The sequence below is a fragment of the Neobacillus sp. GCM10023253 genome, from assembly GCF_042653105.1.
Taxonomy (GTDB): domain Bacteria; phylum Bacillota; class Bacilli; order Bacillales; family Cytobacillaceae; genus Neobacillus; species Neobacillus citreus.
In genome coordinates this window covers 1-57671 of record NZ_JBHSHV010000028.1, presented here as the reverse complement: position 1 = coordinate 57671, position 57671 = coordinate 1, and the positions used below count along the sequence as shown (strand labels likewise).

The window sequence follows — 57671 nt, the reverse complement described above, 5'->3', positions numbered from 1 at the left end:
GATATCATACTAGATTTAGACCGGATTTTCTATCTTGAAGTTATTTTTTGTGCGTAATGTAATTTTAAAACTTGCCCAGTCTTAGGACTGGGTTTATTTCTTATTTCGGAAATTCAACCATCGCCTGAAAGGAACATTTTGTGTTTGATAATAAGTTATAAAGCATGATATAAGTGTAAAAGAAGTGGAACATTTGGCTTTATATTTTTTGGCCGAGTGCGTGAAGTTATATCCATAATGAGAGGATTTGAGTTTAAATTGATAGATAATTTTTGGCGTGATTTACCACGACCATTTTTTATACTTGCACCAATGGAAGATGTGACAGATGTTGTTTTTCGTCACGTAGTAAGTGAAGCGGGTCGACCGGATGTATTTTTCACAGAGTTTACAAACTCGGATAGCTATTGTCATCCAGAGGGCATGAAAAGTGTGCGTGGCCGTTTGACTTTTACAGAAGATGAACAGCCAATGGTGGCACATATTTGGGGGGATAATCCCGAATATTTCCGCCAAATGAGTATCGGCATGGCAGAGCTAGGATTTAAAGGCATCGATATTAATATGGGCTGCCCTGTACCGAATGTGGCATCGAGAGGGAAAGGCAGTGGCCTTATTCTGCGTCCAGACGTTGCGGCAGAACTTATTCAAGCAGCAAAAGCGGGCGGACTGCCTGTCAGCGTGAAAACACGACTTGGCTATCAGGAGGTTCAGGAGTGGGAGGAGTGGCTAACGCATATTCTAAAACAGGATATTGCGAACCTTTCTATTCATTTACGTACACGAAAGGAAATGAGCCAAGTAGATGCGCATTGGGAACTAATTCCGGAAATCAAAAAATTACGTGACCGTATTGCACCGAATACGCTACTAACAATCAATGGAGACATTCCTGACCGTCAAACTGGGCAGCAACTTGCTGAACAATATGGTATTGATGGCGTTATGATTGGGCGGGGTATTTTTAAAAATCCTTTTGCTTTTGAAAAAGAGCCAAAAGAGCATAGCAGTAAAGAATACCTTGATCTTTTAAGACTGCAGCTTGATCTTCAAGATCGATATGCGGAAGTACTGCCGCGTTCAATCACAGGGCTTCATCGCTTTTTCAAAATTTATGTCAAAGGATTCCCTGGAGCTGGTGAATTAAGAAATCAATTAATGAACACGAAATCAACAGATGAAGTGCGTGCATTGCTTGATAATTTTGGGCCAAAGAATCTTGATGGAATGGCTGAAAGAGAAGGTGTTCCTGATGGCAAATAGTAAAATGAATCCTAAGGTTGATAAATATTTAATTGATGGTTGTATGCGTTGTCCGCTGGGGGCTACTCCCGACTGTAAAGTCAACAATTGGCCGGAGGAATTAGAGAAATTAAGAATGATTGTTCTTGACTGCGGGTTGACAGAAGAATTGAAATGGGGAGTTCCTTGCTACACATTTCAGAAAAGTAATGTACTGATAATAAGTGCTTTTAAAGAATACTGTTCGCTTAGTTTTTTCAAAGGTGCCCTGTTAAAAGATGCCCATCGGATTCTAGAAAAGCCAGGGGAAAATACGCAAGCAGGACGCCTGGTAAAGTTCACCAATGTTAAGCAAATAGTTGAGCTCGAACCAGTCTTAAAAGAGTATATTTATGAAGCCGTTGAAGCGGAAAAAGCTGGTTTGAAAGTGAATACTAAAAAGAATCCAGAGCCAATTCCTGAAGAGCTTCAAAATAAATTTGAGGATATCCCTGCCTTGAAAACTGCTTTTGATGCATTGACGCCGGGGCGGCAAAGAGCATACATTCTTCACTTTTCAGCACCCAAACAATCCAAAACCCGGGTGTCAAGGATTGAAAAATATATGGAGAAAATTCTCGCTGGAAAGGGATTAAATGATTAGTTGATTCGATGAAAATAGCCGTTCCAAATGGAGCGGCTTTGTCTTTTATTTAATCCGAAATAATTCATATCCATTCCCTTTGGTAATCCATTTTTGTTTTTTTTCTTTATCGCTTAATGCTTGATGAAGCTTAAATAGCGCTAAGTTTTTAGCTGTTTCATGGGTACCGCCATAACAATCATGAACGGTTATTTCCCCATTCGTTGCAGAGATAATGTATCTATCTTCGTCAAGCCAAATACGATATCTAACTTTTCCGTGCCGATACCAAATCCAATTCCGAATTTTCTTTATCAACCACGGCATTAAATTCACCCCACTTTCTCTTACTTTTAAAATTCCACATTTGTTATGTGCTTCCTATAGAATGATTTGGATATATTGTGACGTTTTCAAAAAATCTAAAAACAAAACTATTTTTATTATATATAAATAATAAAATCTGAAAATTGGTAAAATAAAAAATAGTTGAATACTTTAAAAATATTCAATTTACCAAAAACTAATAGTTTTATATGATTTTTAGGTATGATATATTAATAAAGTATTAATGTTTTATCTATTAAAAATAATCTAAAAAGGGGTACATTGAATGAAAAAGATTGGTTTATTTAGTTTATTTTTAATCCTTACGATCTTTATCGCAGCATGCGGAAGCAAGGAAACATCAACATCCGGAGAGAAACCGAAAGATGAAAAGGTATATAAGGTTGGAGTAGATACCACTTACCCTCCATTTGAATATAAAGAGGGAAATGATTATAAGGGTATCGATATCGATTTGATTAATGCAATCGCGAAAAATCAGGGTATTAAAATTGAGCTTAATCCAATGGATTTTGGTGGAATTATTCCAGCTATGCAAGCTAATCAGCTTGATGTAGCCATTGCCGGAATGAGTATTACAGATGAAAGAAAAAAGGTAGTAGATTTTTCAACACCGTATTTTGATGCAGGATTAACAGTTGTTGTTAAAAAAGACAATTCAACTATTAAATCAGTTAATGATCTTAAAGGGAAAACTGTTGCCGTTAAAAAAGGAACAACAGGTGCCAAATATGCAGAAGATAATGCATCGAAACTAGAAATTAAAGTCGTTCAATTCAACGATAGCCCGGCAATGTTCCAGGAAGTTTCTAATGGAAATGCAGATGCGCTTATCGAAGACTATCCTGTAATTTCTTATGCTATTGCCCAAAAAGACCTTGGTTTGAAAATCGTTGGTGATCGCTTAAATGGCGACCAATATGGAATTGCTGTTCTAAAAGGACAAAACCAGGATGTATTAAAGAAGATTAATAAAGGCCTTGAAGAACTCAAAAAAGACGGAACCTACGATAAAATTGTAGAAACATACCTTGGCAAAAAATAAATATCAAATATAGGGCGCGCTCACAGCGCGCTTTTTCTTCTAGAAAGGGGATGAAAAAGAGTGGATATTATTACGGCAGCATTACCAATATTATTAAAAGGACTTGAAGTCACACTTTATATATTTGTTATTGCTATTATTCTAGGGTTTTTAATTGGTTTATTAATGGCCTTGTTACGTCTTGCACCTTTTAAAATCTTGAATTGGATTGCGAAGGTATATGTCGATGCAATTCGTGGAACTCCATTTATCGTGCAGTTATTTTTTATTTATTTTGGAGTAAATTCACTGCATTTGGTTTCCCTAAACAATACGACAGCGGGTATTATTACTGTTGCGATCAATGCTGGGGCATATTTTGCAGAGATAATCAGAGCGGGTATTCAATCTATTGATAAGGGGCAAACAGAGGCAGCTAGGTCGATTGGTTTTACGTCTGCACAAACGATGCGTTTCATTATCCTGCCTCAGGCGTTTAGAAGGATGCTCCCTACTATTACAAACCAATCCATTATTAGTTTAAAGGATACTTCTCTTTTATCGGTTATTGGTATTGCTGACTTAACACAACAGGGTCAAATACAGGCTGCTGCAACCTTTGAAGCCTTTAAAATTTGGCTGACTGTAGGTGTCATTTATTTTATCATTATTTATCTATTAACCATACTTGCTAACTTTATAGAAAGGAGGATCGAGATGCGATGAGCATTATTACTGTAAAAAACTTAAGAAAATCATTCGGGAACCTAGAGGTATTAAAAGATATTAATGCTGAGGTTCAAGAGAAAGAAGTTATCTGTGTAATCGGTCCTTCTGGATCGGGAAAGAGTACATTCCTTCGCTGCTTAAACCGCCTGGAGGAAATCTCGGGCGGCGAAGTAGTGATTAACGGACATAATATCACTGACCCGAAAATTAATATCAATAAAGTCAGGCAGGAAGTCGGAATGGTCTTCCAGCAATTTAATCTGTTCCCTCATAAAACTGTTTTAGAAAATATCACGTTAGGGCCGATTAAAATTCTTTCTAAAGATAAAGCGGAAGCTGAAAAAAAGGCTCTTGAGTTACTTGATAAGGTAGGACTTAAAGAGAAAGCAGGCAGCTATCCGGGAGAACTGTCCGGCGGACAAAAACAGCGGGTTGCCATCGCAAGGGCACTGGCCATGAATCCAAAAATCATGCTTTTTGACGAACCGACTTCTGCACTTGACCCGGAAATGGTCGGGGATGTATTAGAAGTTATGAAACAGCTTGCCAAAGAAGGTATGACGATGGTGGTTGTGACGCATGAAATGGGATTTGCCCGAGAAGTTGGAGACCGTGTCATTTTCATGGATGGCGGGTATATTGTCGAAGAAAATGAACCGAATCAGTTATTCGGCAACCCACAGCATGAGAGAACAAAGGCTTTCTTAAGTAAGGTGCTATAAACTAAAATAGCAGGATCATTTTATAGAGGGGGAACCTAAAAGTAGAAATACTTTTGAGGTTCCTCTTTTTTAAAATAACCTACTGAAAATAGGCTGTTTTGCTGATAATGAGGGTATAGATCATCTTTTGAAAATTCTCCTTCTAAAATGGAAGGTCAAAAGAATTTTTTCAATAATTTTAAAATTATTTACCAGTGTGTGTTAAACCACACATCTGATATGATAGTGATATGTTATCTTAAATATATATTACTTTTGGAGGTAATGGGAAATGCAACTTACTCTAGAAAATACTAAAAATACCAAAAGTGACAACCAGCCATTTTCAAGGACTAATCCTTTTCAGGCAAAGGTTCTAAAAAATATTAATTTAAATGGGTCAGGCTCTAGTAAAGAAACAAGGCATATTGAGTTATCATTAAAAGGTTCAGGCCTATCTTACAATCCTGGTGATGCACTTGGCGTTGTCCCTGCAAATGACCCGGAACTTGTGGCTGCCCTTCTTGAGGAAATGGCCTGGGATGAAGAAGCGGAAGTAACGGTGGGCAAGCAGGGTGAGACACTGTCACTTAAGGAAGCGCTGACAAGCTACTTTGAAATTACACTGCTATCGAAGAAAATTTTACAACAGGCAGCAACATTCACAGAAAACGAAGATCTGCAAAAGCTTATTTTGGTTGAAAATGCTGCTCAGTTAAAGGAATATTGCTATGGGCGAGATCTGCTTGATATGTTACGTGATTTTGGCCCATGGAAGGCTTCTGCTCAGGAGATTGTTTCTTTATTAAGAAAAATGACGCCACGCCTTTATTCTATTGCAAGTAGTATTGCTGCTAATCCGGAGGAAGTTCATCTAACTATTGGTGCTGTTCGCTACACATCTCATGGACGTGAGCGAAAAGGAGTTTGCTCTGTTTTGTGTGCGGAACGTGTTCAAGAGGGAGATACTTTGCCAGTCTTTGTTCAGGCAAATAAGCACTTCCATTTGCCGGAGTCCGCTGATACAGATATTATTATGGTCGGCCCGGGGACAGGCATTGCACCGTTCCGGTCTTTTATCCAGGAACGTGCCGTTAATAAAGCAGCTGGCCGCACATGGTTATTCTTTGGGGACCAGCATGCAGCTTCAGATTTCCTATACCAAGCAGAGTTGGAAACCTATAAAAAAGATGGGGTTCTAACAAAGCTTGATACTGCCTTCTCCCGTGATTCAGATCAAAAAGTTTATGTACAGCATAAAATGCTTGAACATGGCAAAGAATTATTTGAATGGCTGGAAAAAGGCGCTTACTTCTTCGTTTGTGGAGATAAGGAACATATGGCGAAAGACGTCAATGAAGCGCTAATTACTGTGATAGAAAAAGAAGGTGCGCTTGACCGTGAGGCAGCCGAGGCATATCTGAAGGAGTTGCAGAAGCAAGGACGTTATCTGCGCGATGTTTATTAAAATAAAAAGATGTTAAATACATTTAGAAAGGAACCTTTCGTTCGATTGGACGAGGTTCCTTTTTTACTTAATGATAATAAATTGAGGTAAAATAATGATATGAACAAATGAAGGGATTGTGGAAAGTGGCTAATAACGAAGAAGATGTCAAAAAGCAAATGGAAGTCTCTGGTCAAAATTATTCCGATGATAAGTTCTGGGATAAATTAAAGAAATTTGCCAAAAAGGCGGGTTCATCCGTCGTATATGCAGTTTTGCTCTTATACTATACACTTCAAAAGCCGGAAGTACCGGCTAAAGCAAAAACGATCATTATAGGCGCTTTGGGATATTTCATCCTGCCATTAGATTTAATTCCTGATGTTACGGTTGGTGTCGGGTACACGGATGACTTAGGAGCGTTAGGAGTCGCGCTATTGCAAGTTGCTATGTACATTGATGAGGACATAAAAAATAAAGCAAAAGAAAAACTTAAAGATTGGTTTGGCGATCACGTCGACACATCAGATATTGACAAAAAGCTTGTTTAAAGGATTTTTAGCGGGAAATTGGGAGGAATAATAAGATGAATCGAAAAGCAGTTGTTGCTGGGGCGACCGGCTTGGTAGGAAAGGAGCTCGTAAAGCTTTTATTAAACAATCCGGCATATACAGCTGTTACGCTTATTGTCCGGCGGCCAACAGAGATTGCCCATCCAAAGCTGCAGGAGAAGATCGTCGATTTCGACCGATTGGAGCAATCCGATGTAGATTTGGCGGGAGCGGATGTGTTTTGCACTCTTGGAACGACGATTAAAAAAGCAGGCAGTCAAAAGGCTTTCCGCTTGGTAGACTATGAATATCCGCTGGCACTTGGCCGAATGGCAAAAGCCCAGGGGGCGAAGCAGTTCCTCATTATTACATCAATGGGAGCAAATCCTTCATCCCGGACATTTTACATTCGCGTGAAGGGAGAGGTTGAGAAGGAATTGCGTGAACTTGGTCTTTCCGCATTACATATTTTCCGGCCATCGCTTTTACTTGGTAACCGGGAGGAGTTTCGATTCGGAGAACGCATTTCGGCAGTCCTTTCTAGTATACTGTCACCGCTCTTCTTAGGAAAACTGAAAAAGTACAAGCCTGTACATGCGGAAACAGTAGCAGGTGCAATGCTTCGTATTGCGCAAAAAGGCATTTCAGGAATCCATGTATACGAATCAAACCAAATTGTACAAGCATAGCTAGCTTAGAGGTTTCCGGATATTTTTTTAGACAGTATAATCAGGGATGGGAGATGAGACAAATGAATAAAAAAGACATCGCTAATATCCGCAAGGAATTTAAATTGGACAATTATCGAATGAACATTCGTGAAATCTTCAATGTTTACGTTCAAAAAGAATCAGGAGAGATTTATCACCAAGTCAGCCAGCCATTTCAAATGTTAGAACAGGAAACGCAGGAATTGTTTTTGAAAAACTTTAAAAAAGTTTTGACAGGCCAACTTGATGCCAAATTGTTTGAGCTGAAGTTCACGCGTGATGTGGAAGACAGCACACAATCATTCCTCTACGAAGGATTGCAGGCGGACTCGGAAGACTGGCAAGAATACATGCTGGAAATTGTCACAAAAATGTTTGCGCGTGGGGCTTATGAATTTGATACAGTTGTAACATTTATTCGGGCGGAATACCGAAAACAGACGAAGAAGCGGAACCAGGAGTCCGAAGTAGGCGGGGATGATGAGGTTTATTCCAGCGGAATTATCCTTTGCAGCCTCAATAAAACCGATCAACCGAAAAAGGCATTAATGTTTGATTATATCGAGAAAGAATTCAAATCCTATAACTTTGTGGATCCTATTATTAATTTAGACTCCCCATTATCGGGTTTTCTGTTCCCTGCTTTTAATGACAATGCAGCAGATGTGAATCATATTCTTTACTGTGCTGGGAAAGCAAATCAACCTGATTTCACATTTATTGAAGAGGTTCTCAATTGTGAAGACATCATTACGGCTCAGGAAGATAAGGACAGTTTTGATCAGGTCTTAAAAGAAGTAATAGGAGACGAAGTAGATTCCGCCGTTATTTCAAATGTTTACGAGGAAATCGATAGGGTAGTACAAGAGAATATAGAAAACGAGGAAAGTGAAATTCCTACATTAGACTATCGGGACATCGAACGGATCTTAACAGTCAGCGGTGTCGAAAATATCGATACGGCCAAAGTGGAACATGCTTTCAAAAGTGTCGTAGCGGACGAAAAACATGAATTCAAAGCGAGCAGTTTAGTTCCAAAAACTATAAAAATCAGCACCAAGGTTGCTGAGGTAACCATCAACCCGAAAGACTTGAAAAATGTCAAATATATCACCTTCGAAGGAAAACGATGCTTATTGCTCGAAGTTGATGAAGAGGTGGTCGTGGAAGGATTTCGATTGGAATCGACGACACTCTAGTTGGATTGGAAAGATTATACACAATAAAAAAACTGCTGGGAGAAGAATCCCAGCAGTTTTTGAAAATTATGTATATATGTATAGGAGGAAATATCATGAAAAACAAGATAAAAGAAAAGATGCTGAAAGGTGAAAAAACTTTGGGCACTTTTCATGTAATGGGAAGTGCTGCTGCTGTTGAGTGTTTAGGATATGCAGGACTTGATTATGTGGTCGTCGATTCAGAACACGGACCATTCGATGTGGAAAGTGTTCAAACGTACATACGTGCAGCTAAATTGGCCGGTATTACTCCGCTTGTTCGGGTTAAAGACGGACATCGAAACTCTATTCTAAAGATGCTGGATGTAGGTGCAATGGGCTTAATCATTCCTAACGTACAATCTGTTGAAGATGTAAAAGACATCATAAAATACGGAAAATATTTTCCAATCGGTGAACGCGGCATTGCTCCAACCAGCGGCAGCTCATTCTGGTATACAAACTATGCTTCACAAGGATTGGGCCATTATTTCGAAGTCAGCAACAACGAAACCTTAATCATCCCACAATGTGAAACACTTGGCTGCTTGGAAAGTATTGATGAAATCGTAGGCCTTAATGGTGTAGACGGGATCTTTGTAGGACCGTTTGATCTGTCAACTGCCTTGGGTAAGCCAGGACAATTTGGAGCAGCGGAGGTAAAAGAGGCTATTAAAAAAATCCTTGATGCCTGCAAAAAAGCAGGTAAATTTGCCTTTATCTTTGCTGGAACTGAACCGGATATTCAGAAAAATTTTGAAATGGGATTCGATTCCGTTGCCTATAGTATGGATGCAATCGTCTTAACAGAAGCCTTTAAGAAAATTATCGCGAACACAAAATAGAAATTATAAATCTGGATGAAGATGAAGGCTACAAAGGGGCTTATAGCCCTTTTTCTTTTTATTTGACATGAAACGGGTTTCATAATTTAGACTTATAAATGAATTGAAGCAAACGGTTGTGAATACAAATATTTGGGAATGTTACAAAGAAACGAACTTTTTAATATTATATTTTGAAAGTGGGACAGAATGTGAAACAAAGCGTGATTTTTTTCGATATAGACGGAACGCTGCTTGACTCAAAAAAAGAGCTTCCTGCAGCAACCAAAGAGGCTGTTTTTGAATTAAAGGAACTGGGACATGTTGTCGCAATTGCTACCGGACGGGCTCCTTTTATGTTTGAAGATTTGCGAGAAGAATTGGATATCAACACATTTGTCAGCTACAACGGACAATATGTTGTGTTAAACGGGGAAGTTTTATATACCAATCCACTGAATACGACTTCATTGGAAAAACTAACGGAAACGGCGCTTATAAATAATCATCCCGTTGTCTTCATGGACCATGAGGATATGAAAGCCAATGTGCCGGACCATGCCTACATTAATGAAAGCATTGGAACATTAAAAATTGATCGAACTCCTACGCACGACCCGCACTATTACAAAGGGCGAGACTTGTTTCAAACGCTCCTGTTTTGTACGGAAGGTGAAGAAAAGCAATACGAACGGGATTTCAATGACTTTGATTTTATAAGATGGCATCCTCTCGCTGTTGATGTTCTTCCAAAGGGAGGGTCAAAAGCAAAAGGAATTGAAAGGATCGCTGAAAAACTAGGAATTCCTCCGGAACGGCAATTTGCCTTTGGCGATGCACTGAATGATATGGAAATGCTCACAACCGTAGAGAATAGCGTGGCAATGGGGAATGCAGAAGAAAAGGTAAAAAAAGCCGCAAAATATGTAACCAAATCCGTTGATGACAATGGAATTTTCCACGGCCTGAAAATGGTCGGGTTACTATAAAGGAATGGCAATCTAAAGAAAAGAAAAGAAACAATTTCTAAACTAGCGATTAGAAATTGTTTCTTTTTTTTATTTATCAGGAAAGTATAAATTCAACTACGCCTCATGAACCGTCCTAACGGACTCGCCAATCGGCGAGTTTTTATTTAATGTAACCTCCTGTTCATCGTCAGTTCACACAGCGATTATAAACTAAGGATGTCATTAAGGAATTGGAGGTATGAACATGAACATTGCTTGGAAAGAAATGAAGAAAAATAAAGCACGGTTTTTGATATTAGGATCAATCATTTTTCTCGTCAGCTTACTCACGTTTATTATATCTGGTTTGGCCAATGGATTATCACAAGACAATGCAGCATTAATTAAAAATCTGCCCGATGGAACATTTTATATGACCAAAGAGGCAGATAAAAACTATAACCTTTCAAGAATAAATCACAGTATCCAAGAAAAAGTTTTAAACAAGCAAAAAAACGCTGCAGCTATTTCTATTCAAATGGGATTTTTGAATGACAGTGATGGGAAGCAGCGAAGCGTTGCCTTTGTTACATCGACTGATTCAAGGCTGTTTAAAAATGTGAAAAAGGGAGAAATCATCCTGGACAAGTCGATGAAAGAAGATGGTATTAAAATAGGCGAAACTTTTACTAACAATCAGTATAATGGCAAGTTTGTTGTTAAAGGCTTTGTGGACAACGAAAAATTCAGCCATGCACCAGTTGCCTTTATCAATATGGAGGACTACAAGGAAATGTACCGGGTTAACGATATGCAATTGATCTTTATACCTGGAGGGGATGGAGCACAATTCGCAGGCTTACAAGCTTTTTCTAACAATCAGTTTCTGAGCACGATTTCGAGTTATAAAGCGGAACAGATGTCCCTTAATATGATCATCTGGTTTTTGGTAGTCATTAGCGGCATGTTGTTTGCCATTTTTTTCTACATGATGAACGTTCAAAAAATCGGATTGTACGGAATTCTTAAAGCCATTGGTGTCAAAACGAGTGCGTTGTTTAAAATGATGTGGACTCAAATGGTTTTTATAACAGCCATTTCGCTTAGTTTATCTGTTGCTTTAAGCCAAATATTTAATATGGCGGCACCTAAAGGATTGCCTTTTCATCTAACCCTTGAAACAACCGTACAATTGTCCATCATTTACCTATTGATTGGCTTTATTGGGGCTACACTATCGGGTATACAAATAAAAAAAGTCGAGCCATTGCAGGCGATTCAACAAGGAGAGATATAATATGACTATATTTACAATTGATGAAGTACGGAAAACTTTTTCAAGCGGTGAAATTAATGAGGAAATCCTGAAGGGAATTAACCTTTCTTTAAAAGAAGGTGAGGTAACCGCCTTAGTGGGTGCGTCAGGCTCCGGTAAAAGCACACTCCTTACGATAGCGGCAGGACTCCAGCCGGCATCAGACGGGCAAGTAATATTTGAAGGGCAAAATATAACTACGATGAGTTCAGAGCAGGTGCGAAAAATCCGAGCTAATCATTTCGGGTTCGTGTTTCAATTTGCCCATTTGGTACCCTTTCTGACCGTAGAAGAACAGTTGATGCTAATGCTGAATGTATCGGAATCTAAACTAAAGAAACGTGAGCAAAAAAAGGAAATTGCTAAGATCTTAAAATTAGTTGAAATGGATCATCGGAAAAATGCCTACCCAGCTTCTTTATCCGGTGGGGAAAGACAGCGGGTTGCCATTGCCCGGGCCATAATCCATAAACCAAAAGTCCTTTTTGCAGATGAACCCACTGCCAGTTTAGATTCAAAAAGGTCTAAAGATGTGATGACGTTAATCAGCAATTTAACAAAAACGCTTAACATAACAACCTTAATGGTGACTCATGATGAGGAAATGCTGTCATTTGCTGACCGTATTATTAAAATGAGTGATGGACAGATTTTACCAAGTGCAGTTTAATTTTTACAGATAGAAAAAATAGGAGAACCATGAATGCCAAATATTTTAATTGTTGACGATGATCTCAATATATTAAAGCTATTAAATATTCACTTAACTGAACAGGGCTATACGGTATTCCAGGCGAAGAACGGAATGGAAGCATTGGAGATGCTGAAAAAGGATGCTTGTGATTTAGCAGTAGTGGATGTAATGATGCCATTTATGGATGGCTATGAATTAACAAAAGAGATTCGTAGAGATAACGACATTCCAGTTATTCTTTTGACGGCAAAAAATCAAATCGAAGATAAAGAGCAGGGATTTAAAGCCGGAACAGATGATTATCTCGTTAAGCCCTTTGAACCCAGGGAGTTAACATACCGTATTAAAGCGTTGTTAAGGCGATATGATCATCAAATAGATGAATCGATCCTCAGAGTTGGCAGTACAACAATCAACAAAAAGAGCTATGAAGTTCAGAGTGGGAACCGAACATTACTCTTGCCTTTAAAGGAATTTGAACTTTTATATTATCTTGCATCTAATCCTAAGCAAGTTTTTTCCAGAGAACACCTAATTGAACAAATCTGGGGCTTGGATTATGAAGGGGATGCGCGAACCGTAGATGTTCATATAAAAAGATTGCGAGAACGGTTTTCTAAGCTGACGAATGACTTCCAAATAAAAACAATCCGTGGTATCGGATATCTATTGGAGGTCCAACATTAATGAAAACACTTTATGTAAAATTTATCGTAATTACGATTGGAATGATGTTGATAAGCTTTATCTTAGCTTTTGTCATCTCCAATATCTATTACCAGCAAAAATTGAAGCCTTATAACGACGATAAAAACACAAAGGTGGCATTAGATATTGCTGCCTTTGCTGAGGGGCATCCTGAAATTAGCCTGACAGAGTATCTAAAAAGCATCACTAAAGTCGGTTATCAAATTTACCTTGTAGATAAGGATGGAAACCGAACCTTTTTTGGTGATCCTTTTCGGGATAAAAGTCTTCCCGTTTCCATTCAACAGGATGTATTAAAGGGAGATATTTTTCACGGGATGCTTCATTTTCCACAGGAAACATTTGTTACAGGCTTTTTTGCTGATGAACTAAAGAATACGATCGGTGTTCCATTGCAACATAAAGGAAGAAGCTATGCTCTTTTTATTAGGCCGGATATTAAGTTCCTTTTCAACGAGATGCACATTTTATTTGGTTGGATCCTTGTACTGGCCATTACTTTGACCATCGTGATGGTCCTAATTAATACAAAATATTTAGTGAAGCCAATTTCTAACCTGACAAAAGCCACAAAATCACTGGCAAACGGCGATTTTAATGTGGAATTGGATAGTACACGCCATGATGAGTTAGGGGAACTTTCCGAGAGTTTTTCGCGGATGGCGAGAAAATTAGCACAAATGGAAGACATGAGAAAGGAATTTATCTCGAATATTTCACATGATATCCAGTCGCCGCTTTCCAATATTAAAGGATATACGAACCTATTAGAAAATCAATCGTTAAGTAAAGAAGAAAGAGAACAATATTTATCCATCATTAATGGTGAAATTAGCAGGCTTTCCACCTTAACAAAGCAATTATTGCTTCTCGCCTCGCTAGATCGAAATGAGGAAATTTTAAGGGAAAATCCATTTAATGTTGGCGCGCAAATCAAGGAATTGGTGCGAAATCATCAATGGGCAATAAATGAAAAAGAGATAATGCTAAGCTATTCCCTGCCGGATATCGAGATTGTCGGGGACCCCTCCATGCTGAATACAGTCTGGGATAACCTTCTGTCCAATGCCATGAAATATAATCGACCAAATGGGACTATTGATATTTCCATTGAAAAAAGAGGACAATCCGTTTACGTGACTTTTGAGGATACAGGAATAGGGATGAATAATTTGGAATTAGAAAGGATATTTGACCGCTTTTATCGGGCAGACAAGGCACGGACACGAACCATTGAAGGGACAGGGCTCGGTTTATCCATTGTTAAGACAATTATCGACCTGCATGGTGGTCACATTGATGTAAGAAGTAAAGAAAATGAAGGGACTACTTTTATAGTTGAATTACCGGTTGATTTAAAAAGAGAATAGCTGACTAAAAGTAGCTATCCTCTAAATGTTAGAACGTCTGAATAATCTTTCTTGCTGAATCTATTCCGTTTTCAATGCAATCAGGGATTCCCACGCCATAGTAAGAACAACCGGCAAGGATAACCCCCGGGTAAGCGGCTGCCATTTTGCTTTCGAGTGCTTCGACACTTTTAGGATGGGTAATCAAATAATTTGGCATTTGCTCGGTCCATTTGGTGATTTCACTGTCAGCAGGCTTGGCGGTAATGCCAAGGGCTTTGTTAATATCGCCAAGCGCAACATTGAGTAGCTCTTCTTGGTCCATTTCCTTTAATGTAGCGAAGGAAGGGTGGCTGCTTTTATAAAACAATCTGACAAGCAGGTTCCCTGATTTTGATGTATGCTCCCATTTCCGACTTGTCCAAGTGCAGGCGTTGCAGGACAACTCATCTGTATTCGCGGCGATAAACCCTGTTCCATCAGCAGGTAGGACACTGTCAGGCACGTCAAAGCCGACATACACACTAATCAATGAGCTGTTTTTCAACCCAGCGAAATCTTGTGACAGGTTCGGGTCAGTGATTAAGGATTCAGCAGCCGTATGAGGAATACTAAGGATAACGTAATCCGCATCGATGATTTCCTGATTGTTTAGAACCACTTGGTAATTGCTGCCTTCTTTTTCTATTTTCGTGACATTTGTATTTAGTAAAATTTCCGCTTCATCAAGCTTTTCCTCAAACGCATCTATAAGCGAGCCTAAGCCATTTTGAAAAGAAAGAAACTTCCTTTCTCCGCCTTTAAATTTCTCCTTATTGGCTTCAAGGCCCTTGATGATACTTCCGTATTTTTCTTTATAATCGATTAAATAGGGAAGGGTAGAGGCGATAGTTAAGTCACTAAGCTTTCCGGAATAGACACCGGATAGGACAGGGGCAATTTGTTTTTCAACCAATTCCTTTCCAAGAAAATGCTCCAGAAAAGAACCGATAGAGTCATTCTTGGTGAACGTTTCATCTTTTGTATAAAAATCCTTCAGTGCCGCCACTTTTCCTTCGGCAGAAACGAGTGTGCTTTTTGCAAGCGATTCAATACTTGCGGGAATACCGAAAACAGCATCATCCGGAATGGGCTTTAATTCTCCATCAATGTATATATAGGAACGACCTGTTGCATTGTAAACAACTTGCTTTTCTAAACCTAGTTCTTCAATTAAAGGCATTGTCTCCATTTTCCGGGAGACAATGGAATCTGCACCCGCTTCCATTACGAATCCATTTTGGTTGACGGTTCGGATTTTCCCGCCAAGGTGCTGGGACGCTTCAGCCAATACCAGCCTCAGGTCTGATCCGTTTGTCTTCTTCCATTTTTGCAATTCATACATGGCTGATAGTCCCGTAATACCGCCGCCAATCACTACGACTGTTTTCACTGCTGCCACCTCTTAAATATTTCATACTTCGTCACTTTTTTAAGTTTACCATACCTCGGTAAAAAACATTTATATGCTCAATGGTTTTTTGTAGGATGGCAACGGTTTAAAAACGCTCTGATTTTTCCGGATATTATTAGCTAAATTACAACAATCTAGAAATAATGATTGGGGATATTCCGATAACACAATTTCGTTTTATAAAGGGGTTCATTATTATGGTAGAGTTTTTTCAAGAATTTAACCCTATAACTCAAGCATTCATAGCTACTCTATTTACCTGGGGAATGACTGCAATTGGAGCAGCCCTGGTTTTTGCCACGAAAACAATCAACCAGAGGTTAATGGATAGTATGTTAGGATTTGCGGGCGGTGTCATGATTGCGGCCAGCTATTGGTCATTGCTGGCTCCGGCCATCGAAATGTCGGGAAATAATCCTATAGGGACTTGGTTTCCGGCAGCCTTTGGATTTTTAATAGGAGGCATTTTTTTATGGGGCATCGATAAGATTTTACCCCATCTTCATCCGAATGAGCCGATTGGTAAAGCGGAAGGATATCATCCGAAAGGGAGAAAAAGAAGTACATTGTTGGTACTCGCTATCACATTACATAATATCCCAGAGGGGCTGGCAGTCGGGATTGCATTCGGTGCACTTGCAAATGGAGGAACCGAAGCGTCTTTAGCCGGAGCTTTGACGCTGGCCCTTGGTATCGGTATTCAAAACTTTCCTGAAGGCGTTGCGGTTTCCATGCCATTAAGAAGAGAAGGAATGTCCCGTAGAAAGAGCTTCTTATACGGTCAATTTTCGGGTATGGTTGAACCGATAGCTGCTCTCATTGGTGCATTTGCTGTCGCATTTATTGAAACGTTATTACCCTATGCATTGAGTTTTGCGGCTGGGGCCATGATCTTTGTGGTGACGGAAGAAGTGATTCCAGGTTCGCAAGAAAATGGCAATAAAGATCTGGCTTCCATGAGTTTAATGGTTGGTTTCGTGTTGATGATGATTCTAGATGTGGCATTAGGTTAAAACTTATAAGAGAATTTTTGGGATTCATCAACCGGGTGTGAATGAAAAATAGGTTGCAATCAAAATATGTCAAGCAAGTTGACATTTAATAACGGAATTTTGTATAGTAAGTGGCGAAGAAGATGATTGGAGTGAATCGTTTGAGTTCCGCCTCTGGATTACAAAATTTAGACCTTATAGATTTATTAAGCGAGCGTCATACTTTGGTCAGAAGAATTTCGGAGAAAGCATGGAATGATCAAAGTGATATATATATTTCAAATTCTGAGTGGTATATCATGGCCAGAATTTATAAAAAGAGGCCTACCATCTCGTATGTTACAAAAAACGTAGACATTTCCCGTCAGGCGATCCATAAATTTATGAAAAACCTTGCTGCAAAGGGATTAGTGGAAATCAGCAATGCAGAAAACAACAGAAAAGAGAAGTGCATCCAGTTAACAGCCTTAGGTGAAGAATGCTACGAAAAAAACGCGGCTCTTAAAGAACAGTTTGAGAATAAAATTGCAGAAAAAATAGGTGCAGAGCAACTAAAAATTCTTAAGGCACTATTAAAGTTAGATTGGGGAATAGAATAATCATTGCTAGTCTAAAGAGAAACCTCCTCTTGTTAATACAAGAGGAGGTTTCTCTTTCGTTGAAAATAACTAATTATTTTCAGTTATTAAATCAATGATCATTTCATTTATTTCTCCAGAAGTCGTATCAAGAGAAATAGCTAATTCTTTAAATAGGATACTTTGTATTGTGTCCAAAAGTTTACGGTCTTGTTCATAAAGCTTTCTTCCGCGTAATTCGACATCAATTTTTTGCCTCATAAGCGTATTTACCAATTTGGCAATTTCTTTTCGATCACCTGAATTTACAATATTCGAATATAACTGGTGACGGATGTTAGGTTTGTCATTCCATTTTACCCCAGGATATTTAAAGGACTCAATTATTTCATTTGCTTCCTCACTATCAGGAAGTTCATGCATAACTACTTTACTATTATGAACTGGAGTACTTATTGTTAATTGATTATTGCCTTCCGTAGGATGTAATACATAATACAGGCTTGTTTTACCAGATACTGTTTTTTCACAAATATCATCAATTTTGCATATGCCATGTACGGAATAGATGACCATATCTCCAATACTAAACATTTGATCACTCCAATTCAAATTGATGTCAACTAAGTTGATAATAACATAATACCATTTAAAAATTTTTTTGTCAACTTGGTTGACGTTAGAAAAAATTTCTTGATATAGTTAGCTGGTCCGTTAGTATGTGGGGGTGTGCAGCGGGATTGGAATACAAGCTGATTGGAATGATTGAAATTAATCGGCTGACTTTGATAGCAAAATTAGTTCCTGGATTGTTACCTAAAATCGGTAAGTCATATTGTATTGATTGGTAATATTATTTTCGCAGTCGCCATTTCGGCCGCAACACCTGCATGGCAAATTGTCATGGCATTTATGGTTTTATTCTTTGGGTTAACGATGGTAACAATTCCATCACAAACAAATGGACTTAATGCATTGCCGCGTGAGTTTTATGCAGATGGCTCTGCTGCTATGAATACACTCAATCAAGTAGCTGGTGCATCAGGTACAGCGATTGCCATTACGCTGCTTACTGCTGGTCAAACTGGCTTCGTTAGCGATGTTCCAGATGCCTCACAAGTGGAAATATTAGCGGCTGGTGTAAAATATGCCTTCTACTTTGTTACAGGAATTTCAGTTGTTACGTTAATCTGTTCTTTCTTTGTCAATAAACCAAGCGAAGTTAAGGCACAGTCTCAAATTGCGGTGAAATCAACAGCAATTGTCCGCAACTAGCAAAAGCTAAATTTTTTTAGAAACCATTCGTAAAAGTGTTTTTTACGAATGGTTTCATTTTTTATAGGCAATGTTAAGGATGATTTTATTAGAAAGAGTAATTATAAGAAGAAGTAGCTGCTGTAAGGTTCTTACTATAGAAACAATTGATAACATAAATATCAGTCAAGGAGATCATAAATGTGAACGCGATTAATACTTCGAGAGATGTAGCTGAAGAAAAACAAGAAACGGTCATGAATAAAATATTAGGAGTAATCAGTGGAAGTTTTGCGCCTATTCTAGGGGTTCTTGCTGGATCTGGACTAATTTCAGCTTTATTATCAATTCTAATGACATTAGGGTGGATATCTCCTAAAAGCGGAACCTTTGCCATTCTTTCTGCAGCTGGACATGCTATTTTTTACTTCTTCCCAGTTTTTCTCGGCATTACATTAGCAACAAAGCTTGGAGCTAATGGCTATGTCGGCGGTGCAATCGGTGCTGCACTTTTGGAACCCCATTATACGGATTTAGTTGCATCAAAAGCTCAAAACGTAGATTTCTTAGGGATTCCGGTTATATTAGCAAACTATTCCTCAACCGTTTTTCCAATATTAATTGCTGTTTCCATATACGCAGTATTAGATAAGTTTTTGAAAAAAGTAATATATAAAGACTTACATATGTTTTTGAATCCACTTATTTCTTTAGCTATAATCGTTCCCTTAACCGTACTTGTTTTTGGCCCTTTTGGTACATATGTGGGAGGGGGCTTAGCATTTGTGATCAAATTTTTAAGTGCAAAAAGCGGCATTTTGACAGGAGCAGTTCTGGGGGCTGCATGGTCATTCTTGACCATATTAGGTCTTCACTGGGCAGTTGTTCCAATCATGATTGCGAATCTGGCAACTGGCGGTGACCCGATTAGCCCGATGGTAGCAGCAGCTCCATTTGCCCAAATCGGGATGGGTCTTGGGGTTCTCTTAAAAACTAGGGATCGGGACTTGAAAACACTAGCCGGTTCAGGGCTTATTCCTAGTGCCTTAGCTGGTACAACTGAAATCATTACATACGGCATTCTAGTGCGTTACAAACGAACGATGGTGATTGTGGCAATTGCAGGAGCAATTGGTGGAGCGATTAATGGGGCATTTGGTGTAAAAGGGACTGCCTTTGCTCTCCCAAGTTTCTTGTCTATTCCTGTCTTTACACCAATTGGACTCTATTTAATTGGGACTATTGTGGCGTTAATACTTGCACTGGTTCTTACATTAGTGATTGGCTATGAAGGAAAGAATAACGCGGTAGCTTCTAAAACTGTTAAAGAATTTGGCTTAGCGGATGTAAAGAGAGAAATCATTTTAAGTCCGTTAAGCGGAGAAATTATTCCTTTAAGCAAATTGGAAGATCCGTTGTTTTCAACTGAAATGGTAGGAAAAGGGATTGCGATTGAACCATCCAAGGGTGAGGTGGTTTCCCCGGTGGATGGTATGGTTACCACTCTTTTTCCAACTGATCATGCTATAGGGATTACATCAGAAGATGGGGCTGAAATCTTAATTTATGTTGGGGTGGATACCATTAATCTGAACGGACAATTTTTTACTGCGCATGTAAAACAATGGGATACCGTTAAAAAGGGAGACTTGCTGATTCAATTTGACATTGAAAGAATTAAAGCAGCTGGCTACGATGTTAAAACTCCGGTAGTCATTACCAATTCCGGTCAATATTTAGATGTGATTCCAACTAAAGACGTGAGTGTCGAAATGAAAGATGAATTAATCAGACTTATTGTATAACATAGAAGGTGAGGGATCGTTCCTCACCTTTTCCTCGGGTTGAAATAATTTATAATGATAGTAATAAACAGATAACGAAAAATTAAATTTTAAAGGGCCTGTCTACTACCCGCATTAAAGGTGCTAGCGGACAGGTCCTTTTTTATGTCATGGTGTCGAAATTTTTGTCATATTTTTCTACATAAAATTACAATTACATTACAAATCCGACAGTTTCATTGTTTTTAGTCTAATGGGAATATAAACTAATAATAGATTAAGAAATTGAAATAATAATAGGAAGCTAGAGGAGATTTGTGATGATAAGAAAACTATTTACATATACAGTATCGGCTGTCGTCCTCGCATCTTTGATACAAGCAACACCTGCTTTTGCAGAACCAGGAAATGTCACACAAAGCCAAATTAATGCGACTCAAGGGCATGTCGATGACCTTGAAACACAAGTTCAACAATTAGATAACCGAATTAACTTAGCGATAGAGAATAGTCAAAAATTGAACGACCAAATTCAAATTCAACAAGGGGAAATCGAAAAATCCAAGGTTGAAATTGAAAAAGCAAAAAATGACTTGGAAGCTTACAAACAGGCTTACTCCGAGCGGTTAAAAAGCATTCAGGCAGAGGGTAAAATCTCCGTCGCCGCATACGCAGAAGTTTTGCTTTCATCTAATAATCTATCTGAGTTTTTAACACGCTTTTCAGCGATTTCGCAAATTATTCAAAATGACACGGACAAACTGAACGGGTTAAAGGAAAAACAGCAAGCATTAACAGATGCAGAAGATAAACTGCAAAATGAGTTAGCTAACTTAAAAAAGAGCCAGGTAGCATTAGCTGCTGAACAGAAACAGATTGAAGAAGATAAAGCTGCAGTTGGGCAGGCATTGGCGGCAGCCCAAACCCAATTACAAGACCAACAGGACCAATTCGCTGCTCAACAAGAGGCAGAGCGTCAGGCTCAAATAGCAGCAAGGGAAGAGGCAGAGCGTCAAGCACGCTTGGCTCAGCAGCAACAGCCACAGGTGCAGCAGTCTTCCGTCAAAACTGCTTCAAACCCAGCGCCAGCGCCAACGGTTGCCGCTGCCAGTCCATCTGATCCCGATGCGGCAAATAAGGTTATTTCTTATGCAAAACAATTCTTAGGCGTTCCTTACGTTTGGGGCGGTTCAACACCAAGCGGATTTGATTGTTCTGGATTCACATCGTACGTGTTCAGAAATGCAGTAGGGATCAATCTTCCGCGAGTGTCCAGTTCCCAGCAGGGGGTTGGAACGAGAATCTCACCAAGCCAAGTGCAGCCAGGTGATTTAGTATTTAGGGGTAACCCTGCTTATCATGTCGGTATTTATATTGGAGGCGGCCAGTATATCCATGCGCCGCAAACAGGTGATGTGGTGAAGATTGCATCTTACGACCCGTCTAAATTCTCAAGTGCATCTAGAGTATTGCGCTAAAAGAAGTATACAATAGCAATGGTGAAAATATGGAGAAAAAACGCTTAGAGTAATTCTGCTCTTGGCGTTTTTTTATTATAGTAAGTTCCAAATATTTGTTTGTTTAATAAATTAATTATTGATTTACTGAAAATGGATATGCTAGGATAATAGTATAAATGTAAACGATACCAAGTGACTATGGTTAAGTATCTTGGACAAATGCTATGAATAGACAAGGATGCCTGATTATTTGGCATCCTTTCTCTAATAAACTGCAGTTTAATATTTTTTTAAAGGGATGATATCAAATGAAAAAGGTTCGTTGGGGTATTTTAAGTACTGCAAAAATTGCCCAAAGAGAGTTAATCCCTGCATTTGGCCGAGCGCAAAATGCGGAAGTGGCGGCTATCGCCAGTGGCAGTGGAAAAGCGGAGGAAGTAGCGGCGAAGTTTAACATTCCAAAAAGCTACGGCAGCTACGAGGAACTTCTTCAAGACCCCGAGATCGATGCTGTTTATATTCCACTGCCTAATCATTTACATAAACAATGGACGATGGAAGCGGCAAAGCATGGCAAGCATGTTCTTTGCGAAAAACCAGCGTCGATAACTCCTGATGAAACAAGGGAAATGGCGGAGTTTTGCCGGGAGAAAAATGTGAAATTTATGGAAGCCTTTATGTATCAGTTTCATCCGCAGCATGAACGGGTCCGGGAAATTATTGCCTCAGGTGAAATCGGTGAAGTGAAATACATGCGTGCTAGCTTTTCATTTTTACTTGCCCAGCGGGAAGGGAATATCAAAATGGATAAGCAAAAAGGCGGCGGAAGTATTTATGATGTGGGCTGCTACTGTGTCCATGCGATTCGCAATGTATTGCAAACAGAACCTGTCGAAGTCCATGTTCATGCCAACATCGACCCGGATCATCAGGTCGATACTTCAGCATTTGTCTACATGAAACTAGAAAATGGAATGACTGGTTATTTTGATTGCAGCTTTGATATGACATTTAGAGCTGAGTATGAAATTATCGGAACGGAAGGGAAAATTCAAGTCCCACGAGCATTCCGCCCAGACCATCAAGGTGGGGAAGGCCAAGTCATTATTCAGAAGGAATTCGTTAAAAGAGAAGAAAAAATTACCGGCGATATTTATAAATTAGAGGTCGAACATATTTCAAACGTCATTTTAGAGGATGGTGAACCATCCTACACCGCAGAAAATTCAATCAATAACACAAGGGCAATACAGGCTTGTTATGAATCCATTAAAACCGGTCAGATTGTACAATTGACTTAATCCCAGAAATCTAAAGCCGAGAGATGTTCTCGGCTTTTATTTATTAAGTTTATAATTTGTAATATCGGCGAAGTAAGTAAGAAACCCATTTACAATGAGGATGATTTCGAATATTTTCAATTAATCCCTTCACTATTGCATGACTAAAAGATTGTTCTCCTAACTGCTGCTTTAACAGAATCAATGATTCTTTCTCAATTGGCTCTTCTATTTCTGCGATTTTTTGTTCAAGAGTGTCTAGGATTTGTTCCTTCGTTATTTCTTCATTCATGGGCTCCATCATGTGGTGAAGCTCCATAGAAACAAATGGCACGGTGGCGTTGTTAGCCAGCAAATTTGTTTTTTCCACAAGGGAGTCAGCCAGTAACTTCAAATCTACTGGAATGCTGTAGAAAACAAATAAATGAGAATACATATTCATAAAGCTTTTTATCGAATACATTAAGTCATATTTTATCTCTTGGACTCTGCCCCCGTATAAACGTTCAATCATCGAAAGGATAGTGTCCTCTAATAATTTGTCATAAGATCTCATTTTTTGAATGAGCTCTTTATTCAGTGTTTGCGACTGCTCCTTCATGAGTACCTTGGCAAAGTCAGAATGCTTGTGAAAAGACTGATAAATTGAATAATAAAATTCGTATAAAAGCTGCTCATCGTTAGTATCTCTGACTATGCGGTCAATGTCGGTAACAACCTGCATCATAAACTGGTCGATTAAAGCAATAATCAATTCGTCCTTTGACTTAAAAGACAGATAAAAAGCTCCTTTAGATATACCGCAATGCTCAGTAACTTGCTGTACCGAAGTGGCCTCAAACCCTTGCTCCGCAAAAAGCTCCAGCGCTTTTTCCATAATTAATTGTTTCTTGATCATCTATTGACCTCGCTCCTATGGTCTTTCATTGACAAATGACTGATTGGTCATTATTATAAGGAATTGAGTTCATTAAGTCAATTTAGGGCAGGTGTAATAGTGAAAGGGTTAGTCAATTTTGTCTTGAGAAATAAATTAGCAGTTTGGTTATTGACTATCATCATTACGGTATCTGGTATTTATTCAGGTATACGAATGAAAACCGAGATGATTCCCGATATTTCCATTCCGTACTTAATGGTAACGGACGTTTATCCTGGTGCCACCCCAGAACGTGTCATGAAGGACATCTCCATGCCAATTGAAAAAGCGGCGGAGGGCCTTGATCACGTTAAAGCCGTTTATTCCAATTCCTATTCAAATATGGCGAGCATCCAGGTGGAATACGAATATGGTATCGATATGGATGAGGCAAAGCGCGAATTAAAATCGGCATTGGATTCTTTGAAATTGCCGGAAGGGGCGCAGAAACCAACGACAACTGCGATCAGCATGAATATGATGCCTGTCGTTGCGCTAAGTGTCAGCAGTTCAAAAGAGGATATTGTTGAGCTTACATCAACCGTTGAGGAAAGCTTGGTTCCTAAAATCGAGAAACTTGATGGTGTAGCATCTGCAACCATTACCGGTCAGCATATTGATGAAGTTGACCTTACCTACAATAAGGCTAAAATGGCTGAGTTAGGTTTAACAGAAGATAAAGTAAAGCAAATGATTCAAGCAAGCAACATGGCCGTTTCCTTAGGACTTTACCAGTTTAAAGAAGGGGAGCAGGCTGTTGCGATTGATGGAAAGTTCATGACTGTGGATGAACTAAATAATATGCTAATTCCTGTTACACCATCAGCTGCTAATCCATCACCGGTTGTGAAACTTGGCGATATTGCTGAGGTTAAAACAATCGGTAAGGTGCAATCGATTTCCCGAACAAACGGTAAAGACGCGATTGCTATTCAAATTGTCAAAGCTCAGCAGGCTAATACTGTTGAAGTTGTTAATAAGGTAAAGAAACTAATAAAAGATGAAAAGGCCAAATATGATGGGCTTACTATCGATGTAACCCTTGACCAAGGAAAACCAATTCAGGAATCTGTGAATACGATGGTAGAAAAGGCCGTATTTGGCGGGTTGATTGCAGTTCTAATCATCCTATTATTCTTGCGTGATTTTAAATCGACGATTATCTCTATCATTTCAATACCAGTTTCGATTCTCATGGCATTGTTGATTTTAAACTGGATGGATATCACCTTGAATATCATGACGCTCGGCGCGGTAACTGTCGCGATCGGCCGGGTGATCGATGACTCAATAGTAGTCGTCGAAAATATTTATCGACGCCTGCATCTAAAAGAAGAGAAGTTAACTGGGCGCGCCTTGGTCCGTGAAGCGACTATTGAAATGTTCAAGCCGATTATGTCCTCGACATTGGTAACGGTCGCTGTTTTTGCACCGCTGATTTTTGTTGGCGGTATGGTTGGCGAATTGTTTACACCATTCGCGTTAACGATGGCATTTTCACTCGGGGCTTCCTTGCTCATAGCAATTACCATCGTGCCGGCTCTTTCGCATTTCTTATTCAGGAAAAAGTTATACAGCGAGAAGACGGCCATCCGTCATAAAGATGCCGGGGAGCTCGCTGAATGGTATAAGTGGTTTTTGGAAAAAGCCCTTAACCACAAGGTCATTGCTTCTATTTTGGCCATTCTTTTATTAGCCGGGAGTTTGGCGTTAACGCCGTTAATCGGTTTTAGCTTCATGGGCAGCGAAGAAGACAAGGTCATGTACTTAACGTACACACCAAAAGCCGGTGAGCTTCACGAGCAGACATTGGAAAATGTAAAAGCGGTCGAAGAAAAAATGCTGAAACGTAAAGATATTGATATTGTGCAAATATCCATTACCGAAGAAGGCGACCCGCAGCGGGCCATGATGGGCGGGGGATCAAAAGGGGGCTTAATGTACCTGATTTTTGATCCGGATACGGAGAACTTCCCGTCCGTCAAGGAGAAGATTGAAAAGTATGTAACAGGTCTTGGACAATCAGGAACATGGAAGAGCCAGAACTTCTCAGCCATGTCAGGATCGACCAATGAAGTAAGCTATACGTTCTACAGTGAAAATTTAAATAAACTGAATGATTCAGTAAAAAAAGTCGAATCAGTTCTGAAGAAACATAAAGATTTAAAAGATGTGACTTCAACTGCCGAAGATGCTTATGTGGAGTATACCTTCCGAGTTGAACAAGCCCATCTGCTAAAGTATGGGCTAACAACTGGCCAGCTTGTGATGATGTTAAATCCACAGAAAACGAAGGATGTTTTAACAACTGTTGAAAAAGACGGGAAGGCATTAGATGTCATTGTACAACAGGAACAAACGGCCCAGCCGGAATCTATCGATGAGATGCTTTCTAAACAGGTACCGACGGCAGTGGGGGCAAATGTGCCGCTCTCTGAGTTAGTTACTGTCAAGAAGGGGACCACGATGAATACATTGGCGCGTAGTAAAGGTGAATACTATGCGACCGTTTCAGCAGCAATCAAAGGCAAAGACCTTTCGAAAGTAACCTCTAAGGTGGGAAAAGAAATAGATAAATTGGATCTCCCTAAGGGAGTGACCGTTGGCGTTGCCGGTGTCCAAGCAGATATGACGGAAACCTTTACCCAGCTAGGAGCGGCCATGGCAGCAGCGATTGCTATCGTCTACTTCATCCTTGTTGTTACTTTCCGTGAAGGCGTTGCACCGTTTGCCATCCTATTCTCACTGCCATTTGCAGTGATTGGTTCCTTTGTAGGTTTGTTAATTGCTGGGGAAACCATTTCCGTTTCAGTCATGATGGGGCTGTTGATGCTGATTGGTATCGTTGTTACGAACGCCATCGTTTTGGTGGACCGGATTATTCATATGGAACGCGATGGCTTGAGTATGAGGAAAGCTGTTTTGGAGGCCGGAGCGACACGTCTTCGCCCAATCCTCATGACCGCTATTGCTACCATTGGAGCGTTAATCCCATTGGCACTTGGTGAAGGTGGTGGAGGACTAATCTCGAAAGGTCTTGCCATTACTGTTATCGGCGGATTAGCAAGTTCAACGCTATTAACCTTAATCGTTGTTCCAATTGTGTATGAAGTGCTGTCTAAGTTATTTAAGAAAAATCGTAGAGAAATAGAAGAAAATTAAAAATCTGGGCCCTGCAAGATGGAGTGAGTATCTTGCGGGGTTTTTGTTTTTAGTTCATCCATCCGCATTCTTATCTAAGATTTTTTAACGTGATTCGTCACAATCATCCGGGGAGGTGAAATTTTGGCACACCAAGCAGACTTTTCCCAGCAGCCATTCATTTTGTGCATGATGATTCGAAAGTCAAAAGGGCGGTCAAGAACGGTGGCAAGCTCAATGCCCTGTTGGATGAGATATCTTTTTCCTGGAATCATTTTCTCTTTTACAGCGATTAAAGCTTGTTCAATAGTTTCATATTTTTCCAGCCTCATTTTGATAATGGACTTCATAAACGGGGCCGTCGATCTTTCTTAAACGAACAATTCCTGTTCCAACTCTTCCTTTATTGGGTTTAATAAACAGAGTAGGATAGGTATCTATCCTACTGATTACCCTTTGTTCCCTAAACCATTCAATAACCGGAACATCACAGGAATGTTGGTAAGAGTTGCTCCAAAACATGGCTACTTAACAAATGTAGGTTAAGGAGGAACATCATCCAGGATATATCCGTTCTTTCGCTGAATGTGGCTGAATGCTTGACTCATAATTTGCCTCACTTGGCTGACATGGGCCTAGACATAGGCCTTAAAAGAAGGGTTTCCATACTTTATAGAATGCAATTTTAGACCCCACAGATACATCTTTCTGGAGGCAGATTGGTTGATGAACGGCAATTAACTTATACAAGGCCAATAGGGTATGCGGGTTTTTTATTAGAAAAAAATAGAATGTATTGCTAAATAAAAAAAATTAGGGAACTATTTGTGGTTCCCTCATTTTTTATTTATTAGATCATTACCTCATCCCAACGCAATTCAGCCTCATTCTTTAAACTTGCAATATGCAGGGTTAGAGTACCTAAAATGGTCGGAAGGTCTCGATTCTTTATAGCTTCGAATAATGTTCTGTGGTCCTGATGCCTCTTTTTGGTGCTCTCTAATGATGTAGAATGAACAATTCTGGACAAGGAAACATGTGTGTTTAAAGAAGTATAAATTTCCAATACCTTTCTATTTCCAGCCCACTCAACTAACATCTTATGGAACTTCATGTCCAGTTTGCTATACATGTCAAAAGGGAAGGGGTTCACTTCAAGCAGTGAGTCCATCTCATGGACAATGTTCCCCCACTCGTTCACTTGCTCATCTGTAACAGTATTTGTTATGCGCTGTGCTGCCCATGTTTCAATCATTAAACGGGCATCAAGAATGTCAATAAAATCAGTAAAATTTACTTGCGTAACATATGTTCCTTTTCTTGGGATGATTTCAATCAGTCCATCATGAACAAGCTGATTGATGGCATCTTTTACAGGAGAACGGCTTACCCCAAACTCGTCCGCTAATTTATGAATATCCAGCTTTTCGCCAGGCAGATATTTTCGACCAATAATTTTACTACGTAAAACATCATAAACTTGTGTAGTCAAAAGTGAGGTTTCAATTGTTGACAAGTTCATACTCCTCCATTCATCAGTGGATTCAAATCTAAAAAATTCAAACAGAACTGAAATGTTACATATTAGATTAATATAATGAATAATAGATAACTTTTATTATAGAATTTTTTTCATAAAAAAGGAAGCTAATATATTTTGTATATTTAGTAAACAAAATGTAAAAAAATGTGTTGACGTAGGAGAGTTGGGGACTGTATCCTAGAGAAGTGATATGTAACATTTCACATATCACAATGAAATGTTGAATGATAGCGCAATCAATATTTTCAATTTTTCGACTCCGGGAGGGTGGGAAACATTTCTCCCATACTGTCTTAGCGGAACATTGAAGAGAAGAATTGTATCAACTTTTAAAGGAGAAAACATCATGAAAAGTATTGTTTGTGAAGAGCCCTTTAAATTTGTCATGAAGGATGCTGAGATTCCCACAATAAATGAGGGGGAGGCGTTAATCAGGATTCGCCGAATTGGGATTTGCGGAACTGATTTTCATGCGTACAGGGGCCGTCAGCCATTTTTTACATATCCTCGGATTTTGGGTCATGAACTATCCGGGGAAGTTGTTGAAGTGCCAACAAATGAAGCCGGTTTCAAAGTTGGCGATTATGTTGCCATCATTCCTTATTTGGAATGTGGAAAGTGTGTAGCCTGCCGCAGTGGTAAAACAAATTGCTGCACTGAATTAAAACTGTTCGGTGTACATATTGATGGTGGGATGCAGGAGTACTTGGCTGTTCCGATAAGTCATCTTATGAAAACAAATGAGATTACTTTGGAACAGGCTGCAACGGTGGAATGCCTTGGTATCGGTGCCCACGCAGTAAGACGTGCCGAGATCCAAAAGGGGGATCTTGCGGTAGTCATCGGTGCTGGTCCGATTGGATTAGGTGTCATGAAATTCGCTAAACTTGCTGGCGCTAAAGTCATTGCCGTGGATATGAATCAACAGCGTTTAGATTTTTGCCGTGAGTGGGCAGATGTGGATTTCACAGTGAACGCAAGTGATGATGCTTTAGAACAAATTAATGAAATAACAAATGGAGATATGGCAAATCTCGTCTTCGATGTAACTGGAAATGTGAATTCCATGAATAATTCGTACACATATGCATCAAGCGGCGGACGTTTGCTCTTTGTCGGACTGGTACAAGCCGACTTTACTTTGCCAGACCCAGAGTTTCATAGAAAGGAACTTACCTTATTATCTAGCCGGAATGCGACAAGAGAAGACCTTGAGTACGTTGCGAAAACGATCAAACAAGGGTACATTAATACAGATCAATTTATAACATCAAAAACATCATTTGGTGAAATCAATGACAAATTTGAAATGCTCATGGCACCTGAATCTAAAACAATCAAGGCCATGATCACTTTATAAAAAACAAATAAAGGGGAGAATATTGTTCATGAAAAAGTTAGGAATCATTTTAGCATTATTTCTTGCCATTGGTTCAATTTTAGGCGCTTGTGGCAAAAAAGAAGAACAGGCATCAACATCAAAAGAGGCTGACAGCAAAGACACGTCTTACACAATTAAAGTTGCTAACTATTATGCCCCAGACCATCCGCAAAACAAAGCATTGACTGAAAAATTCAAACCGCTTGTTGAAGAAAAATCTGGCGGATCATTAAAAGTTGAAATCTATGAAAACAACAAGCTTGGTGGCGAGAAAGATTTCTACACTGCTGTTCGTAACGGTACAGTTGAAATGGGACTTCCGGGTATGATCATGCAGGCCGACGTTCCGAAAATGGGAGCAATTGAATGGCCATTTTTACTTAGAGATTTCAAACATGCAAAAGCAGTATTAGATGGACCAGTAGGAAAAGAATTGACAGACGAGCTTGCAAGCAAACATGGTGTTCATCCGTTAGTATGGAGTGCAAATGGATTTAGAATGGTTTCTTCCAGCAAAAAGGTTGCTAGTATGGAAGATTTCAAAGGTCTAAGACTTCGAATGCCTAACACACCTGTATTTGTGCAATTAGGCCAATTATTAGGAGCCAACGTTTCCCCAATGCCGCTTTCAGAAGTATTTACGGCGCTTGAAGGAAAAGTAGTAGACGGTCAAGATAACCCAATTGGGGTTGTCAGATCTTCAGGCTTCTATGAAGTTCAAGATTATATTTTAGAGTCCCGTCACGGTTTTACACCAAACATTTTAATTATTAACGAAAACTTCTGGAAGAAATTATCCGATAAGCAAAGAAAAGCGATTGAAGAAGCAGCGAAAGAATACTCAGACTATGAGTGGAAACTATCTGAAGAAAGCTATGAAGCTGACAAGAAGTTCCTTGAAGAAAAAGGTATGAAATTCATCACTCCAGATGACAAATTCAAGAAGCAAATGGAAGATGCGGTAAAACCGATGTATGACGAGTATTACAAACAATATCCATGGGCTAAGGAAATGGTTCAAAAGATTAAAGATACAAAATAATCCATTGATTGAGAAGGGGCTCTTACTTTGGCCCTTCTCAATTTTTGTAAGGAGTTGACAACAACGATGAAAGGAATTACAGGCAAGGTAAATTCCATATTGAAATTTCTCATCGTAGTATGTTTATCGCTAATGGCAATCTTTGTTTTTACCAATGTTATTTTACGTTATGTTTTTAATTCGGGAATTACCTGGTCTGAAGAAGTATCACGATTCTTATTTGTTTGGATGATATTTTTAGGAGCAATACTGGCGTTTAATGACAATGAGCATTTAGGTGTAGATATTGTCGTGAAAAAGCTTTCGCTGACAGGAAAAAAGGTAATGTATCTCATTTCTAATATTATTTTACTGATTACACTGGTCTTTCTTCTTGAAGGAAGCTGGAAGCTGACGCTTCTCAACACGGACCTGTCCGCGCCTGCGACAGGCATGTCATATGCCTATATTTATGTATTCGGCGTGATAATGAGCGGCTCTATGATCCTTATTATTCTTTATAAGTTATATAGATTTATAATTAAAAAGGATTATAGCCAATTAATTATGGCGGCATCGGAAGACAGCATTGATCATCATGACAAAGACGAAACGGGGGATAAGAAGTAATGACATTAACAGTCTTTATTTTAGCATTGTTAGGTGCCATGGCTTTGGGGATCCCGATTGCTTTTGCATTATTAATCAGCGGAATTGCCTTGATGCTTGTTCTGGGTAACTTCGATACGCAAATCCTTGCTTCCAACTTGATTCAGGGAGCTGATAATTTCCCTCTAATGGCGATTCCTTTCTTCGTTTTGGCTGGAGAGTTGATGAATGCGGGAGGAATTTCAAAAAGAATTATTGCTTTTGCGATGGCCTGTGTCGGGCATGTTCGCGGCGGCCTGGGGTATGTGGCCATTATCGCAAGTGTTTTGTTTGCGGGTTTATCTGGGTCAGCTGTTGCCGATACCGCGGCACTTGGGGCTATTTTAATTCCGATGATGGTAAGTCAAGGATATAACCGGAATCGTTCTGCAGGTATAATTGCCGCAGGCGGTATCATCGCTCCAGTTATTCCGCCAAGTATACCGATGATTGTTTTCGGTGTAACGGCTGGAGTATCAATTACAAAATTGTTTATGGCTGGGATCATCCCTGGTTTAATTCTGGCGGTTTCTTTAACAGTCGTTTGGGCGCTTGTTGTTAGAAAAGCCAAGATGGAGGCACAGCCTCGTAAAACAGCAAAAGAAATATTAAAAGCAATTATTGCCGCATTTTGGGCATTGCTGTTGCCGGTCATCATCCTTGGCGGTCTGCGCGGCGGTATTTTTACACCTACGGAAGCAGCATCAGTAGCAGCATTCTATGCCTTATTTGTCGGCTTGTTTATTTACCGGGAATTAAAACTTAAAGATCTTTACCATGTACTTGTAGCATCTGCTAAAACAACAAGTGTCATCATGCTATTGGCCGCTGCTGCAATGGTGTCCGGGTGGCTAATTACTGTTGCCAATATTCCGGCACAGTTGACAGCACTGCTTGAGCCATTTATTGGTCATCCAACACTATTGATGATTATTATTGTCATTATTGTACTGATTATCGGAACTTCCATGGACGTAACACCAACCATCTTAATCCTAACACCTGTTCTCATGCCTCTTATTCAGGCAGCGGGTATTGACCCAGTCTACTTCGGATTAATCTTTGTATTAACGACTTGTCTTGGTCTATTAACGCCGCCGGTAGGAACGGTCTTAAACGTGGCAGCAGGAGTTGGGAAGTTAGGGATAGACGAAATTGTCAAAGGTGTATGGCCATTTTTATTGGCAGAAGTCATCGTGGTCTTCCTTTTAGTCATGTTTCCATCACTGGTTTTGGTCCCGTTGGAATGGTTCACAAAATAGAAAAAAGCCGAGAGCATTTCTCGGCTTTTTTCTATGGTAAATTCTTATTGAGCGGCTTTCGCAGAAAACTCCGCAGCTGCTTTTAAATCTTTATCGGAAATGCTGACATCTGCCTTTTTGAACTCGTCTTTTAACACTTTAACAATCTGGTCCTGTGTGACTTTTGATTGCTTTACCTGTTCGGTAAGGGTTTTTTTCATTTCCTCGAATGACTTTTTCTCCTTTTTATCTGTTACCTGGATGATATGGTATCCGTAGGAGGATTTGATTGGGTCACTGATTTGATCCTTTTCTAAAGCATAGGCTGCCTTTTCAAAGTCGGGGTCCATGACGCCGGTGCCAAACCAGCCAAGGTCGCCGCCTTTGGAGGCAGTGGCGGTATCCTCTGATTCCTTCGCTAAGTCCTCAAACTTCGATCCAGACTTGAGTTTTGCGGCAATTTCATTTGCTTTTGCTTCATCAGTTACTAATATATGGCGGGCACGAATTTCCGGTTTGTAATCATCGTATGCCTGCTTCAGTTCTTTATCCGTTACCTTTATGGTTTTAAACACTGCCTTTTGCTCCAGCAGATTTAGCTTTACAGAGTTTCGGTAGTCGTTTTCGTCTTTAAAGCCATATTGCTGTAGAGTGGAGAGAAATGAATCACCTATCTGCTCCTTTGTTTTATTCACTTGGGCGTCCACTTCAGCCTTAGAAACGGAATAGTTTTTTGCCAGCACTTTTTCCACTGCAAGCTGCTGAAGGGTTTGTGTTCCATATTTGTCTTTCATCGCTTGATATAATTCATCCTGAGAGATATTTCCTGCATCGGATTTCATGATGGCGCTGCTGCTACAGCCTGCCAATGCCAAAGCGCCAACCATAAATCCTGAAAGAATCCATTTTTTCAATTATTTCACTCCTAAATTTTTTATAAAATCTATGGTACAGAATGAATATGAATAAAAAATGAACAAGCTAAGAACAATTGTAGAAAAAATGGAAAGCGGCCAGAAGAAACGATAAAATATATTTTATTTCCGCTAATTAAGAAAGGATGTCACATGTGTCAATTTTGTCTTCACTTCTTTATACGCTAGTAGTCGGCGCCATTTTCGTGTATGTATTCATTTTTTTTTATGATGTGTTTTATGGAGAAAAACAAGAGAAGCAGGAAAAGAAAATACGGAAATATTATAAAAACGAACAAATCCAAAAGATTGATCTGGTTGAACATCAGCCGCGTAAATATACGATTTATCAACTTAAAACAGATAAGGAAACAAGAAGGGTTAAATTAAAGCCTGGGTATAAAGTGGTGAAATTAGTACCGAAGAAAAAAGGAGAGTAAACAAAAAAGGACCGGCTCCAGGAAGAGCCAGTCCTCATTTTTTTGCTTTCAAATTAAGAAGCGATGGAAGTTTTTTGAGATTTTGTTTGGGTTACACCGCTTGGGTTAAATTCTTTTTCTGTTTTTGAAATAACAACTGTAGCGACACCATTACCGATTAAGTTTGTAATCGCACGTGCTTCTGACATAAAGCGGTCTACGCCAAGAATAAGTGCCATTCCTTCTACCGGAATCATTGGGAAAGCTGCTAAAGTTGCTGCTAAAGTGATAAATCCTGAACCAGTAACACCAGCAGCCCCTTTAGAAGTAAGCATTAATACGCCAAGCAGGGTCACTAGCTGCCAAATGGTTAATTCGACTCCATAGGCTTGGGCAATGAAGACTGCAGCCATGGATAGGTAGATGGAAGTTCCATCAAGATTGAAAGAATAACCTGTCGGAACAACAAGACCGACAACTGATTTTGAACAGCCATACTTTTCTAGTCTCTCCATCATCTTGGGAAGAGCAGATTCTGAAGAGGATGTTCCTAAAACAAGCAGGATTTCTTCTTTAATATATTTTAAGAAGCTAAAGATATTGAAGTTATAGAATTTAGCAATAGTGCCAAGAACGAACACGATAAACAGAAACATCGTAATATAGACAGAGCCCATTAATTTACCTAATGAGATTAGAGAGCCAATACCGAAGTTACCGATTGTAAAGGCCATCGCTCCGAATGCTGCAATTGGAGATACCTTCATGATCATATTAACAATAGCAAAGAAAATTTCAGAAACTTTTTCAAAGAATGAAATGACTGGTGCTGCTTTTTCCCCCAAAGAAGCAGCGGCAATTCCGAATAACACCGCAAAGAATAGAACCGGCAGTAAAGTTCCCCCAGAAAGTGCTGCAAGTGCATTATCAGGAACGATTCCTAAGATAAAGTCCATCACGCCGTGGCTTGTTTCGGCAGCAGCTTTAGTGTACTGTGAAACGTCTGCCCCTTCAGCGGCTTTGGTATTAAAGCCGTGACCAGGCTTGATAATAGAAACTACAAGAATACCAATTGCCAATGCGAAGGTAGTGACAATTTCAAAATAAAGCAGTGCCTTACCGCCAATACGGCCAACCTTCTTTAAATCTCCCATATTTCCAATCCCGATGACGATGGTAAAGAAGATGATTGGTGCGATGACCATTTTTATTAGTTTAATAAAGATATCTGCTAGAACCTTTAGCTTTGCCCCAAACTCTGGAAACAGAAACCCGACTGCAATACCTAGAATAATACCGATAATAACTTGAACCGTTAAATTGCGAAAATTAATTTTCATTCCTTTTACCCCCTTTGTTTGATAACGTTTTCATTTCTCCCTGTTTTCATATTAATTGATAATTTGAAATTTTAATATTTTAGGTGATAATGGTCTTTTTGGTCTTTTTGGTCTTAGAATTGGGCAAAGTATATTTAGTGTTAATAATAAGAAAAGGGACTGCCTGCTAAGGCAATCCCAATTTCGACTATTTTTCAGCTATCATATTTTCCCCTTTTTTTCTTTGAAAACGAACCAAACGATTAAGGTAAGTATAATGGTAAGTACTTCTAGTGAAAGAATATAGTATGGGTAAGGGCCCAAGAAGTCTAATAAACTTGCATGTTTGGGTTTATGATTTAGGTACATATAATTTCCATCTACAAGATAATTGATAAGCAAGACAGTCGGCGCCAAAACATTTATGAATACAAACAGCTTTACACAGGACCAAATAGTTGGCCTGAAACCCTTTGCCCATGTGAAATAAAGCGGTACCCAAACGATCACCATATGGGTAATAAAGAAATGAAAAAAGCGGAAATGTGGGAAGTCGTAGTTTAATGATGGGGTGAAAATAGCTTGCGTGGCACCTAGCAGGCCTGTGAACAACAATATTTCATAAAGAAGTTTCTTTCTGGAAAATAAGAAAATAATCGTTAAAAGCAAACTAATATTGCACAATTCAAGCGGAAGAGAATGACTTGCTTTCCAGTTTCCATTTACATACATCCATAAATGGTTAATCAATTCTAGTATAATCAATGAGATGGCTAAGCCTATTTCTGCGTGTCTCCATTTTTCGTCCTTTAACCGGCCTCGCATATAGTAAAGTCCCGCTGTAAAACCCAAGAAGATACCCATAATGATAAAATGACTTAATGAAAACATTTCAAAATCGAACTTAGCATAATTATCACCAAACCACTCCATAGTTTCACCATCCTTTCATTACATAATGGGTGGACCGAACAATTAATGTTGAGCCTTTGTAGTAACATATGCTAGTACTGTACTGCATGTTCGACATTCCACTGTCCTGAAAACATCAACAAAAAAAGCCTTGAATAATCAAGGCTCTAAAGGTCATATTAGAATTCTTCAATAGGGGACACTTTAGTGTGTCTCAAGTTGGTCCATCCTTTTCTTTACAAATTCTTTCATTTCCTTGTCTTTTGTAGTTTGCAGAAACTTCTGGTAAACAGGTCTTAAGGCTTGATACCACTCCATTTTTTCCTGCTCCGTTAATCGATAAATTTGGATGGAGGATTCACGCTCTATTAGATTGAGCTGCTCTTTGTTTACCCGTTGTGATTCGGAAATCATCCAAGAGGTGGTTTCGGCCATTGCCTCTTGAATATCCCGCTGGACCTCTTTAGGCAGCTTGTCCCAAAACTCTTTGTTCATTAGAACCGCATAACCTAAAAATCCATGATTACTGACAGTCATATACTTTTGCATACCATAAATGCGTCTGGAATAAATATTTGAAATCGTATTTTCTTGACCGTCAAATTGGTCTTCCTGAAGCGATGTATATAATTGGTTAAAAGGAACCTCGACAGGCTGAGCGCCTAATGCCTCGAATTGTTCAGCTATAATGGGACTTGGCATAATTCGAAATCTTTGACCTTTAAAGTCATCTGGGTACAAAAGGGGGTTAAGATTGCTCGACATTTGCTTAAAGCCATTGCTCCATAAGGCCAGCCCTTTGATTCCTTTGTTCTCATTTAATGATAAAAACCTATGACCAAGCTCGCTTGAAAGTGTCTCTTCAATATCTTGATCATTCTCAAACAAAAACGGCAAGTCAAACAGTCCCCATTCTGGTGCCAGGTTTGTCAGTTTGGATACGGAGGGGGCAATCATTTGGACATCGTTATCAATAAGAGCGTCGAGCTCATCTTCGTCAGTATGCAAACTTCCATTTGGATACACTTCTACTTTGACTAAGCCATCTGTTTTTTCCTCCACCAGCCGGGCGAACTTTTGCGCGGCCAGCCCCTTAGGAGTATTTTCAGCAACAACGTGGCTAAAACGGATGACGATTTGTTTGGACAATCCGTCCTGTTCATCATCATAGGGGATTTCCTTCCCGCTTAACAAACTGGCGGGCAAGAAGAAGAAACCAATTATTAAGGTGATGACAAGCACGCTTGATGCAATTAAATACTTCATCAGAAATTCCCCCTTGTTTTCCTTATTATTTTAACATGTTAAAATTATTTTAGTAGATTTCATCTGAAAGGAATACTCCTATGAATCGTCTCTCAATACAGACCAAGATTACGGCGCTGATCTTTTTCATTGTTTCATTCTCTCTGTTACTTGCCGGAATTATCGTTATTAGTAATTTCATCAATACTGAAGAGGCTGAATTACAAAAAAGGGCTTTACTTTCGGCACAAACTATTGCAGAGGATGGAGGAATCAAATCCAATATTACGGGAAGCATGGAGGACAGGAGGAAGATTCGCAAACGAGTGGAAACATTGCGAATCATCCATCATGCGGACTATATTGTTGTGATGGATATGAATCATATGCGTCTATCTCACCCCCTTCCAAGCTTGATAGGAAAAAGGTCGAATGGGAGCGATGAGGGACCGGCATTTGCCGAACTTACCTACACAACAAAAGCAAAAGGTGAAGTAGGCACCATGATTCGAGCCTTTGTGCCGATTATGAATGAGGAGCATCAGCAAGTCGGGGTCGTCCTGGCAGGTTATAAACTTCCTACTTTTTTTGAAATGATTTGGGATTTAAGGATGGAAATTCTATTTGCCGGCTTCATCTCATTATTGTTTGGCGGCTGGGGGTCCTGGCTGTTTGCTTCTAAAATGAAAAAGCAAATGTTTAATTTGGAACCGCATGAGATTGCTCAATTAGTGCAGGAGCGGACGGAAACCTTTAATGCCATGCATGAAGGGATTATCGCCATTGACAAAGACGAAAAGATTACGATTTTTAATGATAAAGCAAAAACAATGATGGGGATATCAGGAGATGTGATTGGCAGGGCTATTGCCGAGGTAGTACCGGACACAAGATTGCCAGAAATTCTTGAGCTCAAGAAGCCAATTTATAACAAAGAGCTGACCGTTCGTAATTTAAATATACACAGTAATCGCATTCCGATTAAAGTAAATAATGAAATCATTGGAGCGCTTGCCATATTCCAAGACCGCACCGAAGTGAAAAAACTGGCCGAAGAGTTAACCGGCTTTAAAGCTTTTGTCAGTGCCTTAAGGGTGCAAAATCACGAACATATGAACAAGCTTCATACAATTGCTGGACTGTTGCAGCTTGGGAACCCGAAAAAAGCGCTTGAATATGTATTTCAAACAGCCGAAGAGCAAGAAGAACTGACACAATTTTTGTCGAAGAATATTAAGAGTGAAAGTCTTTCCGGACTGTTGATCAGTAAGGTTAGCAGAGCCAAGGAATTGGGCATTCATTTACATATTGACCGCAACAGCCGGCTACATTCGTTCCCAGAACCGCTAGATGAACATGATTTTGTGATTATTATCGGAAACCTTATTGAAAATGCGTTTGATTCCTATAGGAACAAGGATATAGATGAGAAAAATATTTATGTTAGTATCGAACATGATGAGGAGATTTTATCGATTCTGGTTGAAGACAACGGGAGCGGCATTCCTGAAAACGTTCTGCCGCATATTTTTACAAAGGGCTTTTCAACCAAGGACAGCTTGGATCATGGAATTGGGCTTTATTTAATAAAAGAAATCGTTGATCGGGCGGGCGGCACGATCCAGGTAGAATCTGACCTTGGAAAAGGGACGACCTTTATTGTAACGATTTAACAAGGGGGATTGTTGTATGGCTGAAGGGCTAATTCGGGTTCTGTTAATAGAGGATGATCCGATGGTTCAAGAAATAAATAGGCAGTTTGTAGAGAGGGTCGAAGGGTATAAGGTCATTGGTGTTGCTTCAAATGGAAAAGAGGGGATTGAGCTTATCAAAAAAGAAAAGCCGGACCTCGTTTTTATCGATATTTATATGCCCAACCAGGATGGAATTACAACAATCAAACAAATTCGCTCAGAAGAACTCGGAACGGATGTCATTGCGGTAACGGCAGCAAGTGATATTGAAACGGTCCGTGATGTTCTGCAGCATGGGGCCGTTGATTATATCATGAAGCCTTTTAAATTTGAGCGGATACAGCAAGCTTTGATAAATTACCGGAATTATTATAGCAGTCTTTTGAAAAAAGATGCGATTTCCCAGCAGGAATTGGATAATTTGTTATTTCAGCAAGGCAAGCAGGACAAAGGCGAGCTGCCAAAAGGACTGAATATGTTGACACTCGAAAAGGTAATCGAATATCTAAAAGGGCAGAACCTGGCCATTTCTGCAGAAGCAGTCGCAGAAGGCATCGGCCTCGCCCGAGTAACCGCGAGAAGGTACCTAGAATATCTCGAACAAAGCGGAAAAGTGGAAATCGTCATCGAATATGGCGGAATTGGCCGTCCTGTTAACCAATATAAGATTTTATGATGCATGGGGACGGTTCTTTTGCCTCACTTCCGTGAGGCAAAAGAACCGTCCCTATTTGTTTACAAATCAACTAAAAAATGGGATAATTAGGGAGATTACAAAGGAGGGAAGTAAGTTTATGAGACCAGCTATTTGCCAATATTAATTTTTCAAAAATTAATCTGAATTTCGTAATGAGTGTTAAATTGCCTAATTTAGTTAGGTTTATTTGCGATTCTCTTTATGGAATAAGGCAAATTAGAAGGTAACTTACTTTACTTAAATATCAAGATTATAATAGGTGTAAAATGTTTTCTTTTTGTAAGCACATTTTTGCACAGTAATTATATTCGAACGTATTTTTAGACTGTAAGAAGAATTTCTCTTCTTATTGTCTTTTTTATTTTATAAAACTAAATAGGATGGAAGTACTTCTATGCCTTGTCCATAAAAAGCATAAGCTTAGATTATGGATGAAAGAAGGGATCTTTATGTTGGAATTGAAGTTAAATGGCGTGAAGAAATTTATGGAGGCCACGCTTGTCGTTGAAAATATAACCTTTGAAGCGTATGAGGGTGAGAAGGTCGGGATTATCGGCGCAAACGGAAGCGGGAAAAGCACCATCCTCAAGCTGATTGCCGGCATCGAACCGATGCACTATTACCCTGGTTACCCGCAGACCTCAAGCTATGGATATGACGAAGGTTTGATAAACCTGCCAAGAAGCGCCACAAGGGCTTACCTTGAACAAATGCCAGCGTATCCGGGAGGCTTAAAAGTGATTGATGTGTTAAATCAGGCCTTTGAGGAACTGGAACGCATCGAAAAGGAAATGCGGGAATTAGAAGAACAAATGGAGACATTGGATGGTGAAGCCCTTGAAAAAGCGCTGAAAAAATACAGCGACCTCGTTCAATTATTTGAGGCCAAGGGCGGATATGAGCGAGACGAAAAGTTAGGCAAAGTATGCACCGGGCTTCATTTTTCTGAAAGCTTTTTAAACAAGGATTTTGATTTGTTAAGCGGCGGAGAGAAGACGACTGTTGTGCTTGGAAAGCTATTGATTCACAATCCTGATATCCTCTTGCTGGATGAGCCGACGAATCATTTAGATATGGAAGCGATTGAATGGCTTGAGGGGTATCTCAAGAGCTACAAGGGAATTGTCATTATCGTGTCGCACGACCGGTATTTCCTCGATAATGTGGTCTCGAAAATCGTGGAGATTGAGGATATGCAGTCGATCACCTATAAGGGCAACTATTCCTCGTTTGTCAGCCAAAAGGAAGAAAACCTAAGAATTCAATTTGAACATTTTCGGGAGCAGCAAAAGAAGCTCAATAAGATGGAAAATACCATCAAGGATTTGCGCGATTGGGCGATGCGTGGCGGCAATGACAAGTTCTTCAGAAGAGCGGCCAGTATCCAAAAGAAGCTTGATAAGATGGAGCGAATTGATAAGCCAGTTTTTGAAAGAAAAAGTATGAGGCTCGATTTCAAGGCTGCAGTACGGTCCGGAAATGAAACGATTAAGGCAGTCGGGCTGTCCAAGAGTTATGGAGATAAAGTCATATTTAAAAACACAGATGTCATGATTCAGTACGGCGAAAGGGTGGGATTGATTGGTCCCAACGGCTGCGGGAAAACGACTTTCTTGAAGATGCTGTTGGGGGAAGAACAGCCGGATGCCGGTGTGGTGGAACTGGGTGCCAATGTATTGGCAGCTTATTTGCCGCAGAAGCTTATTTTTAGTAATGAAGAACTCACCGTGCTGGAGGCGTTTCGGGAGGATATTTCGATTCCGGAAGGCAAAGCTCGTGAGTATCTATCCAAATTCATGTTTTATAAAAATACCGTCTTCAAAAAGGTAAAGCATTTGTCGGGCGGGGAGCGAATCAGGCTCAAGCTTGGTATGCTGATGTTTCAAGATATCAATTTATTAATCCTTGATGAGCCGACCAACCATCTGGATATCGATTCGATTGAAACACTTGAGGAAGCGCTTGAAGATTTTAAAGGCACGATATTCTTTATTTCCCACGACCGCTATTTTATTAATAAGATCGGCGGGCGGGTTATCGCGGTTGAAGATTATGCTATAAAAAGTTATCTCGGAAATTACGATTATTATAAAATTGAAAAGGCGAAATTGAGCAGGCACGAGGAACCGAAGAAGGCTGTTGTAAAGGTTGAAAAGAAGAAAATGGAGAAGGATCCTGCAGTCAAGCAGGAAGCGGTTGAGGCAAAGGTGCTGACGAGGATCCAAAGCCTCGAACATGAAATCAGCGAACTAGATGCCGCTATGGGAGCAGCCGCCCTGGATTATGAAGAATTAGGGAGGCTGTATGAAAGGAAACAAGCATTAAGCACAGAACTAGAAATCGTGATGGAAAAGTGGCTCGATATTAGTTAAAATCGGAATCGTTTTTTTTGTGTAGCTCGAGTGAAGCTCGGGGACGGTTCTTTTGCATCATTTAGTGATGCAAAAGAACCGTCCCTATGCTTCAATGTAAATAGGAGGGGTAATGATGAAACCAAAAGTGATAGTTTATAAAAAAGTAGATTCTAATGTTTTGGAATTTTTACAGCAAACATGTGAAGTTGTTTATTTTGATGAACTAGATTCAAATACATATCCTGCATTTTTTCAGGAATTGAAAAATGCAGATGGGATATTGGGTTCAAGGTTGAAAGTGGACGCCAAATTATTGGACAAGGCTCCTCAGTTAAAAATAGTCAGCAATATGTCAGTAGGATACGATAATCTGGATATAGCAGCTTTGACAGCACGTGGAGTCATGGCAACGAATACTCCTGATGTATTGAATGATACGGTGGCAGATACGATTATGGGGTTAATTTTGGCTGCGGCCAGAAGGATACCGGAATTGGACCATTGGATGAAAACCGGGCAGTGGCAATCCGAACTGAAAGAACAGTGGTATGGGGTAGATGTCCATCATAAGGTATTAGGAATTATTGGCATGGGCGGAGTCGGCACTACCGTGGCCAAAAGGGCGCACTGTGGCTTTGATATGGAAATTCTTTACCACAATCGATCAAGAAATATGGCTGCAGAAGAGAAGTATGGCGCCACCTATTGTTTAATGGAAGAATTGTTGAAGAAATCCGATTTTGTCTGTCTCCTGACGCCGCTCACGCCGGAAACCGAAAAGCTAATCGGAAAAAAAGAGTTCGAGCTCATGAAAAAGTCGGGGATTTTTATCAATGCGTCAAGAGGGAAAACCGTTGACGAAGAAGCGTTGATTCAGGCCCTGCAAACTGGCGAAATTGCTGGTGCCGGCTTGGATGTGTTTGTCCAGGAACCAATTAACATGGACAATCCGCTACTTTCAATGAAGAACGTAGTAACCTTACCGCATATCGGCTCAGCCACCTATGAAACCCGCCTTCAAATGGCAATGACAGCCGCAACAAACCTCGTTTCCGGCCTAACAGGCGACACTCCGGCAAATTTAATCAAGTGAAGCATGGGGACGGTTCTTTTGCATCATTTAGTGATGCAAAAGAACCGTCCCCGTGTATCATTTGAGAACCTACCATAAGGTAAGATTTGCCGTTTAAATTATCACTTGCTTGGAGGCCGGTGATATTTTTTGTGAAAAAAAAGGCTTTTACCTTTAGAAATTAATTTATAATATACCTAGAGATAATGGCCTTATATCAAGAGCAACCTGTATTTCTAGATGAATTGGGGAAAATTTAATAAATCCGAGACAACCAAAGAAGAAGGAGACCTATGACCATGAAAGTCGAAAAAGTCCGTTGGGGTATTATTGGCTGCGGCGATGTTACCGAGGTAAAGAGCGGGCCAGCTTTTCAAAAAGTTAAGAATTCAGAGTTAGTTGCTGTTATGAGGAGAACCGGTGAACTAGCGAAGGACTATGCGGAGAGACACCATGTCCCAAAATGGTACGATAATGCCGATTCACTTATAAACGACCCTGATGTTGATGCTGTCTACATTGCTACACCGCCAGGCTCACATAAAGAATATACCCTTAAAGCTGCACAGGCGGGAATGCCTGTCTATGTAGAAAAGCCAATGGCGCTCAACTTTGCCGAATGCCAGGAAATGATTGCTGCCTGCAAAGCCGCCGGCGTTCCATTATTTGTTGCCTACTACCGCAGGGAGATGCCTCGATTTTTAAAAATTAAAGAGTTGTTAGAGAAAAACGCAATCGGAGATGTCCGTTTTGTTTCATCAACACAGTATCAAAAAGCTTCAGATGACGTAAAGGATCCCGAAAAACTCTCATGGAGAGTTCAACCTGAAATTTCAGGCGGCGGGCTGTATTACGACCTCGCCAGCCACACCCTTGATTTGCTCGATTTTCTACTGGGGCCGATTAAGAGCGTTAACGGATTTGCCTCCAACCAGGCGGGTTATTACCGGGCCGAAGATATTGTGACTGGTACATACATGTTCGAATCCGGAATCCATGGCACAGGAACTTGGTGCTTTTCCGCTTTTGAAAATGTCGATGTCAACGAAATCATTGGCAGTAAAGGGAAAATTACCTTTTCCACTTTTGGGTCGGAACCTATTGTTTTGACAACTGCTGAAGGCGCGGAGCAATGGAGTTTTGAACCACTGCAGCATGTTCATCAGCCTCTTGTGGAAACGATAGTGGAGGAATTGACAGGAGATGGCGGCAAGTGCCAGAGTACTGGAGATTCTGGTACGCGGACAAATTGGGTCATGGGAGAAATGACCAATTTGTAAATTGAGTTTAGCCTGGAATACAAGATAATAATGAATGGAAAAAACACCTCAAGTTAATAGACTTGGGGTGTTTTTTAGAAAGATTATCTTTCGTATGCGTTATGACGGTAGCCAGTATGGGCTTCATAAACTTCATACCAATGATATGTAGGCGCTTTGAGCCACTCGTACTTCGGCAAATACACCAGATATCTAATGTTTCCTTCGCTATCAAGCAATGTTTTGAAAACTTTAAATCTACCAATACCAAAAGTCTGGTCCATATAACCCTCCAAACCATCTCTTACAAATTGTTTCTTATCCTCCTGCTCCTGCCTATTCAACTCAATCAGCCCATCCACAAAAATACTCAACAGAACCAAAGTAACCGCAATCAACACAAAAACTAAAATATTCAACAAAAAAATAACCTCCTAAATCAAGATAAGTGATGCATGGGGACGGTTCTTTTGCCTCATTCAGAATTGAAGCAAGAGAACCGTCCCCGTGCTTCAAAATCCGCAAAGATGCATCATCTCCTTTGTTTTTGTTAAAATCAATTCGATTGTACTTTTGGGGAGTATAAGAAGGTGTGATTCAGATAACTTTGTTTTGAGATAAATAAGAACATTTTTTGAAAATTTAGGAGGGTAAATAAGATGTCAAATAAGAAAATCCTTAATATACAGAAGTTGGGCTTTCCATGGGTGACGGAAGATCCTTTTTTGATGACTGTGCATCATAAGGATGCTTATCCGCCGGGAAATGATGAACAGGGGCCAAGCACTTCATTGGCTGGCAGAAATCTTGGGCAGGATTTTACGATTAAAGACGGCTTTCGGATGTATCATGGAGAAACGGTACCGGGATTTCCGGCGCATCCGCACAAGGGATTTGAAACGGTGACGATTGTTCTGGAGGGTTTGGTCGACCATTTTGATTCGACTGGGGCAAAGGGGCGTTATGGAAATGGAGATGTGCAGTGGCTGACAACTGGGAAAGGCTGCCTGCATACTGAAATGTTTCCGCTTGTCCATAAGGACAAAGGCAACCCGCTGGAGCTTTTTCAAATTTGGCTGAATCTTGCCGCTAAGGATAAAACTGCTAATCCTGATTATAAAATGCTGTGGGCTGAAGATATCCCTGAAATAGAATCCGCAGATGCAAATGGGAAGAAAACGACAGTCCGGCTGATTGCGGGAAAACTTCAGGGGAAAAACAGCTTAGATCCAGCTGCTGCTTCATGGGCAAAAGACCCTAATAATCATGTCGGAATCTACCTTATTCGGCTGGAACCAGGAGCAGCGTTTACACTGCCAGCGGTATCCAAACCATTGAATCGGAACATTTATTTTTACGAAGGAGAAGAAATTCATCTGGAGGGGACAACTGTCCAAGCTTATCACCGTGTCAAGCTTACAGGGGACGATGAAATCGAAATCACCAATGGCGAAAAAGAGGCATATATTCTCGTTCTTGAAGGTGAACCGATTGGCGAACCAGTTGTGCAGCACGGCCCATTCGTGATGAATTCAGAACAGGAAATCATACAAGCCTTTAATGACTATCGCAGAACACAATTTGGCGGCTGGCCATGGGGCAGGATGGACCCTGTCAATGAACCAGAGGATGGGAGATTTGCACGTCACGGGGATGGAAGAATAGAGAAAAGATAGCGCAAGGGGACGGATCTTGTACATCAACCATGAATTATTGAAACGGGAATAAAATAAAATTGTCTAATATTTCTTCTTGATTTGATGATTTAACATAATATGTAATAAGACAAAATTTTAGTACCAATATTCCTATAAGGATATAATAGTCTTATATTAAATCAAAGGAGTCTTGCTTTATGGTCTTAAGGGTTCCCTACTACGACATTGCACCTGAAGGTTTAAAAATTATGATGGAGATGGAGAAGTATACGAAAACAACAGCAATCGATCGAAAACTTCGTGAGCTGATAAAAATTCGTGCTTCCCAAATTAACGGATGTGCATTTTGTTTGAATATGCATTCAGAAGATGCTCGGAAAATGGGAGAAACCGAACAACGAATATACTGCGTAAGCGCTTGGGAAGACTGTGAATTCTATACCGAGGAAGAAAAGGTGGCTTTAGAGCTTACAGAGCACATAACGTTAATTCCAACCAAACGTGTTCCAGAGGAGCTTTATCAACGAGTCCGAAAACATTTTGACGAGAAACAATATGTTGACCTTGTTCTAATCATCAATCAAATTAACAGTTGGAATAGAATTTCTATTTCAATGGGGAATATGGCAACTGAAAAATAATGACTCAAGAACGAACATCTAAGGTGTTCGTTCTTTTTTCCTCTATACTGAAATGTCAAAAGCGCTCAGAGGTAGTCTTTTATTGTTTAAAAAAGGGTTAAGAAAAAAGAAGAGCAGCCCACGAAGCTGCTCCCCATTGTTATTCTTATTATTGTTTGCTCGCCAATTGCCTTTCCCGCTTTTCAAACAACACAATCAACCCCGGCAACAGCACACCCCTTACCAAGAAGGTATCCAGCAGGATCCCAATGGCGACGATGAAGCCGAAAACGAATAGGAGTTGAATGGGCTGTGTCATTAGAACGGCAAAGGTAGCCGCGAGAATTAGTCCTGCGGAGGAGATGACTCCGCCCGTGCTGGCAACTGCAATTTCGACTGCCTCTCGCACCGAGTGCTTAGCCCGCTCTTCCTGGTAACGGGAAATCAACATGATATTGTAATCAATCCCAAGTGCAATTAAAAATACAAACGAATACAGTGGAACGCGGTTGCTGATGGTATCGATATCAAAGAACAGATTGCTTAGGAACATCCCCATCCCCAGGGCGGCAAGGAATGAAATCAAGATGGTTCCAATCATATAAACCGACATCTTGATTGACCTGGTCAAACTTATCAGCATCACGAAAATTAAAAGCGTCTCAAGCGCCACAATCACGATAAGGTCACGGTCATTAATGGAGCGGTCATCGACTTTCGTGGCTGTTTCGCCGGCAAAATAAATGTCCCCGTTCACACCTGCCGAGACAGCAATTTTATCATGGCTGTCCCGCATATCCTCCAAAGCATCCATCGTATTCGCGGAGTATGGATTTTCCCCAAAAGTTAAACTGTATTGAACGACTTTGCCTTCTTCTGCGGTACCATTGACTCTAACGGAGCTTACCAAGTCCTGTTCAGCAAGTTTGTTTTTCAATGCATCCTGTTGTTCAGCAGATAGTGGCTCTGAACCTTCAAATAAAACGGTCGTTGGAGCGAGGTCGCCTTTCTCAAATTTCTCCTCCAGAATTTCATAGCCCATTCGGGATGGCATATCTTTCGGAAATGATTTCATTGTATCAAACTCAAATTTCATGTTCACCATATTGCTTGCTGACAACAGTAGAAACAAGCCAATCACGGCCACCGAAAGTCCCGGTTTTCTAGCAACAAAGCGCCCGATCCGGCTCCATAACGAATTATTTTTGATAGCATCCTGGCCCACCTTAGGAATAACCGGCCAAAAGGATTTTCTGCCAAAAAGGGCAAACAGGGCTGGAACCAATGTCACCGATGCAATCATGATAATCAGCATAGTGGTGGAAAATGTTGGAGCAAAGTTCCGGTAATCACCAAATCTTGCAAAAAATAATACCAACATGGCCGCAAGTACGGTCCCGCCGGAATAGAACACAGGGGTTCCGACCTCCCGCATCGCCTGCCTCATCGCATCAAACTTATTCTCATGTTTTTTCAATTCTTCTCTAAACCGCGAGAAAACAAATAAAGAATAATCAATTACGGCTGCAAACAGAAGAATCGTCATGATGGACAGCGTTTGGCTGCTCATTACCAGTCCTGCCTTGCCCATGAGGCCAAGTGTCTGCATCACCACTTCATACACAAAGGCAGCAGCCAACAGCGGAATTAACGCCAACAGCGGTGAGCGGTAAATCACAATCAATAGCACTAGGATCAGGCCGACTGTTGATAATAAAAGAACAATATCTGCTCTTGAAAACAGATCCAGGGTATCGGTGGCAATACCGGCTGGGCCGGTTACGTACAAGGTTAAATCGGAGTTTTTCTTGACGATTTCCTGAATCGCATCCTCCACCTTTTTAATTTCCTTTGTCTCAATTGATGAATCAATGCTTAAAGGAATAATTGCCGTGGTTTTATCGTCTGAAAAGAAGCCTGCGGCAGCCTGGGGCGGCAGTTTTGATAGCGGCACAATCTGGTCCACGCCCTGGATTTTTTCCTTTTCAATTATATCAACTAGGCTGGCCAGCTGAGGGAAAGTGATTTCACCGTCCTTCGATTGAAAAACGAGTATCGCAGGGATTCCTTCATTGTCTTTAAAGTATTTATCCACTTTCTTTTGGGCGATGACCGACTGGGCATCTTCCGGAATAGATTTGAGGCTGGATACTTCATAGTCCTTGGCACCTGGGGCCAGGACTGCCAACAGCATTGCGGCCGCAAACCAGATTCCAAGCGTAATCCACATTCCTTTTTTGGTCGAGACACGGTCTGTGAGAGATTGCAAGAATGATTTCATTGCATAAACACCTTTCTGAGTTAGTTTTTATAAAACTATTGTTCTAAAAACCGACACAAAGTGACAATAGTGTCACTTTTGGCAAAAAAGTAATTGACACTATTGTCACTAACATTATCTTTTAAAAGTGACACATGTGTCAATTATTTATTTGTGAACATTCCGTGACTAATAATTTCTTTAATCGACTGAACCCAAACATCTTGTTGGATACCGAAATGATTCGGAATGGCAATGGTCTGAAAAATTATTCCGAGTACCAATACGTCCGGAATATGGGGCTTCAGCTTGTTCCCGCCTTTTCCTAGTGTTACAAAGTTCTGCATATAACTGTACATTTCTAAGTGCATTTTTTCTAGGTCTTGCGTATTGTTCCGAACCTTTTCATTGAGGGAGGATGGAATTTGTCTGCCTATCTCAATGAGTTGGTGGATTTCTCTATTTCTAAAAATAAGTTCAAAAAGGAATTCAAATTGCCTGTCAAAGTCATCTAATTCCGCTATTTCCTTTAATTCAGCAAGGAAATGCTTCATCTCAAATAACATATAATCGGTAATCAGTTCTTCCTTATTTTCGAAGTATTTGTAAATCGCACCGCGGGAAATCTCCATTCGTTCTGCTAATAGACTGAAGGTAAAACCCTCATATCCATGTTCAAGCAGCAGCTGCTTGGTGTACTGAAATAATTCCTCCGTCGAAAACTTGCGCTCCCGTGCCATGATGCCACCTCCATCCATTAATGTAACACGGGGACGGTTCTTTTGCATCATTATTATTGATGCAAAAGAACCGTCCCTGTGCATCAAATTTTTCCGTTTCGAATGACCTGTTTCATCATATCCTTTGCTTTTAAAAAAATAATACCATTAAATGGTTGAACGGACCAAATAGGGAATGATTAAATGAAAAAAAGACATGCTGGTTCCGGATTCCGTCCCAACACCCTGTCATATTTACCCATTTTGTACATCTCTTATAAAGAGGTGTATTTTTATGAAAAGGAAACTGATTCGAACGCTCATTGTATTGGTGGTGCTAGTCTTAATATATGACGTGAATTTTCGAACAAAAACAGTAACGTATTTTGGTGAAGATGCGAATTGGTCCATTAAAATCAACTCAAAACTAGTTGGACTTAATGGTAGTTATAGAATTGAAGTTCAATATAAAGGCAGCAAATCAATCGAGTATATCGATTTTAATATCCATCCACCACATTATGAAGCAGGTATCCCTTCCTTGGACAAAAAGGGCTTTTACCACTGGGAATGTAAGGATGACTGTGGGTTTTATGATAAAGAGGATGAACTTCTCTTTTTTATCGTTTGGAAAGAAGACAACCGTTCCGAAGAAAAAATGAGGTTTATTAATTTAAAAAAGATTCCGACTAATTGGTGGAAGTAGAGGAACAACTAAAGGAAAATTGATAAAATAGTGTCGTGGAGGTGGAGAAAAAATGATTGCAACCCAATATAAGATTACACTGCCGAGCGATTATGATATGAATATAATCAGAGACAGAGTGAAAAATAATGGTCATAAAACAGACGGGTTTGAAGATTTAAAGTTTAAACTCTATTTGGTCACTGAAAAAGGAATCCATAATAATTTGCAAAACAGTTATAGCCCGTTATATCTTTGGAAAGGGAATAACGGACTGAACAAGTTTTTATTTAATGGGTTTTATGACAATATCCTAAACTCCTTTGGCTGGCAGCAAGTGAATGTCGGAATTCCCCTGATTGATACCACTACGTCTAAAATCACAGACAATAAGTACTTATTTCAAATCACAAAAGAAATTCCACCGCAAGAAAGTCTAAACAACTTGAAGGATAAAATTGAGGAAAGCATCCCGACAATAGACGAGACAGAATATCTTATTATTTATAATCCGGAGAGATGGAAGTACGAAGTGTTTTATTTCTTAAATGATTTAAGTAGCGTAAAAGATGTAAGTGGGGTCGTTTATTCGATTCTACATATATCACAAGGATAATACCTATTGTCTATTTTCTGTTTCATAAAATGGGCAAACATAAACCCAGTCCTTTTTCGGGGCTGGGTTATTACATTCGGTGGTGTATTTCGAAATAGAGCGCTTGGATAAATTTTTTCATGTTGATTCGGAGTGGGCTCGGTGTGGCGGTTTTTTTGTCTTTTAATTCTTTCATTTTTTGCCGGACGGTTGTAAAATCGAAAAACTTTGATGAGTAATTTTCAAACTTTGGATGGGAAAAGTCTGTCAGCCCTAGTGAAGCGAGGCCATTCAACGATTGATAAATAGCCCTCCGGACACGCTGTTCGGAGGCTTTTATTTCTCTTTGAAGATCTGCCTCGCTGGCTGCTTCACCAAGTTTCTTCAAAGCTATGATTCTAAAAGTCTCCTTAAGGGAAGGAAATCCATTAGTGAATGTTTGCTGCTGTTCGTAGTCATGGAAAAACTGCATAATCTCCAAAAGGTCTTTACCCCCGCTTTCACCGGCAATGCCCAGTTCCGAAAGAAGGAACCGCCCGGCGTCAGAGAATGTTTTCCCTTTTTCCCGATGTAAATTGCCCTCTGGTTTTTGAAAGCTAATATTCATCGCATTTTGTATAGACCTTTGTATATCCTGGATGGATTTCTCTAATCGGGCATGCTCGATCACCTTCTTTACAACCGAAACGACCTCGATTTTATTAATCGGCTTTGTTATGTAATGGTCAATCCCCTTTAAGTAAGCTTGTCCAATCAGGTCCTTAGATTCCACTTGTGAAATCATGATGACCTTTCCTTTAAAAACCGGCTTGATTTTCTGGACCGTTTCGATGCCGTCTTGAACCGGCATTAACAGGTCAATTAGTAAAATATCAACCTTCTTCATATCTAAAAGTTCTCCGCTAACCTCGGAACCATCGGCAGCCTCGCCGACGACTTCGCCAAGGTCATCATCTTCAATAATATGGCTAAGCATCGTACGAATCGATATATCATCATCAATGATAAAAAATCGCATGAAATCACTCTTTTCTCGTTATTTTTGCCATTGGCAGGTGAACAGTGAAAGCTGCCCCTTTGCCATCCTCCGAATCATTAAGCAGAACATTGCCATCATGCATTTCTGCCACTTCCTTAACGTAGGTCAACCCAATCCCAGTGGAGGATTTGCCAGTGCTGTCAAACTTTAAAGTGAATCCGGGTTTAAATATGACATCTTTATATTGGCGTGGAATTCCGGGTCCGGTATCCTTAACGCGGATTGTAAGCCAATCTTGATTTTGTTCAGCCAATAGCTCAATTTTCCCCGTTTCATTGATAGCCTCGACGGAATTGGAAACAAGGTTGTTGACAATGGAGGTAAATGTATATGCATGATAATCGGGGTGTGTTCCGCTAATTGAAAAGACGAACTCAATTTTTTTCCCCAACAGCTCGGCATACTTGTTATTTGTCCTTACAATAATTGAAAAAAGGGAGTCAATGTCAATATAATCAAGCAAACTTTCCTCGGTAATCAGTTTGGAAAGCCCGGACAAAATTCGTTGATTATCCTTTTTGATTTCATGAACTTCACCAGCAATCCGCAAGGCTTGCTGAGGAATCCCTTCCAATGAGAAGTCTCTTTGTCTCTCGTTGATTTCGTGCAAATCCTTGTAAAGATTGTAGGATTGTTTGGTGACCTTCTCGGCAAACTGAAGGGTTTTTTTCAAAAGGATGGTCTCTTCATAAAGATTCGAAACGACCATGATCATATGTTCATTTCGCTTTTGGATTTCCGTTTCCTTCAGCTTGGATTCATGGTATTTAAGAGTACTAAATAAACCAACTACAAAAAAACTTCGAAATACAGCGAAAATCAAAATTTTATGGACGGCATCAATAGTTGTTAATTCTTCAAATAAAAGCCTTTCGAAAAACAACTCTGACATTCCAGCCGCAAATTCTGTTACAATTCCCAAAAGGCCTATCACCCAAGGCAACTGGTTAAACTGGTGGATTTTCAATAAGAAAAAGACCAAAGCATAGGTGAAATAATAGACAAAGGATGGCAGGTTAGCATGAATGGATACCAGCCAATCAAACGGTTCTAGAAAAATAGCATCAAGAAGGATTCGAAAAACTAGCACGGAAACCCCTGCAAGCGTGCCGCACAAAATAGCGGGTACTTTTCTTAGCCCCAATAAAAAGAGAAAAAGGGCAGGGGGTCCAAAGCTCACCCGATAGACTTCATTAAATGGGTAAAATTTTACCTCTCCAGCAAGCGGAACCAAAATGGCCATTGCCGCCAGTAAGGTTAGTTCATTTTTTGAAAAAATTTTAATGTTCAATTTGCGCCACAACCTCTTATTCTAACAATCCATCATTTAATGCAAAAAAAATATGTAGGTTTTTGTAGATTTCTTGTTATATTGTGTAGTTACTATTTTACATTAAGACTAGCCTCACTGAAAACGCTCTCAGTAAATTCTGCCTCAAATTATAGTTTTATTTTAGCTAGAAATCCATTGAAAAAAAACTCTTCTAAGACCAAATCGTTAAAAAAATGTAAAAGAGGTGCTTGAATGAAAAAAATAGGTTTAGCTTGGCAAATCTTAATTGGGTTGATTCTTGGTATTGTGGTTGGTGCTATTTTTTATGGAAATCAAGATGTCGCGAAGTATTTACAGCCAATTGGCGATATCTTTTTAAGACTAATCAAAATGATTGTCATTCCAATCGTTATTTCCAGCTTGATTGTAGGTGTTTCCAGTGTAGGCGATACAAAAAAGCTTGGAAAAATCGGTGGAAAATCCATTTTATACTTTGAAATTATTACAACAGTTGCGATTATTGTAGGACTATTAGCAGCGAATATTTTCCAGCCAGGCGCTGGGGTAGATATGGGTTCATTACAGAAAACTGATATTGGTGGTTATGTAGATACGGCAGAAACAGTAGAAAGCCACGGAATGGCTGAAACTTTTGTGAACGTTGTACCGCCAAATATTATCAAAGCAATTGTAGACGGAAACATGCTTGCCATCATTTTCTTCTCTGTTCTATTTGGACTTGGGCTTACCGTCATTGGAGAAAAAGGGAAACCGGTCATTGCATTTTTCCAAGGTACGGCTGAAGCGATGTTCTGGGTGACCAATCAAGTAATGAAATTTGCACCATTTGGTGTATTTGCTCTTATTGGTGTGACCGTTTCTAAATTTGGTGTTGAATCATTGTTGCCGCTGGGTAAATTAGTTATTATCGGTTACGCTACAATGCTATTCTTTGTTGTTGTCGTTCTAGGGGGTGTTGCTAAATTAGTAGGTGTAAATATTTTTAATATCATACGCTTACTTAAAGATGAATTGATTTTGGCTTACTCTACTTCTAGTTCTGAAACGGTATTGCCAAGATTAATGGAGAAAATGGAGAAGTTTGGTTGTCCAAAAGCTATTACATCTTTTGTTATTCCAACGGGTTATTCCTTTAACTTGGATGGATCAACACTTTACCAAGCATTAGCAGCATTGTTTATTGCCCAAATGTATGGAATCGATTTGTCCATTGGCCAACAAATTTCATTAATGCTGGTATTAATGGTAACATCGAAGGGAATCGCAGGCGTTCCGGGAGTTTCATTTGTTGTCCTCTTGGCAACGTTGGGAACTGTAGGCATACCTATAGAGGGCCTTGCATTTATAGCAGGTATTGACCGTATTCTTGATATGGCCAGAACAGTTGTCAATGTCATCGGAAACTCATTAGCTGTAGTGGTAATGTCTAAATGGGAAGGCCAGTTTGATAAGCAAAAAGCAAATTCCTATTTGCAGTCTTTAAATGATACAAAGCAAAAAGCGGCATAACATGCAATTTTAGAAAAAGGAACCCATTCCAGTGTGGGTTCTTTTTTGCAAATTAGCAGGAAATAAAATATTGCGATATCTCTTTTGATAGATTTAAAATGAGAGAGTAATATGATAGGGAGAGAAGGTTTCAGCATGTGGATTGCTGCAGCATTGGTAACGACTTTAAGCTTCGGCACGAATAATACGATTTTTAAATGGAGTACAAGCCGTGGCTTGTCGAAAGTGCATATTCAGTTTTTCTTTTATTTCGTGGCATTTCTGCTTACACTTGGGTATGGGCTATATACAGGGGAACTGCAATTTAACCTCTATGCGCTTATCCTTGGTGGACTAATTGGCATCCTGAATGCGAATGGCAATATTCAGATGTCCAAGGCCTTCGAAAAGGGTCCTGCCAGCCTAACGTCGCCTCTAATTGGCGCCAATGCAATCATGCCGATTCTTGGGGCAGCGATTATTTTTCATGAAGAAATCAGTCTTGCCCATTGGATTGGGATTGTGGTAATACTCGGTTCAGCCCTGATGATTCAATATTCGCCGGGCAAAAGTCACGGCACAAATTATGGTCCATGGATTTATCGGGTCGTATTGGCAATCCTTTCCTTTGGGATTCTGGGAATATTAATGAAAACAACATCCTATTTGCAAATTAGTTCGCTTAGTACATTAATTTGTATGTACGGCGGAGGCAGCATTTATTTGGCCCTGACCAGTTTACGGGAAAAGGAAAGCTGGCTGAGGTCAGAAGTGAATGTCGGGTCCATGGCCGGTTTAGTCAGTGTCATCGGGTACAGCTGTTATTTCTATGCGTTGCAAAAAGGTATTGCCAGCATTATCTTCCCAATCGTCAGCTTAAATTGCCTCGTAGTCATCCTGGCAGGCTGTTGGTTCTTTAAGGAAAAATTGAAACGATACCAGCTTGTCGGCATATTTTCTGCGATTCTTGGGATTATTTTTACAAAAATATGATACGTGGGGATGGTTCTTGTGCTTCAATTTTTGAAGCACAAGAACCGTCCCTTTGCTTTATCAAAAATGAGTAACGCTTTTTTGGTTTAAAGTGATAAAATTTTTATCGAAAATCTATTGTTCTATAACAATAATATATGGTAAAATCTGAATATTATTTATTTTTCAGAAAAATCAAAGCGGTTATTACTGCGTACATAGTCCGCTGAGGGGGAGAAAAGGTGAAAAAGAGTTTAGCCATTGTTTTGATGGGAGTATTGTTGTTGCTTTCTGCTTGTGGCGGGGGAAGCAAGGAAACTAGTGGGGAAAAGAAAGAAAAGGAAGTAAAAATAGGGATCACGCAAATCGTGGAGCATCCGTCCCTTGATGCCGCCCGCGAAGGGTTTATCGCGGCCTTGAAGGATGCTGGTTATGAAGAAGGAAAGAACCTGAAGCTTGATTACCAAAATGCACAGGGTGACATGAATACCAATTTATCAATTGCCCAAAAATTAGTTTCGGACAAGAATGATCTAATTTTAGCCATTGCTACTCCGAGTGCACAGGCCGTACTGAAAAACACGAAGGAGATCCCAGTTTTATTTACAGCTATCACGGATCCGGTTGGTGCGCAATTGGTAAAAAGCATAGAAAAGCCAGGCGGAAATTCCACTGGAACATCTGATACGCACCCAGATGCCATCAAGAATACAATTGCTGCGATCAAGAAGTTTGTTCCTAATGCCAAGAAGGTCGGCATCATCTATAACAATGGTGAGCCTAACTCGGTTGTAAACGTGAAGAATGCCAAGAAAGCAATCGAAGCAGAGGGACTGGAAGCAGTTGAAACAACGATAACAGCTGGTTCTGAAGTGAAGCAGGCTGCTGAATCATTAGTTGGCCGTGTGGATGTCCTTTACATTCCAAAGGACAATACGGTTGTTGCTGCTCTTGAATCCGTCATTACTGTAGCGAATGCGAAGGATATCCCAACATTTGTTGGTGAAGGAGATTCTGTAAAACGCGGAGCATTCGCTTCTTATGGACTAAACTACCATGACCTTGGCTATTCAACTGGTAAAATGGCAGTCGAAATCCTAAAAGGAAAGAAACCAAGCGAAATTCCAGTCGGCTTCCCAGAAAAGCTAGAACTCGTCATCAACAAAAAAGCCGCTGCTGAAGAAGGCATCACCCTAACAGAAGATTTAATTAAGGACGCTAAGATAGTAGGAGAATAAGTGAAACATGGGGACGGTTCTTCTTACGATTAGTCAAGGGTTTTTGTGAAGTTTAATTCTAAATGTTTTCATTAGAGGGTTTTTGAGCA

General features: G+C 39.9%; 54 protein-coding genes. 39 read left to right on the top strand and 15 right to left on the bottom strand.

The annotated features are described in order from the left end of the window. Positions 1-237 precede the first annotated feature (237 nt). Both ACFPA1_RS25505 and ACFPA1_RS25500 read left to right on the top strand, forming a co-directional pair. Entirely contained in the window at positions 238-1263 is a 1026-nt protein-coding gene (locus ACFPA1_RS25505; RefSeq protein WP_378587066.1) for a tRNA dihydrouridine synthase, read from the top strand. Beyond that, a complete protein-coding gene (locus ACFPA1_RS25500; protein ID WP_378587063.1) occupies positions 1253-1885 on the top strand; it encodes a YdeI/OmpD-associated family protein in 633 nt (210 codons plus the stop codon). Before ACFPA1_RS25505 ends, ACFPA1_RS25500 begins: the two co-directional genes overlap by 11 nt. Positions 1886-1930: 45 nt before the next feature. Here ACFPA1_RS25500 and ACFPA1_RS25495 read toward each other — a convergent pair whose 3' ends face one another. Then, positions 1931-2191 carry a hypothetical protein gene (locus ACFPA1_RS25495; RefSeq protein WP_213146765.1) on the bottom strand — a complete coding sequence of 87 codons (261 nt, stop codon included), beginning with the start codon at positions 2189-2191 and terminating at the stop codon, positions 1931-1933. A 286-nt stretch (positions 2192-2477) separates the two neighbouring features. Here ACFPA1_RS25495 and ACFPA1_RS25490 point away from each other — a divergent pair, with 286 nt between their 5' ends. The 13 genes from ACFPA1_RS25490 to ACFPA1_RS25430 all read left to right on the top strand — a co-directional run bounded on the left by ACFPA1_RS25490 (position 2478) and on the right by ACFPA1_RS25430 (position 14455). Further along, entirely contained in the window at positions 2478-3257 is a 780-nt protein-coding gene (locus ACFPA1_RS25490; protein ID WP_378587059.1) for a transporter substrate-binding domain-containing protein, read from the top strand. Between the two features lie 60 nt (positions 3258-3317). Further along, positions 3318-3962, top strand: coding sequence for an amino acid ABC transporter permease (locus tag ACFPA1_RS25485; RefSeq protein ID WP_378587056.1), 645 nt, complete (start codon positions 3318-3320; stop codon positions 3960-3962). Continuing rightward, positions 3959-4687 carry an amino acid ABC transporter ATP-binding protein gene (locus ACFPA1_RS25480; RefSeq protein WP_277398292.1) on the top strand — a complete coding sequence of 243 codons (729 nt, stop codon included), beginning with the start codon at positions 3959-3961 and terminating at the stop codon, positions 4685-4687. Before ACFPA1_RS25485 ends, ACFPA1_RS25480 begins: the two co-directional genes overlap by 4 nt. A 271-nt stretch (positions 4688-4958) precedes the next feature. Beyond that, positions 4959-6134 (top strand): sulfite reductase subunit alpha, encoded by a 1176-nt coding sequence (locus ACFPA1_RS25475; protein ID WP_378587052.1) that lies wholly within the window; start codon positions 4959-4961, stop codon positions 6132-6134. A gap of 158 nt (positions 6135-6292) precedes the next feature. Next, the gene (locus ACFPA1_RS25470; protein WP_378587853.1) at positions 6293-6664 is read left to right on the top strand and encodes a YkvA family protein; all 372 of its coding nucleotides are present in this window, start codon (positions 6293-6295) and stop codon (positions 6662-6664) included. A 35-nt stretch (positions 6665-6699) separates the two neighbouring features. Beyond that, complete coding sequence (locus tag ACFPA1_RS25465) at positions 6700-7353, top strand: oxidoreductase (protein WP_213146586.1); 654 nt, start codon at positions 6700-6702, stop codon at positions 7351-7353. Positions 7354-7415: 62 nt separating this feature from the next. After that, the gene (locus ACFPA1_RS25460; protein WP_378587048.1) at positions 7416-8573 is read left to right on the top strand and encodes a DUF4317 domain-containing protein; all 1158 of its coding nucleotides are present in this window, start codon (positions 7416-7418) and stop codon (positions 8571-8573) included. Between the two features lie 95 nt (positions 8574-8668). Next, positions 8669-9439, top strand: coding sequence for an HpcH/HpaI aldolase family protein (locus ACFPA1_RS25455; protein ID WP_378587045.1), 771 nt, complete (start codon positions 8669-8671; stop codon positions 9437-9439). A gap of 191 nt (positions 9440-9630) precedes the next feature. Continuing rightward, the gene (locus tag ACFPA1_RS25450) at positions 9631-10407 is read left to right on the top strand and encodes a Cof-type HAD-IIB family hydrolase (RefSeq protein ID WP_378587043.1); all 777 of its coding nucleotides are present in this window, start codon (positions 9631-9633) and stop codon (positions 10405-10407) included. Positions 10408-10633: 226 nt separating this feature from the next. Next, positions 10634-11665, top strand: coding sequence for an ABC transporter permease (locus tag ACFPA1_RS25445; protein WP_378587041.1), 1032 nt, complete (start codon positions 10634-10636; stop codon positions 11663-11665). Position 11666: 1 nt separating this feature from the next. After that, entirely contained in the window at positions 11667-12353 is a 687-nt protein-coding gene (locus tag ACFPA1_RS25440; RefSeq protein ID WP_378587038.1) for an ABC transporter ATP-binding protein, read from the top strand. Positions 12354-12386: 33 nt separating this feature from the next. After that, the gene (locus tag ACFPA1_RS25435) at positions 12387-13064 is read left to right on the top strand and encodes a response regulator transcription factor (RefSeq protein WP_378587035.1); all 678 of its coding nucleotides are present in this window, start codon (positions 12387-12389) and stop codon (positions 13062-13064) included. Continuing rightward, entirely contained in the window at positions 13064-14455 is a 1392-nt protein-coding gene (locus tag ACFPA1_RS25430; RefSeq protein WP_378587032.1) for a sensor histidine kinase, read from the top strand. The genes ACFPA1_RS25435 and ACFPA1_RS25430 overlap by 1 nt, the downstream gene beginning before the upstream one ends. A gap of 28 nt (positions 14456-14483) precedes the next feature. On the opposite strand, the gene ACFPA1_RS25425 is transcribed toward ACFPA1_RS25430, so the two are convergent. Beyond that, the gene (locus ACFPA1_RS25425; protein ID WP_378587029.1) at positions 14484-15866 is read right to left on the bottom strand and encodes a protoporphyrinogen oxidase; all 1383 of its coding nucleotides are present in this window, start codon (positions 15864-15866) and stop codon (positions 14484-14486) included. A 218-nt stretch (positions 15867-16084) separates the two neighbouring features. On the opposite strand from ACFPA1_RS25425, the gene ACFPA1_RS25420 reads away from it, so the two are divergent. Further along, entirely contained in the window at positions 16085-16900 is an 816-nt protein-coding gene (locus tag ACFPA1_RS25420) for a ZIP family metal transporter (RefSeq protein WP_378587026.1), read from the top strand. 122 nt (positions 16901-17022) lie between these two features. Beyond that, positions 17023-17478, top strand: coding sequence for a MarR family winged helix-turn-helix transcriptional regulator (locus ACFPA1_RS25415; RefSeq protein WP_378587023.1), 456 nt, complete (start codon positions 17023-17025; stop codon positions 17476-17478). A 69-nt stretch (positions 17479-17547) separates the two neighbouring features. Here ACFPA1_RS25415 and ACFPA1_RS25410 read toward each other — a convergent pair whose 3' ends face one another. Continuing rightward, positions 17548-18051 (bottom strand): CarD family transcriptional regulator, encoded by a 504-nt coding sequence (locus ACFPA1_RS25410; protein ID WP_378587020.1) that lies wholly within the window; start codon positions 18049-18051, stop codon positions 17548-17550. A 246-nt stretch (positions 18052-18297) separates the two neighbouring features. Here ACFPA1_RS25410 and ACFPA1_RS25405 point away from each other — a divergent pair, with 246 nt between their 5' ends. The 4 genes from ACFPA1_RS25405 (at position 18298) to ACFPA1_RS25390 (ending at position 23256) form a co-directional block, all read left to right on the top strand. Beyond that, complete coding sequence (locus ACFPA1_RS25405; RefSeq protein WP_378587017.1) at positions 18298-18732, top strand: hypothetical protein; 435 nt, start codon at positions 18298-18300, stop codon at positions 18730-18732. 182 nt (positions 18733-18914) lie between these two features. Beyond that, positions 18915-20516 carry a glucose PTS transporter subunit IIA gene (locus tag ACFPA1_RS25400; RefSeq protein WP_378587014.1) on the top strand — a complete coding sequence of 534 codons (1602 nt, stop codon included), beginning with the start codon at positions 18915-18917 and terminating at the stop codon, positions 20514-20516. Positions 20517-20815: 299 nt separating this feature from the next. Further along, positions 20816-21973, top strand: coding sequence for an NlpC/P60 family protein (locus ACFPA1_RS25395; protein WP_378587011.1), 1158 nt, complete (start codon positions 20816-20818; stop codon positions 21971-21973). 290 nt (positions 21974-22263) lie between these two features. Next, positions 22264-23256: a Gfo/Idh/MocA family protein gene (locus ACFPA1_RS25390; protein ID WP_213146599.1), complete on the top strand. Its 993-nt coding sequence runs from the start codon at positions 22264-22266 to the stop codon at positions 23254-23256. Between the two features lie 49 nt (positions 23257-23305). Here ACFPA1_RS25390 and ACFPA1_RS25385 read toward each other — a convergent pair whose 3' ends face one another. Further along, a complete protein-coding gene (locus ACFPA1_RS25385; protein WP_213146600.1) occupies positions 23306-24133 on the bottom strand; it encodes a TetR/AcrR family transcriptional regulator in 828 nt (275 codons plus the stop codon). A gap of 99 nt (positions 24134-24232) precedes the next feature. Between ACFPA1_RS25385 and ACFPA1_RS25380 the strand changes: the two genes are divergently transcribed. Further along, on the top strand, positions 24233-27316 hold the full coding sequence (locus ACFPA1_RS25380; RefSeq protein ID WP_213146601.1) for an efflux RND transporter permease subunit: 3084 nt from the start codon (positions 24233-24235) through the stop codon (positions 27314-27316). A gap of 74 nt (positions 27317-27390) precedes the next feature. On the opposite strand, the gene ACFPA1_RS25375 is transcribed toward ACFPA1_RS25380, so the two are convergent. Further along, on the bottom strand, positions 27391-27645 hold the full coding sequence (locus tag ACFPA1_RS25375) for a YheC/YheD family protein (RefSeq protein WP_213146602.1): 255 nt from the start codon (positions 27643-27645) through the stop codon (positions 27391-27393). 500 nt (positions 27646-28145) lie between these two features. Beyond that, on the bottom strand, positions 28146-28811 hold the full coding sequence (locus ACFPA1_RS25370) for a GntR family transcriptional regulator (protein ID WP_213146603.1): 666 nt from the start codon (positions 28809-28811) through the stop codon (positions 28146-28148). A 373-nt stretch (positions 28812-29184) separates the two neighbouring features. On the opposite strand from ACFPA1_RS25370, the gene ACFPA1_RS25365 reads away from it, so the two are divergent. The 4 genes from ACFPA1_RS25365 to ACFPA1_RS25350 all read left to right on the top strand — a co-directional run bounded on the left by ACFPA1_RS25365 (position 29185) and on the right by ACFPA1_RS25350 (position 33150). Beyond that, positions 29185-30198 carry a zinc-binding alcohol dehydrogenase family protein gene (locus ACFPA1_RS25365; RefSeq protein WP_213146604.1) on the top strand — a complete coding sequence of 338 codons (1014 nt, stop codon included), beginning with the start codon at positions 29185-29187 and terminating at the stop codon, positions 30196-30198. A 28-nt stretch (positions 30199-30226) separates the two neighbouring features. Continuing rightward, on the top strand, positions 30227-31261 hold the full coding sequence (locus ACFPA1_RS25360) for a TRAP transporter substrate-binding protein (protein WP_213146605.1): 1035 nt from the start codon (positions 30227-30229) through the stop codon (positions 31259-31261). Between the two features lie 66 nt (positions 31262-31327). Next, positions 31328-31870 (top strand): TRAP transporter small permease, encoded by a 543-nt coding sequence (locus tag ACFPA1_RS25355; protein WP_378587002.1) that lies wholly within the window; start codon positions 31328-31330, stop codon positions 31868-31870. Further along, positions 31870-33150, top strand: a complete 1281-nt coding sequence (locus ACFPA1_RS25350; protein WP_213146607.1) for a TRAP transporter large permease — start codon at positions 31870-31872, stop codon at positions 33148-33150. The genes ACFPA1_RS25355 and ACFPA1_RS25350 overlap by 1 nt, the downstream gene beginning before the upstream one ends. A gap of 44 nt (positions 33151-33194) precedes the next feature. Here ACFPA1_RS25350 and ACFPA1_RS25345 read toward each other — a convergent pair whose 3' ends face one another. Continuing rightward, a complete protein-coding gene (locus ACFPA1_RS25345) occupies positions 33195-34043 on the bottom strand; it encodes a peptidylprolyl isomerase (protein ID WP_378586997.1) in 849 nt (282 codons plus the stop codon). A 155-nt stretch (positions 34044-34198) separates the two neighbouring features. Between ACFPA1_RS25345 and ACFPA1_RS25340 the strand changes: the two genes are divergently transcribed. Beyond that, positions 34199-34483, top strand: a complete 285-nt coding sequence (locus tag ACFPA1_RS25340; RefSeq protein ID WP_378586994.1) for a hypothetical protein — start codon at positions 34199-34201, stop codon at positions 34481-34483. A gap of 53 nt (positions 34484-34536) precedes the next feature. On the opposite strand, the gene ACFPA1_RS25335 is transcribed toward ACFPA1_RS25340, so the two are convergent. From ACFPA1_RS25335 to ACFPA1_RS25325, 3 genes are all read right to left on the bottom strand, one after another. Beyond that, positions 34537-35802: a dicarboxylate/amino acid:cation symporter gene (locus tag ACFPA1_RS25335; RefSeq protein WP_378586991.1), complete on the bottom strand. Its 1266-nt coding sequence runs from the start codon at positions 35800-35802 to the stop codon at positions 34537-34539. A 201-nt stretch (positions 35803-36003) separates the two neighbouring features. Further along, positions 36004-36714, bottom strand: coding sequence for a TIGR02206 family membrane protein (locus tag ACFPA1_RS25330; RefSeq protein WP_213146611.1), 711 nt, complete (start codon positions 36712-36714; stop codon positions 36004-36006). 183 nt (positions 36715-36897) lie between these two features. Further along, positions 36898-37959 carry a DctP family TRAP transporter solute-binding subunit gene (locus ACFPA1_RS25325; RefSeq protein ID WP_213146612.1) on the bottom strand — a complete coding sequence of 354 codons (1062 nt, stop codon included), beginning with the start codon at positions 37957-37959 and terminating at the stop codon, positions 36898-36900. Positions 37960-38039: 80 nt separating this feature from the next. Here ACFPA1_RS25325 and ACFPA1_RS25320 point away from each other — a divergent pair, with 80 nt between their 5' ends. From ACFPA1_RS25320 to ACFPA1_RS25300, 5 genes are all read left to right on the top strand, one after another. Continuing rightward, positions 38040-39611: an ATP-binding protein gene (locus tag ACFPA1_RS25320; RefSeq protein ID WP_213146613.1), complete on the top strand. Its 1572-nt coding sequence runs from the start codon at positions 38040-38042 to the stop codon at positions 39609-39611. A 16-nt stretch (positions 39612-39627) separates the two neighbouring features. Continuing rightward, positions 39628-40308: a response regulator gene (locus ACFPA1_RS25315; RefSeq protein ID WP_378586986.1), complete on the top strand. Its 681-nt coding sequence runs from the start codon at positions 39628-39630 to the stop codon at positions 40306-40308. 470 nt (positions 40309-40778) lie between these two features. Then, on the top strand, positions 40779-42701 hold the full coding sequence (gene abc-f / locus ACFPA1_RS25310) for a ribosomal protection-like ABC-F family protein (RefSeq protein WP_378586983.1): 1923 nt from the start codon (positions 40779-40781) through the stop codon (positions 42699-42701). A gap of 115 nt (positions 42702-42816) precedes the next feature. Further along, positions 42817-43776, top strand: a complete 960-nt coding sequence (locus tag ACFPA1_RS25305) for a 2-hydroxyacid dehydrogenase (protein ID WP_213146770.1) — start codon at positions 42817-42819, stop codon at positions 43774-43776. Between the two features lie 278 nt (positions 43777-44054). Next, positions 44055-45035: a Gfo/Idh/MocA family protein gene (locus ACFPA1_RS25300; protein ID WP_378586980.1), complete on the top strand. Its 981-nt coding sequence runs from the start codon at positions 44055-44057 to the stop codon at positions 45033-45035. An 83-nt stretch (positions 45036-45118) separates the two neighbouring features. Here ACFPA1_RS25300 and ACFPA1_RS25295 read toward each other — a convergent pair whose 3' ends face one another. Further along, positions 45119-45436, bottom strand: a complete 318-nt coding sequence (locus tag ACFPA1_RS25295; RefSeq protein WP_213146617.1) for a hypothetical protein — start codon at positions 45434-45436, stop codon at positions 45119-45121. A gap of 237 nt (positions 45437-45673) precedes the next feature. Here ACFPA1_RS25295 and ACFPA1_RS25290 point away from each other — a divergent pair, with 237 nt between their 5' ends. Both ACFPA1_RS25290 and ACFPA1_RS25285 read left to right on the top strand, forming a co-directional pair. Beyond that, positions 45674-46690 (top strand): pirin family protein, encoded by a 1017-nt coding sequence (locus tag ACFPA1_RS25290; protein WP_378586977.1) that lies wholly within the window; start codon positions 45674-45676, stop codon positions 46688-46690. Between the two features lie 179 nt (positions 46691-46869). Beyond that, positions 46870-47313 carry a carboxymuconolactone decarboxylase family protein gene (locus ACFPA1_RS25285; protein WP_213146619.1) on the top strand — a complete coding sequence of 148 codons (444 nt, stop codon included), beginning with the start codon at positions 46870-46872 and terminating at the stop codon, positions 47311-47313. A gap of 148 nt (positions 47314-47461) precedes the next feature. Here ACFPA1_RS25285 and ACFPA1_RS25280 read toward each other — a convergent pair whose 3' ends face one another. Together ACFPA1_RS25280 and ACFPA1_RS25275 are read right to left on the bottom strand one after the other, a co-directional pair. Beyond that, on the bottom strand, positions 47462-49573 hold the full coding sequence (locus ACFPA1_RS25280; RefSeq protein ID WP_378586974.1) for an MMPL family transporter: 2112 nt from the start codon (positions 49571-49573) through the stop codon (positions 47462-47464). A 143-nt stretch (positions 49574-49716) separates the two neighbouring features. Continuing rightward, complete coding sequence (locus ACFPA1_RS25275) at positions 49717-50292, bottom strand: TetR/AcrR family transcriptional regulator (protein WP_378586971.1); 576 nt, start codon at positions 50290-50292, stop codon at positions 49717-49719. Between the two features lie 274 nt (positions 50293-50566). Here ACFPA1_RS25275 and ACFPA1_RS25270 point away from each other — a divergent pair, with 274 nt between their 5' ends. Beyond that, entirely contained in the window at positions 50567-50977 is a 411-nt protein-coding gene (locus ACFPA1_RS25270; protein WP_213146622.1) for a hypothetical protein, read from the top strand. Between the two features lie 52 nt (positions 50978-51029). Then, complete coding sequence (locus ACFPA1_RS25265; RefSeq protein WP_213146623.1) at positions 51030-51572, top strand: DUF4865 family protein; 543 nt, start codon at positions 51030-51032, stop codon at positions 51570-51572. Positions 51573-51642: 70 nt separating this feature from the next. Here ACFPA1_RS25265 and ACFPA1_RS25260 read toward each other — a convergent pair whose 3' ends face one another. Together ACFPA1_RS25260 and ACFPA1_RS25255 are read right to left on the bottom strand one after the other, a co-directional pair. After that, positions 51643-52569, bottom strand: coding sequence for a response regulator (locus tag ACFPA1_RS25260; protein WP_213146624.1), 927 nt, complete (start codon positions 52567-52569; stop codon positions 51643-51645). Positions 52570-52573: 4 nt separating this feature from the next. Then, positions 52574-53881: a sensor histidine kinase gene (locus ACFPA1_RS25255; RefSeq protein WP_378586967.1), complete on the bottom strand. Its 1308-nt coding sequence runs from the start codon at positions 53879-53881 to the stop codon at positions 52574-52576. A 234-nt stretch (positions 53882-54115) separates the two neighbouring features. On the opposite strand from ACFPA1_RS25255, the gene ACFPA1_RS25250 reads away from it, so the two are divergent. From ACFPA1_RS25250 to ACFPA1_RS25240, 3 genes are all read left to right on the top strand, one after another. Continuing rightward, the gene (locus ACFPA1_RS25250) at positions 54116-55393 is read left to right on the top strand and encodes a cation:dicarboxylate symporter family transporter (protein WP_213146626.1); all 1278 of its coding nucleotides are present in this window, start codon (positions 54116-54118) and stop codon (positions 55391-55393) included. Positions 55394-55528: 135 nt separating this feature from the next. Next, the gene (locus ACFPA1_RS25245; protein ID WP_213146627.1) at positions 55529-56365 is read left to right on the top strand and encodes a DMT family transporter; all 837 of its coding nucleotides are present in this window, start codon (positions 55529-55531) and stop codon (positions 56363-56365) included. A 221-nt stretch (positions 56366-56586) separates the two neighbouring features. Continuing rightward, positions 56587-57582 (top strand): ABC transporter substrate-binding protein, encoded by a 996-nt coding sequence (locus tag ACFPA1_RS25240; RefSeq protein ID WP_241113928.1) that lies wholly within the window; start codon positions 56587-56589, stop codon positions 57580-57582. Positions 57583-57671: the final 89 nt, after the last annotated feature.

Coding starts and splice junctions, on each gene's coding strand:
- ACFPA1_RS25505 (WP_378587066.1), top strand. CDS start 238: ATGAGAGGATTTGAGTTTAAATTGATAGATAATTTTTGGCGTGATTTA.
- ACFPA1_RS25500 (WP_378587063.1), top strand. CDS start 1,253: ATGGCAAATAGTAAAATGAATCCTAAGGTTGATAAATATTTAATTGAT.
- ACFPA1_RS25495 (WP_213146765.1), bottom strand. CDS start 2,191: ATGCCGTGGTTGATAAAGAAAATTCGGAATTGGATTTGGTATCGGCAC.
- ACFPA1_RS25490 (WP_378587059.1), top strand. CDS start 2,478: ATGAAAAAGATTGGTTTATTTAGTTTATTTTTAATCCTTACGATCTTT.
- ACFPA1_RS25480 (WP_277398292.1), top strand. CDS start 3,959: ATGAGCATTATTACTGTAAAAAACTTAAGAAAATCATTCGGGAACCTA.
- ACFPA1_RS25475 (WP_378587052.1), top strand. CDS start 4,959: ATGCAACTTACTCTAGAAAATACTAAAAATACCAAAAGTGACAACCAG.
- ACFPA1_RS25470 (WP_378587853.1), top strand. CDS start 6,293: ATGGAAGTCTCTGGTCAAAATTATTCCGATGATAAGTTCTGGGATAAA.
- ACFPA1_RS25465 (WP_213146586.1), top strand. CDS start 6,700: ATGAATCGAAAAGCAGTTGTTGCTGGGGCGACCGGCTTGGTAGGAAAG.
- ACFPA1_RS25460 (WP_378587048.1), top strand. CDS start 7,416: ATGAATAAAAAAGACATCGCTAATATCCGCAAGGAATTTAAATTGGAC.
- ACFPA1_RS25455 (WP_378587045.1), top strand. CDS start 8,669: ATGAAAAACAAGATAAAAGAAAAGATGCTGAAAGGTGAAAAAACTTTG.
- ACFPA1_RS25445 (WP_378587041.1), top strand. CDS start 10,634: ATGAACATTGCTTGGAAAGAAATGAAGAAAAATAAAGCACGGTTTTTG.
- ACFPA1_RS25440 (WP_378587038.1), top strand. CDS start 11,667: ATGACTATATTTACAATTGATGAAGTACGGAAAACTTTTTCAAGCGGT.
- ACFPA1_RS25435 (WP_378587035.1), top strand. CDS start 12,387: ATGCCAAATATTTTAATTGTTGACGATGATCTCAATATATTAAAGCTA.
- ACFPA1_RS25430 (WP_378587032.1), top strand. CDS start 13,064: ATGAAAACACTTTATGTAAAATTTATCGTAATTACGATTGGAATGATG.
- ACFPA1_RS25420 (WP_378587026.1), top strand. CDS start 16,085: ATGGTAGAGTTTTTTCAAGAATTTAACCCTATAACTCAAGCATTCATA.
- ACFPA1_RS25415 (WP_378587023.1), top strand. CDS start 17,023: ATGATTGGAGTGAATCGTTTGAGTTCCGCCTCTGGATTACAAAATTTA.
- ACFPA1_RS25410 (WP_378587020.1), bottom strand. CDS start 18,051: ATGTTTAGTATTGGAGATATGGTCATCTATTCCGTACATGGCATATGC.
- ACFPA1_RS25395 (WP_378587011.1), top strand. CDS start 20,816: ATGATAAGAAAACTATTTACATATACAGTATCGGCTGTCGTCCTCGCA.
- ACFPA1_RS25390 (WP_213146599.1), top strand. CDS start 22,264: ATGAAAAAGGTTCGTTGGGGTATTTTAAGTACTGCAAAAATTGCCCAA.
- ACFPA1_RS25385 (WP_213146600.1), bottom strand. CDS start 24,133: ATGATCAAGAAACAATTAATTATGGAAAAAGCGCTGGAGCTTTTTGCG.
- ACFPA1_RS25375 (WP_213146602.1), bottom strand. CDS start 27,645: ATGAAGTCCATTATCAAAATGAGGCTGGAAAAATATGAAACTATTGAA.
- ACFPA1_RS25365 (WP_213146604.1), top strand. CDS start 29,185: ATGAAAAGTATTGTTTGTGAAGAGCCCTTTAAATTTGTCATGAAGGAT.
- ACFPA1_RS25360 (WP_213146605.1), top strand. CDS start 30,227: ATGAAAAAGTTAGGAATCATTTTAGCATTATTTCTTGCCATTGGTTCA.
- ACFPA1_RS25355 (WP_378587002.1), top strand. CDS start 31,328: ATGAAAGGAATTACAGGCAAGGTAAATTCCATATTGAAATTTCTCATC.
- ACFPA1_RS25350 (WP_213146607.1), top strand. CDS start 31,870: ATGACATTAACAGTCTTTATTTTAGCATTGTTAGGTGCCATGGCTTTG.
- ACFPA1_RS25335 (WP_378586991.1), bottom strand. CDS start 35,802: ATGAAAATTAATTTTCGCAATTTAACGGTTCAAGTTATTATCGGTATT.
- ACFPA1_RS25330 (WP_213146611.1), bottom strand. CDS start 36,714: ATGGAGTGGTTTGGTGATAATTATGCTAAGTTCGATTTTGAAATGTTT.
- ACFPA1_RS25325 (WP_213146612.1), bottom strand. CDS start 37,959: ATGAAGTATTTAATTGCATCAAGCGTGCTTGTCATCACCTTAATAATT.
- ACFPA1_RS25320 (WP_213146613.1), top strand. CDS start 38,040: ATGAATCGTCTCTCAATACAGACCAAGATTACGGCGCTGATCTTTTTC.
- ACFPA1_RS25315 (WP_378586986.1), top strand. CDS start 39,628: ATGGCTGAAGGGCTAATTCGGGTTCTGTTAATAGAGGATGATCCGATG.
- abc-f (WP_378586983.1), top strand. CDS start 40,779: ATGTTGGAATTGAAGTTAAATGGCGTGAAGAAATTTATGGAGGCCACG.
- ACFPA1_RS25305 (WP_213146770.1), top strand. CDS start 42,817: ATGAAACCAAAAGTGATAGTTTATAAAAAAGTAGATTCTAATGTTTTG.
- ACFPA1_RS25300 (WP_378586980.1), top strand. CDS start 44,055: ATGAAAGTCGAAAAAGTCCGTTGGGGTATTATTGGCTGCGGCGATGTT.
- ACFPA1_RS25290 (WP_378586977.1), top strand. CDS start 45,674: ATGTCAAATAAGAAAATCCTTAATATACAGAAGTTGGGCTTTCCATGG.
- ACFPA1_RS25285 (WP_213146619.1), top strand. CDS start 46,870: ATGGTCTTAAGGGTTCCCTACTACGACATTGCACCTGAAGGTTTAAAA.
- ACFPA1_RS25280 (WP_378586974.1), bottom strand. CDS start 49,573: ATGAAATCATTCTTGCAATCTCTCACAGACCGTGTCTCGACCAAAAAA.
- ACFPA1_RS25275 (WP_378586971.1), bottom strand. CDS start 50,292: ATGGCACGGGAGCGCAAGTTTTCGACGGAGGAATTATTTCAGTACACC.
- ACFPA1_RS25270 (WP_213146622.1), top strand. CDS start 50,567: ATGAAAAGGAAACTGATTCGAACGCTCATTGTATTGGTGGTGCTAGTC.
- ACFPA1_RS25265 (WP_213146623.1), top strand. CDS start 51,030: ATGATTGCAACCCAATATAAGATTACACTGCCGAGCGATTATGATATG.
- ACFPA1_RS25260 (WP_213146624.1), bottom strand. CDS start 52,569: ATGCGATTTTTTATCATTGATGATGATATATCGATTCGTACGATGCTT.
- ACFPA1_RS25250 (WP_213146626.1), top strand. CDS start 54,116: ATGAAAAAAATAGGTTTAGCTTGGCAAATCTTAATTGGGTTGATTCTT.
- ACFPA1_RS25245 (WP_213146627.1), top strand. CDS start 55,529: ATGTGGATTGCTGCAGCATTGGTAACGACTTTAAGCTTCGGCACGAAT.